Below are 44,245 nucleotides of genomic sequence, written 5' to 3' on the forward strand. Positions count from 1 at the left end.
GGACAACGGACGGCGGCGACGGAAGTCCCGCCATTCATAGCCTGAGGAAGCGTTGTGCGGGCTCGGCCCGCGCCGCCGCCGTCGCGCAAGCCATGCCGATGGCTCCGCTCGCCGATCAGTAGTGATCGTCGCCACTGGTTGAAGCGGAGTCTCATCAGGCATTTGGGGGACGGACGATGACCACCGAGACGTCCAGGCCGGATTATCGGAGATCGACCGAACCCAGGCTGCAGCACGAAGCTTTTCTCTATGCCGGGGAGCGGGAGTTTCACGCCGGCGCGCTGCCTTTCATCCGGGACGGTATCGAGGTGGGCGAGCCGGTGTTGGTGGTCCTGCCTGCTGACAAGGCGGAACGCTTGCGCGCGAGGCTGGATGGCGACGCCGACGAGGTCTACTGGGCCGAGCCACGCCGAGCCTCGGGCCACCGGCCGGAGCGGTTCATCCCCGGCTGGAACCGGTACCTGCACCGGAGGCCGGGGGGTCAGGTACGTGGTTTGGGTGAGCGGGGCCGCCTGCCGACCAACACGGCCGAGCTCATCGATGTGCAGCGGTACGAATCACTGCTGGACCTGGCATTCGCCGGGTCCCGGTCGTTCAGCCTGCTGTGCCCCTATGACACCGACGTGGTCGACCCGACGACGATCGACCGGGCCCGCGAATCGCACCAGGTGACGCTGCATCGCGGTACCCGAAGCCAGGTCCACGGCAACCCGCCGCCGGACGATTACGGCGCACACCCGTTGCCGGACTCCGCAGACGTACTCCAGCTGTTCATGTTCGACGCGGGCCAACTGTCGCAGGTCCGAAGCATCGTCGACGGTTACGCCGCCCGACTCGGGCTCGGAGGTAGTCGCACCTACGACTACGTTCTCGCCGTCGACGAAGTCGCCGCCAACAGCATCAGGCACGGCGGCGGAACCGGGATCCTGCGGGTATGGCGCAACGGCGGCTGCCTCACCAGCGAAATCCGTGATTGCGGCGTCATTGATTCCCACCCCACCGCGACTGATGAACGGCCACCCACCGACCAGAAGAGCGGACGGGGGCTGTGGCTGGTCCACCAACTCTGCGACCTGGTGCAGACCCGCTCCACTCCCTCCGAGGGCACCCTCACCCGCCTACATATTTCGCGCACCTGAACGGTGACCGGTAGAGGCGGGCGAAACGTGGAATCGAGGGCGGCGGAAGACGTCACCCGGAAGGTTCGGGCACTCATCGTCGCCGGAGAGGCGTACCGGCGCGCCTGGGGCGTCGCGGTGGGCCTGGGAGTGTCGGACGCCGCAGTCCTCGGTCACGTCTACTACAACCACGGTCTGACCCCCGGCGAGCTGGCCGCCAAACTGCAGATGAGTCCGGCAAGCGTGACCGCGATGGTCGACCGGATGGCTGTCACCGGTTACCTCACCCGTCGCCCGAATCCCGACGACCGGCGCAGCGTCCTGATCGACCTCACACCCGCTGGTACACAGGTCATGCAGGAGGCCTTCGACGCCTTCGCCGCCGACCTCGGGCAGGCCATTCACGGCACCTCGCTGTCCCACCTTGAGGAGCTGAGCTCGTTGCTCGACCAGCTCACCGCAGCCTTGTACGCCGGCGCGGACGAGGTAAGCCTGGACGGAGCCCACCCCCGCGGCAGCGAACGGCGCTAGGGCGAGACGCCTGTGGGGGCAGAAAGCGACCACCGATCTGTCGATCTCGTCACCGGCCGTTCGTGTAGAGGGTGACACGCAGGCCACTCTGCGGCGTCACAACCACCACGGAAGGACTCCCGATGACCCAGTACCTGCTCAGCGTCTACCAGCCCGACGGACCCGCCCCCGCCGCCGTCGACCTGGGGAAGATCGTTGCCGACCTCGACGTCCTCAACCGCGAGATGAAGGATGCCGGGGTATGGGTCTTCGCCGGTGGCCTGCACGCGGAGGGCACGGCCACCGTCGTACGGGCCGGCGACCACGACCTGCTCACGACCGACGGCCCCTACCTGGAAGGCAAGGAGCACATGGGCGGCTTCACGATCGTCCGGGCACCGGACCTCGACGAGGCGCTCGACTGGGCGGGCAAGCTGTCCCGCGCGACCACCCTTCCGGTCGAGGTCCGGCCGATGCATGACGATCCCCGCGCGGATGACTGATCAACCCGTCCCGCAATCCGCGGTCGAACGTGTCTTCCGCGAGGAGTATGGCCGCGCGGTCGCGGTCCTGGTCCGCGTCTTCGGCGACATCGACATCGCCGAGGAGGCGGTCCAGGATGCCTTCGCCACGGCGCTGCAGCGCTGGCCGTCGACCGGACCACCGCCGAGCCCGGCCGGTTGGATCATCACCACCGCCCGCAATCGGGGGATCGACCGCCTCCGCCGCGAGGCGACGAGAGACGACCGCCATGCCCAGGCCGCCCTGCTGCATGCCCGCGACGATCCACCCGGGGAGGTAGCCGTGCGCGACGACCGACTGCGCCTGATCTTCACCTGCGCCCACCCGTCGCTCGCCACCGCTGCGCAGGTCGCGCTGACGCTCCGGCTCCTGGGCGGCCTTACGACGGCGGAGATCGCGCACGCCTTCCTGGTGCCTGAGCCGACGATGGCCCAGCGCCTGGTCCGGGCCAAGGGCAAGATCCGCGATGCCGCCATCCCGTACCGGGTCCCCAGCGAGGCCGAGCTTCCCGAGCGCCTGCGGGCCGTACTGGCAATCGTCTACCTGATCTTCAACGAGGGCTACACGGCGAGCGCCGGCGACCGGCTCGTCCGCGAGGATCTGTGCGCCGAAGCCGTCCGCCTGGGCCGGTTGCTGGCGGAGCTCATGCCGGACGAGCCGGAAGTCATGGGGCTGCTCGCGCTGATGCTCCTCGTCGAGTCGCGACGGACCGCCCGTACGACGCCGGACGGCGATCTCGTGCGACTGGCCGACCAGGACCGTGGCCGCTGGGATCAGGCGCTCATCGCCGAGGGCCAGACGATCGTGCGGGAGTGCCTGCGGCGCAACCAGCCCGGTCCGTACCAGATCCAGGCGGCGATCAACGCCGTACACAGTGACGCGCCGACCGCGGCGGCGACCGACTGGTCGCAGGTGCGCCAGCTCTACGACCAGCTGCTCGCGCTCGCCCCGAGTCAGGTGGTCGCCCTCAACCGCGCGGTGGCGGTCGCCGAGACCGAGGGAGCGGCCGCCGCGCTCGACCTCGTCGACGAGCTCGATCTCGACGGTTACCACGTCTTCCACGCCGTCCGGGCCGACCTGCTCGGCCGGCTGGGGCGCGACGCGGAGGCCGCGACGGCGTATGAGGCAGCGATCGCACACACCGACAATGCCGCCGAGCGCGACTTCCTGCGACGCCGCCGGCGCGCGCTCTCCCGGCCCTGAAAATCGCCGGCTGTTGCTACCGTCCAGTCGTGCAGACGACCGTGATCGACCATCCGCTGGCCCGGGCCCGGCTCACCACCATGCGGGACGCGCGCACCGACCCGGCGACCTTCCGTGCCGCGCTGCGTGAGCTCACGCTGATGCTGGTCTACGAGGCGAGCCGCGACCTGCCGACCGACGAGCAACACATCCACACCCCGGTCGCCGCGACGACAGGCGTGAGCATCGCCGATCCGCCGCTGCTCGTCCCGGTGCTGCGGGCCGGGCTGGGTATGGCCGAGGCGGCCTTCGGCCTGCTGCCCGAGGCGCAGATGGGCTTCGTCGGACTGGCCCGCGACGAGGCGACCTTCCAGCCGCGGGCCTACATGGAGTCGCTGCCCGAGTCACTGGCCGGGCGGGCCGTCTTCGTGCTCGATCCGATGCTGGCGACCGGGGGATCGCTGGTGCATTGCTGCAGCCTGCTCGCGACCCGGGGTACGACGCAGATCACGGTGCTCTGCGCGCTCGCCGCACCGGAGGGTCTGCGTCACCTCGAGGCCAGTGCCCTGCCGGTGCGGGTCTTCACCGCCAGCATCGACGATCGTCTGAACGACTCGGCCTACATCGTCCCGGGGCTCGGTGACGCCGGCGATCGCCAGTTCGGCGCGGTCTGATCGCGCTCAGGCGTCCTCGGATACGACGACCACGCTCTTGACCGTCGTCGGGTCCTTTTCGCTGGCCGTGAGCGCCGCTTCCACCTCGTCCAGCCCGAACCGGCCGGTCACCAACGCGTCCATGTTGATCTGGCCGCTCGCCGCGAGGGCGATCGCGGCCGGGTAGGTGTTGGCGTAGCGGAACGTGCCGGTGATGGTGAGCTCGCGGCGCTGCAACAGATCCAGTCGCAGCGGGAGCTCGTCGGCGCCCATCCCGATCAGGACGGCGCGGCCGGCGGGCCGCAGCGTCGCGATGCCGCCGCGGACGGCGTCGGGGTGGCCGGAGCATTCGAGCAGGACGTCGGCCTCGATGCCGGCGTCGTCGAGGGTTCCTTCTCGGCTGTCGTGGGTCGACGTGGCGCCGAACTTCACTGCCTGGGTGAGCCGGTGCGGGTTGACGTCGGTGACGATGACATTGCTGGCGCCCGCGGCCCGGGCCGAGGCGGCGGCGAGCAGGCCGATCGCTCCCGCGCCGGTGACCAGCACGGTGTCACCCAGCCCGACCCCGCCCCGGCGCGATGCCCAGATTCCGACCGACAGCGGCTCGACCAGCGCCGCCGCGGCGTCGGAGAGTCCGTCCGGTACGGCGAAGGCGAAGTCCTCGTGGGTGGTCACGTAGGTCGCGAAGGCGCCGTCGATCGGGGGCGTCGCGAAGAAGCGCACGTCCCGGCAGAGGTTGTAGTGGCCGGTCCGGCATTCGCGGCAGTGCAGGCACGGGACGCCGGGCTCGAGCGCGACCCGCTGCCCGATCTCGTGGCGGGTGGCCCCGGCGCCCAGGCCCACCACGACGCCGGAGGCCTCGTGGCCGAGCACCATGGGTGCCCGCACGACCATGTCGCCGATCCGGCCCTGCTCGTAGTAGTGGATGTCCGAGCCGCACACTCCGACCGATCGCACCTCGACCAGCACCTCGCGCGGGCCCGGCTCCGGCACCGCCCGGTCTTCGAGCCGGACGTCACGGATCCCGTGCAGCACCGCTGCCCGGTTCTTCTGCGGGGTTCCGGTCATCGACATATCGGCATCGTACCGGCGGCTCCGCGGCGGCTTTCCGAGCGCACGTGCCCGGCGCATAATCGGCGGCCGTGGATGCTAGCGACCGAGGGGGCGCGTGGTGGGTGACGGCTTCGAGTGGCGGCCGCTGCTCGTCCTCGTCACCGGGGCGCCCGGATCGGGCAAGACGACCCTGGCCCGCCTGCTCGCCGCGGAGCTCCGGCTGCCGCACCTGAACCGGGACGAGGTGTTTGACGGCCTACGCCACTCGGTGGCGCGCGGAGCGCCCGCACCGGTGGCGCAACGCGGCGTACCGCTGTGGTTCAGCACCCTGGAACACCTGCTCGCGGGAGGAGTGAGCATGGTGGCCGACGGCACGATGTACCGCGGCGAGTTCGAGGGCGACGTACGCCGTCTGCACCATTTCGCAGAAGTCGTCAACGTGCATTGCCGCGCCGCCGACCCGACGAAGCGCTTCCGCGACCGGCAGTTGGCCCGCGGCGCGACCGCCGCCGAGCTCGACGCGCAGCTGGCGAGGGTCGGGAACAACCTCGCCCGCGCTGTGGACCCGCTGGATCCGAGCAACGAGGTCATCGAGGTGGCGACCGACGGGACCTACGAGCCGAGCCTCGAATCGCTGGTCACCCGGCTGACCGCGCCCGCTCGACGATCTCGTCGATGACCTCGACAGCGGTCAGTCCTCGGCGAGAAGCTCGGAGATCTCGGCGTGCAGCGCCGCGAGCAGCCGGCCCGCCGTCTCCCGCGCGGACACCAACCCATCCGCCGCCACCCCGACGACGACCTGCAGGTAGGCCTTCAGCTTGGGTTCGGTGCCACTCGGGCGCACCACGACCCGGCAGCCGTCGGCGTGGAGGGTCACCACATCCGCCTCGGGCAACCGGTCCTGCACGTCGGTCACCGGACGGTCGAGCAGTGTGGTCGGCGGCGCGGCGCGCAGCCGTCGCATCATCCGGGAGATCAGCGACAGATCCTCGACCCGGATCGACAACTGCCCGGTGGCGTGCACGCCGTGGCGGACCGCGAGCTCGTCCAGCCGGTCCTGCAGGGAGCGCCCTTCGGCCCGCAGCGACGCGGCGAGATCGGCGATGAGCAGCGCCGCGCTGATGCCGTCCTTGTCCCGGACGACGTCGGGCGCGACGGCGTAACCGAGCGCCTCTTCGTAGCCGTAGACGAGGTCCTCGCCGGTGCGCACGATCCACTTGAAGCCGGTCAGCGACTCGGCGTACGGCACGCCCCGGTCGGCACACATCGCGGCGAGCATCGACGACGACACGATCGTCGTCGCAAAGCGGCCGTGCTCTCCGGTGCGCATCAGGTGGTCGGCCAGCAGCACCCCCAACTCGTCGCCGGCGAGCACCCGTCCGCCGAGGGCCACCGCGCAGCGGTCGGCGTCCGGGTCGTTGGCGATCACCAGGTCGGCGCCGGAATCGGCGGCGAGGCGCAGCGCGCGGTCGAGAACGCCCGGCTCCTCGGGGTTCGGGAACGGCATCGACGGAAAGTCGGGGTCGGGCTGCGCCTCCTCGACGACGACCATCGGCGCGGGAAATCCGGTGCGGCGTAAGGCTTCCAGCGTCACGTCGCCACCGACGCCGTGCAGCGGGGTGAAGACGATCGACACATCCCGGGCGGCGGTGCGCGGTACCCGGGCGATCTCGGTCAGGTAGGCATCGACGACTTCGTCGCCGAGCGCGATCCAGTCCTCGGACAGCGGTACGCCGTCCAGTCCGTCGACGGCGAGGATCTCCGCCTCGATCTCGGCATCGGCCGGCGGCACGATCTGCGCTCCGTCGCCCGCCGGCCCGTCGGCCAGATCGCCACCGAGATAGACCTTGTAGCCGTTGTCCTGCGCCGGGTTGTGGCTCGCGGTCACCATCACGCCCGCCGATGCGGACAGCGCGCGTACCGCGAAGGCCAGCACCGGCGTCGGAAGCGCCCGGGGGAGCAGGCGCGCGTCCAGACCGGCGCCCGCGAGAACGGCCGCCGAGTCGCGGGCGAAGTCGGCGCTGCCGTGTCGCGCGTCGTAGCCGATCACCACCGGCCCGGTCGCCGAGCGGCGACGCAGGTAGGCCGCCAGTCCGGCGGCGGTACGCCGGACGACGGCCCGGTTCATGCCCGCCGGACCGGCCCGCATCGGCCCGCGCAGGCCCGCCGTACCGAAGTGGAGCCGGTCGGCGAAGCGGTCGCCCAGCGCGTCGAGATCGTCGGCGGCGAGTAGCTCCGCGAGCTCCGCGCGGGTCCGGGGATCGGGGTCGTCCGCGAGCCACCGCCGGGCGCGGGCCCGTAGTTCGGTCGCCGCGGGGTCGGTCACAGCCGGCTCACGACCGCCGCGAGGAGAGTGCCCATCGCGCTGGCCGCAGCCCGCCCGGCCTCGAGCACCTCGAGGTGGTTGAGTGGTTCGCCGGTGATGCCGGCGGCGAGATTGGTGACCAGGGAGATTCCCAGCACCTCGGCCCCGGCGGCACGGGCCGCGATCGCCTCCAGTGCCGTCGACATGCCGACGAGATCGGCACCCATCGTGCGCAGCATCCGGATCTCGGCCGGCGTCTCGAAGTGCGGTCCGGGCAATGCGGCGTAGATGCCGTCCGCGAGGTCGGGATCCACCTCGCGGGCGAGCGACCGCAGCCGGGCGGAGTAGAGGTCGGTCAGGTCGACGAACTGCGGGCCGACCAGAGGTGAGCGGCCGGTGAGGTTGAGGTGGTCGCTGACCAGCACCGGCTGGCCGACCCGCATCGTCTCGCGCAGGCCGCCGGCGGCGTTGGTCAAGACGATCACGCGGGCGCCGGCGGCCGCCGCCGTCCGTACGCCGTGCACGACCGAGGCGACCCCGTGGCCCTCGTAGAGGTGGGTCCGGCCGAGCAGCACCAGCACCCGGCGGCCACCGACCGGGACCGACCGGGCCAGCCCGACGTGCCCGGCGACGGTCGGCGGGACGAAACCGGTCAGGTCGCTCACCGGCACCTCGGCGTCCGCCGTACCCACGGCGTCGGCGGCCGGTGCCCAGCCGGACCCGAGGATGATCGCGGCGTCGTGGCGGGCGACGCCAGTTCGCGCGGCCAGATCGGCCGCGGCCTGCGCGGCGAGGTCCTCAGCTGCGATGGTCGGATCGCTGTGGGTCACGGCGCGTGAGCGTACGCCGCACCCGGGTCAGCCCGCCGCGAACGTGCCGAGCGCCTTGTTGAAGACCGGGAACGTCGCCGCGTAGCGCTGCTCCGGAGCCGAGACGTAGACGCCGTAGCTGCCGCTTCCGGTGTCGAAGGACCGATAGCGCACGTGCCGGATCACGCCGTTCTTGCTGTAGGTGAACTCCCAGTCCGCGGCCTGATAGCCGCGATAGGTGACCGGTTCGATCCGGACCCGGTGGTAGTCGCTGTGCGAGGCGGCGAAGTCCCGCTCGGCGGCGTAGAACCCGTTGACCGGTGCGCTCGCGGAGTGCGGACCGCTGATCAGCCGGAGGAACCGGTCGCCCGCCGGCGCGCGCAGGTCGACGACGCCAGGCCGCTTCGCGCTCGGCTGCCAGCCCTGCGGTACGGCGACGTGGAACCCCGCGTCGTCGTTGTAGGTGGTGTAACCGGCCGGGTTACCGGTCGAGTTGTGCGACTTGCCGCCGGAGGATTTGCTCTTCGTCGGGTTGGGTGGCGCCGTCGGCGTGGTGGAGCCGGCCTGCTGGTGCGCGGTCAGCCGCCCGCTGAGCCAGAAGCCGCCGTAGACCGTCGCCGCGCAGAGGACCAGCACGATCAGCAGCGCGGCGGCGGTGCGCTTGCCGCGCCGCCGGGGGGCTGCCTGCTCGGTGGGGGTGATCCCGCCGAGCGCCGGCCACGCGGCCGTGTCCTGCTCGTCGTCCGCCGTGTCGAGGAACCCGTCGGCGGGCGTCGCGCCGTCGTGGCCGGTGGCGCGGTCCGCGTCGACGTCGTCCGGTCGGTTTGCGGGATTTTCGTCGACGAACGGGGTCAACACAGTGGGGTCGGCGTCCGGTTCGGTCCCGCGCTCCTCGGCCCGCACGACGTCGAGCAGCATCCGGCGCGCGGGAATCGTTCCGAGCCGGGAGGCGGGGTCCTTCGCGAGCAGGCCGTCGATCACCGGTCCCAGTGGTCCGGCATTCTCGGTCATCGGCGTCGGGTCGGAGACCACCGAATGCAGGGTGGCCATCGCGTCGCCGGACTCGAACGGGGGACGGCCCTCGAGGGCGGTGAACAATGTCGCGCCCAGCGCCCACAGGTCGGCGGGCGGCCCGCTCTGGCCGCCCTGGACGACCTCGGGCGGGATGTAGGACGGCGAGCCGACGATCATGCCGGTGCCGGTGATCGTGCTGTCGTCGGTGCCCCGGGCGATCCCGAAGTCGGACAGCTTCACCCGGCCGTCGTCGGTCAGCAGGATGTTGCTCGGCTTGACGTCACGGTGGGTGATCCCGGCGTCGTGCGCCGCCTCGAGCGCGCCGAGCATCGCGAGGCCGATCGTCGCGACCCGGCGCGGTTGCAGCGGGCCATCCCGCCGGACGACCTCGGCGAGGCTGCGGGACGGGACGAGCTCCATGACCACCCAGGGCCTGGTGTCCTCGTCGATGACGTCGAACAGCGTGACGACGTTGGGGTGGTCGAGGCGGGCGATCGCCCGGGCCTCGCGCAGCGTGCGCTGGTAGGCCACCTCCCGCTCGTGCGCCGGCATACCGCGGGGGAGAACGACCTCCTTCACGGCCACCGGGCGGTCGAGGAGGTCGTCGTGCGCATCCCAGACGGTGCCCATCGCCCCGCGTCCGAGCGGTGGGCCGAGCCGGTAGCGGCCGGCGATGACCCGCGCGCCGGGGTCCGGGGAGGCCCCCTCCGACTGCAAGCGGTCGGGGGCGATATCCGGGCGCGCGGATCCTGCGCCGGGGTACGGAGTAGTCATCGGGCCCTTTCCTACCCCACTGTCCGGACCTCTATCGGTCCGGGACGCGGGAGTCGCCTACTCTTCGGTTATGGTGCGCGAGCCGCAGGCGCACGGGGACGCGCCCCGACACGCCGAGTCCGGATTCGACATCGCACCGGTCTACCGCCCGGACGATGTCGAGCCTGGGCTGCCTGAACGGCTGGGTGAACCGGGAGAATACCCGTTCACGCGCGGGGTGTATCCGTCGATGTACACCCACCGGCCGTGGACGATGCGTCAGTACGCCGGTTTCGGCACCGCGCGGGAGTCCAACCAGCGTTACCACCAGTTACTTCGGGCCGGCACGACCGGACTGTCGGTCGCGTTCGACCTACCTACCCAGATGGGCTTCGACTCCGACGACCCGATCGCTGCGGGTGAGGTCGGCAAGGTCGGCGTGGCGATCGACTCGATCGACGACATGCGCATGCTCTTCGACGGGATCCCGCTCGGCGACGTGTCGACGTCGATGACGATCAACGCGCCGGCGTCATTGTTGTTACTGCTCTACCAATTGGTCGCCGAGGAACAGGGTGTCCCCGCGGACGCGCTGCGGGGTACCGCACAAAACGACGTGCTCAAGGAGTACATCGCGCGGGGAACCTACATCTATCCGCCGGCGCATTCGTTGCGGCTGGTCACCGACACCTTCTCCTACTGCCGGGCCGAGGTTCCCCGCTGGAACACGATCTCGATCTCCGGCTACCACATGGCCGAGGCCGGAGCGACGCCCGCGCAGGAGATCGCCTTCACCCTCGCCAACGGCATCGAATACGTCCGGGCCGCGATCCGCGCCGGCATGGCGGTCGATGAATTCGCTGCCCGGCTGTCGTTTTTCTTCGTCGCCCGGACCAGCATTCTGGAGGAGGTGGCGAAGTTCCGCGCCGCCCGGCGCATTTGGGCGCAGGTCATGCGCGACGACTTCGGCGCCCAGGACCCCAAGTCCTTGATGCTGCGCTTCCACACTCAGACGGCCGGCGTACAGCTCACCGCGCAGCAGCCCGAGGTCAACATGGTGCGGGTCGCGGTGCAGGCGCTGGGCGCGGTCTTCGGTGGCACGCAGTCGCTGCACACCAACGCCTTCGACGAGGCGATCGCGCTGCCGACGGAGAAGGCCGCCCGGCTCGCGCTGCGTACCCAGCAGGTTCTGGCCTACGAGACCGATGCGACCGCCACCGTCGACCCGTTCGCCGGCTCCTATGCGGTGGAGGCGATGACCGACGAAGTCGAGGCGGCGACGCGGGCACTGATGGCACAGGTCGCGGAGATGGGCGGTGCGGTCGAGGCGATCGAGGCCGGGTTCCAGAAGTCGCAGATCGAGCAGTCCGCGTACACCGTCGCGCGCGGCATCGAGGACGGATCGCGCACCGTGGTCGGCGTCAACCGCTTCACCGTCGAGGGCGAGGAGCGCTACGAGCCGCTGCGTGTCGACCCGGCGATCGAACACGAGCAGCGGGAACGCCTGCAGACGCTGCGGGCGGCGCGGGACGAGGCCGCCGTACGCCGGGGGCTGGATGCCGTACGTGCGGCCGGGAAGGGCACCGACAACGTGCTCTATCCGATGAAGGAGGCGCTGGCCGCACGCGCGACGGTCGGCGAGGTCTGCAACGCCCTCCGCGACGTGTGGGGCACCTACGTGCCACCCGACAACTTCTGACGCCCGCCCGCATGCCCGCCGCCCAAAACGCACTCCTAGTGCGTTTTGGTCGCGGGGTCGGCGGCGGGGCGTTCCGGAGCGCTGCATCGAATAACCGGTTGAATCCGCGGCCACCAGGCTTCTAACGTCGGGCCCGCCGACCCCGTCGGATGGACCATCCCTGCTGCCTCACCGCGGCAGGCGCGATGTTCGGCGGGGCGGCGCCATCGTCGCGCCACGGAGGTCGTCGTGGAAGATCCAGGGCTTTTGCTCGAGCCGCATGCCGACAAGGCCACGCTCATCGACGCCGTCTCCGATCCCGACCCTGCGGTGCGGTTCCGTGCGTGCCGGCTGCTTGATCACCACGAGCTCGACCGGTCGGTCGCGACGCGGATGCTCGCCGCCCTGCAGGATCCGAACAAGAAGGTCCGGCACGCCGCTCTGCACACGCTCGGCTGTGAGCCCTGCAAGCCCGACGGTGGCGAGTGTTTCCCGGTCGACGTGGCCGGCGTGACCGTCGACGTACTGCGCAACGACCGCAGCCTTCGGGTCCGGCGCAGCCGCCGCGGCGATGATGTGGCAGCGGCCGATGGAGCCGCGGGTACGCCGCGCCTTCCGCCGGGTACTGCGCGACGAGACCGATCCCGAGCTCCGGTCGAAGGCGGAGCGGGCCCTTGCCTACGACCGACACTGCCGTGCCTCGGAGGGTGAGTAGCGTCGCAGTGTGTCCCCGTCCGAGCGCCCCGGGCAGCAGAGCGAAGTTCCCGGCCCGGTCACCGATGCCCGGCAGCGGGCTCTGATCGATCAGGCAGTGGTCGCCGTCAATGACGACGACCGGATTCTCGCGGCCTGGTTAGGCGGTAGCTACGCGTCCGGAGAGGCCGACGCCTACAGCGACGTCGACCTACATTGCCTGGTCGTCGATGACAGCGCGGGCTGGTTCACCGATCACTGGTCGGAGACCGCCGCCGCGATCGCCGGGCCACTGGTCCTCGCCAGCAATCTGCCCGGCGTGATCGGCGGCTATGCACTCACCTCCGACTGGGTACACCTTGACCTGATCATCCACCCGGCCTCGATGCTCGAGCGGACGGACGTGGAAGGAGTGAAGCCTCTCTACGACCCGACCAGGGTCGTCCCGGTGCAGGCCGAGCGGTCGGATGCCACCCGACAGGGTGACCCCTACTTCCCGGCTGCGGCGGTAGACCTGTTCTTCTACTTCCTTGGCAACCTGGTCGTGACTCTCGGTCGCGGTGAGCTCATCGTTGCGCACGGCGGGATCGTCGCGGTGCGTGCCGGGCTGATCGACCTCATGCTGGCCGAACGCGGGATTCGACGCACCGGAGGCGGCAAACGGCTCAACCCATACCTGGACGCCGATCAACGCGCATTCCTGGAATCCATTCCTGGCGCCGACGTCACCAGAGACCAGATCGCTCACGCGGTCCAGTTCATTGCGTGCGAGTTCATCCGGCGCGGCAGAGCCCTCGCCGCACGTACCGGGTCGATCTGGCCCATGGGTCTCGAGGACGCCACCATCACCCACCTGCAACGCCATCTGGGCATCGACTTTCGAGCAGGACCGGTAGCCGAATCGTAGAGCGATGGGTGGCCTCAGGACGGGGTCGACGTCGCGACGTACAGAAGCGAGTCGTGCCACTGCCCCCGGATCTGAATATGGTCGCGAAGAAGGACTTCCTTGACCATGCCGATCTTCTCCAGGACCCGCGCCGACGCGATGTTCTCCGGCCGGCACGTGGCCTGGACACGGTGTAGTCCGAGCGTCGAGAACGCGAAGTGCAGGATCGCTGCTGCCGCCTCCGATGCGTAGCCCTGACCCCAGTGGTCGGGCCGGACGACGTAGCCCATCGCGGCAGCGTCCGCTCGCCGCGCAAACAGGGCTACGGAGCCGAACGGGGCGCCGCCCGCTTCGGTCAACGCGAGCGTGTACGTCGTGCGCGGGCGAGTTTGCTGATCCCGCACGCAGGTGTCGAGGAATTCCCGGGTGTCCTCGGGCCGATTCGGACCCCACTCGACGAACTTCGCGACGCGAGGATCCGACGCGTAGGCGTGCACGGCAGCAAAGTCATCCAGGCCGTATTCGCGAAGAATCAAGCGTTCGGTGTGAAGCTTCACCGAGTCAACCTGCGGTGTTCACCACGCAGAAGAGCGTGCCGCCGGGGTCGGCCAGCACGACGAAGTCGGCATCGGGTGGATAGGACCACTCCGCCCGCCGTGCGCCGAGTGACAGCAGTCGTTCGACCTCCGCGTCCGACTCGGCCGGGCTGTCCACCCAGAGGTCCAGATGCGTCCGGTCATCCTCATCCAGCAGGATGATCGGCGCCTGACTGTTCGTGGGCGGCTTGAGGAGCTCTTCCCGGCCGGCGTTCGAGTAGTCGAGCGCGGCCCGCCAGAATTCGGCTGACCGGCTGACGTCGAAAACGTTCAGCACCACACCACCGAGACGCAACATCGCACGAGTATGCCAGCCAGTCGGCGCCGGCCTGACGCTACGGCCCGCGCGGAGATATATGTGGCGACCGGGCACCGGCCGGGCCTACTGTGCGCCGGTGACCGCAGAGCGGATCGATAGCCGGGCCTGCGGATCGGATGCCTTGGTCGCCGAGATCGTGGAGTGCTTCGCCCTCCCGCGACCGGCGGGGTGGCGCGATCTGGGTGGCAGCTGGACGACCAATCTGCTACTCGACTGCCCCGAAGGGCCGTTGGTCGCCCGGGTGTACCAGGGCGGTACGTTGCCGCCGCGGTTGTCCGCCGTACAGGCGGCCCGCCGGGCCGTGGCGGCGGCAGGAATTCCCACTCCCCAGCCCATTTCGGCGGTCGACGGCCGGAGCCTCGCGACCCTTCGCTGCGGTCGGTTGGTCGAGGTCGAGGCCTACGTGCGCTGGAACGAGCGGATGAACACCGTCCCGTTGCTGCAGCGTGGTTTCGCGGTGCTCGCGCAGGTGCACGACATCCTGCGCACCGCGCCGCTGCCGTCGGCGGCCCGCACGACCTGCAACGCCAACCATGTCTTCTCGGCGGAAGCGTCGGCCGCGAGCCGTCGGGGATCGGAGCGTATCCGCGGCTGGAGCGACCCGGCATTGTCGGAGTTCGCCGATCAGGTCGTCCGGCACGTCGATGTCGTCACCGCGGCCGAGGAACCGTTGCGGGACCAGCAGCTGTGCCAGGTAGTCCACGGAGATTTCTGGGACAACAACGTGCTCTTTGCCGACGGTCTGCTGGTCGCCGTACTCGACTTCGACTTCATGGCCGAGCGGCCGCGGGTCGACGATCTCGCCTTGGCGATGTGGTTCTTCCTGCTGGAACCGGCGAAAGGGCTGCCTGGGGAGGTCGAACGCGCGCAGTTGCGGGCATTCGTCGATGCGTACGACGACGCGGCCGCCGTGTCACTGTCGCCCGAGGAGCGCACCGCTCTACCGCTGGCCATCGCACGACAGCCGGCCTGGTCGGTCGGCCGGTGGGTCGTGGAACTGGACGAGGACGACGCCGTACGCCACGCGAGGGATGCCGCGGCCGAGCTACCGGTCGCCCAGGCGATCATCGAGGACCTGCCGCTGTGGCAGCGCGCACTCGGACCGCGCGACCAATAGGAAAGGAGCGGGCCATGGCCTTCGACGACCGGGTGAAGGGACTCCTCGACGGGCGCAGCTTCGCGGTGCTCGCGACCCTGAATCCGGACGGCACGCCCCAGACCTCGGTGATCTGGGTCGCCCGGGACGGCGACGCGCTGATCTTCACCACCCACGACCACCGGCAGAAGGCGCGCAACCTGCGTCGGGACCCGCGGGCCTCGGTGACCGTGTTTCCACCGGACGACCCGTACCGGACCGCCAATATCCGCGGCACGGTCGAACTGATCGACGATCCCGACCGCGCCCTGTCTGTCACGCTGACGAGACGCTATCTGGGCCAGGACCCGCCGGCCGACCCGCCGGGCTCGAACCGGCTCATCGGCCGGCTCACTCCGGAACACATCAGTGGGTTCTCGGCCTGACCCGAGTCCAGAGGGTCGCGCCGCGAGCGAGCCCCTGGACACAACCCACTACTAGTGGGTTGTGTACGGCGCCCGCGGCGTGTCGCGGCCCAAAACCTACTACTAGTGGGTTTTGTCCAGGGTGCCACCGGCGCGAGCGGTCACGCGGGGTGGCTGTTGATGTTGAGGACGCTGCCGTCGGGCGTACGGACGAAGAACCGGCGGAGCCCCCACGGCTCGTCGGTCAGCGGGTGGACGATCTCGTAGCCCCGCTCACGGGCGCCGGCGTACGCCGCGTCGACGTCATCGACGGCGATCGAGGCCACCGGGTTCTCCGGAGCGGTCGCGTCGCGGGTGACCACCTGCAGCTCGGCCCGTCCGTCGGGTGTTTGGAAACGGGCGACCCAGCCAAGGTTCATTTCCTCCGTGCTGAGGCCGAGAAAGTCGGAGTAGAACTCGCGCGCCGCGTCGATGTCGGCCACGGGAAGGTTGACCATCACCTTGGTCGCTCGCATGTCACGCTCCTCACGGATGGACCCGACGTACGCCGGTCAGGCTACGGCGCCGGGGCCATCGGGAGTGAAGTCACCTCATCCGCCCCATGGGTCGCAGTGGCCTCGTCGGACCGTCCGGCTGCGCAATCTCGAGCATTGACAAAAGAAACCGCGCAGAACACCATGCTCGAGTATGAGCATTCGCGCCAAGCTCCGCACCACACCCGGCTCGATGATCTGCGGCGGACGACGGCGTCGAGTGGTGTTCACGGTGCTGCTCGCGGCGGTGACGGCTGCAGGGTTCTGTGTCCCGGTCGCCGCCGCCGGCGCGGCGGACGCTCCCAGCCATACCGTCGTGGTGGCGCCGAACGGCGATGACGGCGCCGCCGGGACGGCGTCCCATCCGGTTGCCACCGTCGCGGAGGCCCTGCACCGGCTGCCCGCGGGCGGCACGGTCCTGCTCCGGGCGGGCCACTATGCCCAGCGGATCGCACTGGGTAGCGCGGCGCATGACCTGACGATCGGGGCCTTCGGCCACGAGCACGCGATTCTGGACGGCAGTGGGATGAAGCCCCCGGCCGGTCGTTCGGCCATGGTCATGATCGACGGCAGCAGCCGGATCACCGTGTCCGGCCTCGACATCACCGGATATGACACCGTCGGACTCCAAGCGGTGCCGATCGGGATCTACGTGCACGGCGGCGCATCACACATCACGCTGTCGGGCGATCACGTCCACTCGATGGGCAATTACAACGGCACGCTCGGCAGCTTCGATCTCAACGCACACGGCATAGCCGCCTACGGAGACTCGCCGACGCATCCGATCCACGACCTGACCATCACGCGGGACGAGGTCGACCATCTCGCACTCGGCGCGAGCGAGTCGGTGGTCGTCAACGGCAATGTCGACGGCTGGCGGATCACCCACAACTCGATCCATGACAACAACAACATCGGAATCGACGCCATCGGCTTCGAGCCCACACTGACCGGCAAGTACCGCTACACCCAGGCCAACCGCGCCCGCAACGGCATCATCGCGGACAACACCGTGCGCAACATCATCTCGCGCGGAAATCCCGCGTATTACGAGGACGGCTCGTGGTGCAACTGTGCCGATGGCCTCTACATCGACGGCGGCTCGCACATCCGCGTCGAGCGTAACGTCATGTCCGGTGACGACATCGGCATCGAGGTCGCCGCTGAAAACCCCAGGGGTACCGCCGACCACGTCGTGGTCGCTGACAACTTCGTGCGGACCAGCGCGTTCACCGGGATAACCACGGGCGGCTACTGCAACGGCGCCGACGACTGTGGCGGGGTGAAGACGGGGACCTCACACGACAACACATTCGTGAACAACACGCTTTATGCCAACAACACCCTCGATGACGGCTCGCCGCAGTTCCTGATCCAGTACTACGCGTACCGGAACACCGTCGAGAACAACATCGTCTACGCGACGAACACCGACCACGTCGCGCTGGGAACCGTTCCCGGAGCGCAGCACGACGGGCTGAGCACGCGCAACCACGTCGATCACAATCTCTACTACGCGACCGGCGGCGACCCGCGGCAGGCGTCGTTCGGTTCTCTCGGACAGACCTACACCGGGTTTGCGGCCTACCGGCGAGCGACGGGGCAGGACGCCCACAGCCGATTCGTCGCGCCGCGTCTGGTGGCACCAAAGAGCGGCGATCTGCACATAAGGGCCGACTCGCCGGCGATCGACTCCGGCGTCGCTCTGCCCGCCACCCTCGTCGGCCGCCTCGACATCGATCGACAGCCACGTGTCCAGGGCGGCCGCATCGACATCGGTGCGGACGAGCGTCGATGACCAGCGAGGGATGACGATGCCGACCACGATCAGCTTTCTCGGCGCCGGAAGCGTCGTCTTCACCCGCGAACTGCTGGCCGACATCATCGGTCTGGGCGACCTCGGCGAGCTGACAATCGCACTCCACGACATCAACGTCGACCGCCTCGAGACCGCCGAGGCGATTGCGCTCAGCACGATCGAGCAGCTCGGTGGCAACGCCCGGGTGACCGCGACGACGGACCGGCGGACGGCACTCACCGGCGCCCAGTTCGTCATCAACACGATCCAGGTCGGGATGTACGACGCCACCGTCCGGGACTTCGAGGTCCCGGCCCGCTACGGCCTGCGACAGACGATCGCCGACACCGTCGGCATCGGTGGGATCTTCCGGGGCCTCCGTACCTTCGATGCCCTCGACGGGATCGCTGCCGACATGACCGAGGTCTGTCCGGACGCGTGGCTGCTCAACTACACCAACCCGATGGCGATGAACGTCGCCTACCTGTCGGCGATCGCCCCACAGCTGAAGGTGATCGGGTTGTGTCACTCGGTCTACTGGACGGTCGTCGGGCTCTGCGAGATCGTCGGCGTCCCTTACGACGAGGTGACCTATCACAGCGCCGGGGTCAACCACCAGGCCTGGTTGCTGAAGTGGGAGCACGAGGGAAAGAGCCTCTATCCGCTCCTGGACGAGGCGATCGAGCGGGACCCGGAACTCCGTCGGCGCGTACGCGTGGACATGTACAAGCGGATCGGTTACTACCCGACCGAGACCTCGGAGCACTCGTCGGAATACGTGGCCTGGTACCTGCACAACGACGCCGAGATTGCCCGGCTTCGCATTCCGGTCAGTGACTACGTCCAGATCAGCCAACAGAACCTTGCCGACTACGCGGACACCCGCCGGTTGGTCCTGGCCGGCAAGCTCCGTCCGCCGGAGCGAGACGCGACCGAATACGCGCCCCTGGTGATCCATAGCCTGCAGACCGGCACGCCCCGGGTGATCTACGGCAATGTCCCCAATCACGGCCTGATCGACAACCTCCCGGCCGACTACACCGTCGAGGTGCCCACCGACATCGGGCCCGACGGGGTCCGGCCGCGGGCGGTCGGATCTCTTCCCGTCCAGTGCGCCGCACTCAACGCTCCCTACGTCGGTACGGGAAGCCTGACCGTCGCGGCCGCGCTGCGCGGGGATCCACGCCTGGTCCGCCAGGCCGCGATGGTCGACGCCAACACCGCCGCGACGCTGTCGGTCGACCAGATCTGGGCGCTGTGCAACGAGCTCACGGCGGCACACGGCGACCTCATCCGCGAGTCTCTCCGCGAACCCGTCGTACCGTGACAATGGTGTTCAGCCGGACGCGCCGCAGAATTGCGCAGCCTCGTCCATTGAATCGTGCACGAACCTGTTCTTACCTGCACTACGGTAAGGCGTCGGATTGGTCGATCGCGGCGGCGAGTGCCGCTTCGGGTAGGAGCTATAGCTCATGAAGAAACGTCTCGGTCTATGCCTACCCGCTATTGTCGCCGCAGCAGCGCTCGCCCTGGCCGCCTGCAGCAGCGGCAGTGACAGCAGCGCGAGCGGCGGAGTCACCAAGATCGTGGTGTGGCACGGCTACATCGATGTCGAAGGCAAGGCCTTCAACTCGATGGTGAAGCAGTTCGAAAAGAGCCACCCCAACATCCAGGTCTCCAGCCTCGAGTCGACCAACGACTATGCGCTGCAGAAGGTGCTGACCGCCGTCCGCGGCGGGACGCCGCCGGACATCGCCTACATGTACGGCTCTTGGTCGCCCAACATCGCCAAGATCCCCCAGCTGGTCGACCTCTCCAGCACCGTCAAGGGAGCGGGGTGGAACTGGAACGACTTCTACCCGGGAGAACGAGCGACAGCGACGGTCGGCAGCAAGATCGTGGGTGTTCCGGCGCTGGTGGACAACCTCGCCATCGTCTACAACAAGAAGCTCTTCGCCCAGGCAGGCGTTTCTCCGCCCACCCCCAGCTGGACCTGGACCGACTTCCGCAATGCCGCGGCCAAGCTGACCGACAAGTCGAAGGGCCAGTTCGGCTGGTACTTCCCGGCGGATGCGAGCGAGGACTCGGTGTGGCACTACGAGGCCATGCTCTGGGAGGCCGGGGGAAACATCCTCAACCCGGACAACACGAAGGCGGCGTTCGACTCGCCGGAGGGCATCAAGGCCCTCACCACGTTGCAACAGATGGCTCAGGACAAGTCCGTATACATCGACACGTCCAACACCAAGGGCTCGCAACTGATGAATGCCGGCAAGATCGGCATGATGGTGACCGGGCCGTGGGACCTCAGCTCGTTGCCCAACATCTCCTACGGCGTGCAGATCATGCCGACCTATCCGGGTTCTCCGGGCGGGCATCAGACGATCTCCGGACCGGACAACTGGGTCGTGTTCAACAACGGGTCGGCGCAGACGCAAGCCGCGGAGACCTTCCTGAAGTGGCTCACCGCCCCGGCTCAGATCAAGACGTTCTCCCGGGCCACCGGTGATCTGCCGACCCGCGCCTCGGTCGGAGACGAGCCGGGATTCGTCAAGGAGCTCAACGACAACCTGCCCGGAACCGCTGCCTTCGTGGCGAATCTGGCCAACGCGAAGAAGGCCCGGCCACAGGTAACCCAGTACCCCAAGATCTCTGAGGCCCTCGGCAACGAGATCGTCGCGGTCCTCCTCGGGAAGGCCACCCCCGCGGCCGCTCTCAAGGCAGCGGCGGCAGAGACGAACCAGGCACTCACGGGATGACGGCGACGGCCCGCGCCGGTCGGGTGACTCCGCTGCGTCGGCTGGCGCGCTCCGAGTCGACGACCGGCTGGGCCTTTGCCAGCCCGGCGGTGATCGTGATCGCCATCTTCGGGCTGCTTCCGGTGCTGTGGTCGCTGAAGCTCTCCTTTCAGCATTCGGACCTGCTCACCCCCGACACGCCATGGGTGGGGGCGAAGAACTACCGCCAACTGTTCCACGACCCGCTGTTCGCCGGCGCGGTCGAGCACACGATCATCTACACAGCGCTGTTCGTGCCAGGGACGATGATCGTCGGACTGTTGATCGCCGTCGCGATGAACCGGCCGTTGCGGTTCATCTCGGTCTACCGGACCGCGGCCTACGTCACGATGGCCGTCTCGTCGATCTCCGAAGGCATCATCTTTCTCTGGCTGACCGACCCGAGCTACGGCCTGGTCAACTCGGCGCTGAACGTCGTCGGTATCAGTTCCCAGCCGTTCCTCTCCAGTCCGTCGCAGGCGCTGTACGTGATCGTGGCCATGACGATCTGGGGCTGGACCGGATTCGGGGTCGTCGTCTACCTGGCCGCGCTCCAGGGCGTACCCGCGGAACTGCAGGAAGCGGCGGCGATCGACGGCGCGAAGCCCTTCGCCATCTTCCGGACCATCACCCTCCCGCTGCTCAGCCCGGCGAGCCTCTTTTTGCTCGTCTGGCTGACGATCAACGCCCTGCAGCTCTTCGACGAGGTCTACCTGACCACCCGCGGCGGGCCGCTGCACGCCACGAACGTGATCGTCTACTACCTGTGGGACCAGGCATTCCAGCAGTTCAACGCCGGGTTCGCCGCCGCGATGGCATACGTGCTCTTCCTCATCATCGTGATCATCACAGCCATTCAGTTCCGTATCGGCAAGCGTTACGTGCACTACAGCTCATGAGCACATACACCGAGGCGGTCAGCGGGGCACCGTCCGAAGCCGCCGGCACAGCCGGACCGACGCCGCGGCGTAGGTGGCCGTTGCCGTTCAGTCCGTGGCATCTGGTCCTGATCCCGACGTCGTTCATCTTGCTGATCCCACTTCTGTGGATGCTGATCACCTCGTTCGAGACCCCGTCAGAGGCTCAGCAGTTTCCGCCGGTCTTGATCCCGTCGAAGATCCGCCCACAGAACTACGTCGACGCGTGGAATACGGCGCCCTTCGGGCACTTCTTTCTCAACAGCATCGCGGTCGCCCTGGTGGTCGTGGTGAGCAATCTGATCCTGTGCAGCTTCGCCGGATACGCCTTCGCCCGGCTGAAGTTCCTGGGCCGCGGGATCCTGTTCATCGTCGTGATGGCCACACTGATGGTGCCGTTCCAGGTGACGATGATCCCGGAGTTCCTGATCGTGAAGTGGTTCGGGGACAACATCTGGGCACAGCTCGGCATCAACCACATCGGGGCGCTGATGCTCCCCAACCTGGCGACCGCATTCGGGATCTTCTTCCTCCGGCAGTTCTTCCAGACCGTGCCGGTGGAGTTGGAGGAGGCCGCGCGGATCGACGGAACCTCCCGGGTCGGTGTGGTCTTCAAGATTCTGCTGCCGTTGTCGCTGCCGGCGTTGTCGACGTTGGCGGCCCTGACGTTCCTGACCTCCTGGAACGACTTCCTGTGGCCTCTCATCGTGATCACCGCGCAGAACAACATGACGGTGCCACTCGGCCTCACCTACTTCCAGGGCACCCACGCGACCCAGTGGACGCTGCTGATGGCCGGCAACGTGATGAGTCTCGTGCCGATGGTGCTGGTGTTCTTCGCCGCACAGCGGTATTTCGTCAGGTCGGTCGCAGCGACCGGGCTCAAAGGCTGAGGCGCGGGACGAAGGGAAGCAACAGTGGCAGAGGTGCAGTTCCGCAAGGTCACCCGGCGCTTCGGGGCCGACGTCATGGCTCTGCGCGATTTGAGCATCGACGTGAACGATGGGGAATTCCTCATCCTCGTCGGTCCGTCGGGCTGCGGGAAGAGCACCGCGCTGCGCATTCTGGCCGGACTCGACAAGCCGACGAGTGGCGAGGTCTGGATCGGGGGCCGGCAGGTGACCTCGCTCGGGCCCGGCGAACGCGATATCGCGATGGTCTTCCAGAACTACGCGCTGTATCCGCACATGAGCGTCTACAAGAACCTCGCCTACGGACTCCGTCAGCGCAAGGTTCCCAAGGCCGACATCGAGCGCCAGGTGCGGGAAACCAGCGCGATGCTCGACATCGACAAACTGCTCGACCGTAAGCCCGCTCAGCTCTCGGGTGGTCAGCGGCAGCGGGTGGCCATGGGGCGGGCGCTGGTCCGTCGACCGGTCGCATTCCTGCTCGACGAGCCACTGTCCAACCTCGACGCCAAGCTACGCACCCAGGTGCGGGGCGATCTCAAGCGACTGCACGCCGAGCTTCCGATCACCTCCATCTACGTGACCCACGACCAGGTCGAGGCGATGACGCTCGGCGATCGGATCTGCGTCATGTCTGCCGGCGAGGTTCAGCAGATCGGTACCCCCACCGAGGTCTACGACCAGCCGGCGAACACCTTCGTCGCCAGTTTCATGGGCTCGCCGCCGATGAATCTCGTCCCGGGCACCGTCGAGGCGGGCAGCGTGATGGTCGGCGGTACGGAGGTGGCCCGAACCCCGACGCACAATGGCGCGGTGACGGTGGGCATCCGGCCCGAGAGCGTCGTCCTGCAGGCGTCGGGCGGCGTACCGGCTCGGGTGATCTTCGCCGAGCCGTTGGGTAGCCATGTGCTCGTCCATGTCGAGATCCCGCCGACCGTGGCCGGAGATGGGAGCGCGCCGGCAGAGTCGCCGCCGGTTGTCGTGCAGGCGCCGCCACACATCCGCCCGGTTCCGGGCGAAGAGGTGCACCTGCAGTTCGACCTGGCTCGTACCTACCTGTTCGACGGGGAAACCGGCGCGGCACTACACCCGGACCAGCAGCCGTCCGCAGAGGCTCTCAGGCGGTAATCACCTTGACCCCGGCGGATTCGAGGTCCGCGAGGGCGGTCTCGCCGATCTCGCCGTCGGTGACGAGGTCGCTGACGGCGTCGATGCCGCAGATCCGGGCGAAGGTGACCCGGCCGATCTTGCTGGAGTCGGCGATGACCACCGAACGCCGAGCCTGGCGGATGAAGGCCGCGTCGGTATGGGCCTCCATCTCGTCGTGGGTGGTGCATCCCTCCGCGACGGTGAGCCCATCGGCCCCGACGAACGCGAGATCCAGGTGGTACTGCGCGAGCATCGTCTCGGCGGCCGGGCCGACCAGCTCGTAGGACGCGTGCCGGGCATTGCCGCCGATGACGACAAGTCGGATGTTGGGTCGCAGCACCAATTCGGCGGCGATGTTCAAGGCGTTGGTCACGACCGTGATGCCGACCCGATCGGCAAGTGCCCGGGCGACCTCGGTGCCGGTGGTGCCCCCTGTCATGCCAACGACGGCGCCGTCCTCGACGAGCTTTGCGGCCATCATTCCGATCTGGCGCTTCTCGGGCTGACGCCGCGCTGCCTTGTACCGAATCGGCAGTTCGAGGCCGACGCTGTTGGCGATCGCCCCGCCGTGGGTGCGGACCAGGAGGCCCTGCTCGTGCAGGGCGTGCAGGTCGCGTCGGATCGTGGCCCCGGAGACGCCGAGCTCGTCCGCGAGCTGGGCGACGTCGACGCTGCCGTGCTCGGCGATGTAATCAAGAACTGCGCTCATTCGCTCTGCCCGCATGCAGAACATCCTAGCTGGGGATGCGCAGGTTTGTTCGATTCGCACACAGACCGAACATCCCGCGATCGGCCTCGGCGCGGCGCTCAGTCCGCCCGGAGACCGTCGGCTGCGGCGACTATCGCGTCGACCAGCTTCTCGTCGTCGACCAAAGCCGGCGCCACCTCGCCGAGTACGACGCGGGTCGCCTCCGGCAGCGGCCCGGCCACCCGGGGCACCAGATCGTCGGCCCGTGGATCGCGGACCTCGCCGGTCCGCAGGTGGATCAGCCAGCCGGCCAGCGCCTGCACCGCGGCGGCGGGCAGCCGGCCGGCTGCGCGTTCGCGCTCCAGCACCGGCACCACCCGGAACGGCAGTTTCTGCGAGCCGTCACCGGCGATCTGCCGGAGGTTGTGCTCGATCCGCGGATTCTCGAACCGGTCGACCAGCGCCGCCCGGTAGGCCGCCACCTCGTCCGCGGCCAAGGGAAGGAGCGCGCCCGCGGTGTCCCACCACTGCTCGATCCAGTCCCGGCAGACGGGGTCGGCCATCGCAACGGCGACGGTACGGTGACCCCGCGCGAGGCCGTCGTAGGCCAGCAGGGAGTGCGCGCCGTTGAGCAGCCAGAGTTTGCGGAGCTCGAACGGCGTGACGTCGTCGACGATCCGTGCGCCGACCGTCTCCCACGCCGGCCGCCGGTCGGGAAGGCCGCCGCTCTCGACCACCCATTCGGCGAACGGCTCGGTGACGACCGGCGTGTGGTCGTCCAGGCCGATCAGGCCGGACACCGTGTCCCGATCGGCGTCGGTGGTGGCCGGCGTGATCCGGTCCACCATGGTCGAGACGAAACCGACCTGCTCGTCGATCCAGTCCCGAAGGTCCGGGTCCACGGCGCCGGCGAGGTCGAGCACCACGCGGCGGGTCGCCGGGCCGTTGTCGGAAAGGTTGTCGCACGGCACGATCGCGACCGGGCCGGCGTCGGCGTCGCGACGACCGGCTAAGGCCGCGACGAGCCGCCCCGGCACGGTGACCGGGATGCCACCCGACGTACGCAGGGCCGCGATGTCCGCGGTCACCTCGGGATCGTCGCGATCGATTCCTCCGTCGGGGGAGCGGCGGTATCCGGCCTCGGTCACCGTGAGGGTGACGATCGTGACCGCCGGATCGCGCAGGTGGCGACACAACGCCTCGACATCCGCGCCGTCGTAGGCCGCCGAGATGCTCGTGATGATCTCGGCCTGATCGCCTTCGCGACCGCGCACCAGAAGCGTGTAAAGGCCGTCCTGATCGCCGAGCACCGTCGCGGCATCGGGTCGGCGGCCGGTGAACGCGGCGATCCCCACCGCCTGCCCGGACTCGCTGTTGGCGAGGTGGGTGTACCAGGCCTGGTGCGCCCGGTGGAACGCGCCGAGTCCTATGTGGACGACGCCGATCGGTGCGGCCGCGCCGACCTCGGCGCTCGAGCGGGTGAGGCGTGCGGTCACAGGCGGAAGACCTCCGTCGGGATCGGGCCGGTCAGATCACGCGCGACCTCCGCCGCCTCGTCCTCGGCGAGCCGATGCTCGACGACGAGGCGGGCGAGGTAGCCGGCGTCGACCCGCCGCGCGGTGTCGTGCCGCACCGGGATCGAGCAGAACGCCCGGGTGTCGTCGACGAAGCCCGAGGTGCGGTAGAAGCCGACCGTGTCGGTGACCGCCTCGCGGAATCGGCGCAGTGCGTCCGGGGTGTCGGTGAACCACCAGGGCGCACCGACGTAGACCGACGGGTAGAAGCCTGCCAGTGGGGCGATTTCGCGCGCCCAGACATCCTCATCGGTGGTGAACAGCACGATCCGGAACCGGGGGTGGTTGCCGTAGCGCTCGAGCAGTGGCCGCAGCGCCCGGGTGTATTCTGCCGCAGCGGGAATGTCGTGCCCGGTGTCGGGACCGAACCGCTCGTAGGTCGCAGTGTCGTAGTTGCGCAGCACCGACGGATGCAGCTGCATGACGAGCCCGTCGTCGCTGGACATCCGGGCCATCTCGCTGAGCATGTGCCGGCGGAAGGCGGTGCAGTCGGCCGGAGACGCCCCGCCGATGAGCGCGTCGGCGTATATGCGCCGGGCGTCGGCGACGTCGAGCGGCTCGCTGCCCGCGTCGGCCGGCCCCTGGTCGGTCGCTGTCGCACCGTGTTCGATGAAGTAGGCGCGGCGATGCTCGAGCGCCGTGATGTAGCCGTCGTACCCGTCGACGTCGACGTCGGCGGCCTGCCCCAACGCGGTGACCCGCGCGGGCCAGTCGCGGCGTCCCGGGTCGACGTAGGAGTCGGGCCTGAACGTCGGCACCACGCGACCGGTGCCCAGGTCGCCCTTCGCCAGCAGCCGATGGTCGTCCAGCGGGCTGCACGGATCATCGGTGGTAGCTAGGGCGGCGATCCGGAACCGGCGGAAGAGCGCACGCGGGCGGAACTCCGGCTGGGAGAGCTTGTCCTGCAGTTCGTCGTAGAGCTGGTCAGCGCTTTCCGGCGACGGCTGCGTGGTCAAGCCGAAGACGTCCGCGAGCTCACCCTCCAGCCAGTAGCGCGATGGGGTGGCCCGAAATGCCGGCCAGTGGCGGCAGAAGGCCCGCCAGACGTCGCGCGGAGCGGCGGTGGTCGTCCCGTCCCGTGTCGCTACGCCGAGGTCCTCGAGCGGGACGCCGAGGGAGTGCAGCAGCCGGGTGACGTAGTGGTCCGGCGTGACGAACAGGGTTGCCGGATCGGGGAACGGCTCGTCGTTGGCGAGGATCCCGGCGTCGACGTGCCCGTGTGGGGAGACGATCGGCAGCTCGGCGACCTGCTGGTAGAGGCGTCGGGCGACCTCGCGGATCGACGGCTCGGCGGGCAGGAGTCGGTCGGGATGCGGCTCGAGGCGGGTCATCGGTTTCCTCTCGCGGACGGGGTGGCCGGGTGCGTGGCCGCCGCGGACGGGGATCGGCGTTCGGTGGGACAGGTACCGGTGGAGGCTCGTACCCGTAACTGGGTCGGCAACACGACCGGCCGCGGTGCGGGATCATTCTCCCCCCGAGGGGTGAGCAGCAGATCGACGGCCGCCCGTCCCGCCGATTCGATGTCGGCGGCGAGGGTGGTGAGCGGTGGATGACAGAAGTCGGCGCCGAAGATGTCGTCGCAGCCCATCACGCTCATGTCGTCCGGTACGACGACCCCCCTGCCCAGGAGTCGGCGCATGGTGCCGATCGCCAGCAGGTCGTTGAAGGCGACGACGGCCGTCACCCCGGACACCAGCGCGGCATCTGCGGCGGCCGCCCCGGACTCGACCGTCGGCGCGAACGGTCCGAGCCGCACCACGTCGAGCCCGAGCGTGCGGGCGGCCGCGTGCAGCGCGCGCCAGCGGCTGCGGTCCGACCACGACGTCGGCGGCCCGGACAGATAGGCGACCCGGCGATGGCCGAGGGACGCCAGATGCTCGCCGGCCTGGCGCATGCCCTGCCGGTTGTCGACCACGACACACGGCGCCTCGGAAATCGTCCGGTTGATCACCACCAGCGAGCGGTCCGTGGCGAGGGCGCGGAGCCGGGCGTCGGGCAGCCGGGACGAGGCCAGGATGAAGCCGTCCACCCCCCGGGCCAGCCGCTCGAGGTGTTTCCACTCGACGTCCGGAGACTCGCGCGTGTCGGCGAGAACCAACGTGTAGCCGGCCGCATCGGCCTGTCGTCCGGCCCCGCGGATCAGGCCGAAGAAGAAGGGGTTGGTGATGTCCGGGACGAGCAGCGCCAGAGTCAGCGTCTTCCCCCGCGGCAGAGCGCGGGCGATCGGATTGGGCCGGTAATCGAGCTCGGCCGACACGGCGAGGACGTGGTCGAGGGTGTCGGCCCTGAGCCGGTCGGGCTGGGAGAAGGCCCGCGAGACGGTCGAGGCAGCCACACCCGCAGCCCGCGCGACGTCATGGATCGTCGCGCGCTTGCCGCGGGCGGGTGTGCGTGCGGCCCCGGACGGTGCCATGGCTCCCCTCTCGGCAGGCATCATCTCGTCGGACGAGGCCAGTCTGCCATCTCTGCAAATTTGTGCAACCGGTTGCCAGTCGCGAGATCGATGCCTATCGTCGTCACGATTCCGCGAGCCGACGCGGCTGGAACGGGTCGACCGAGACCGCAGGGAGGGACACATGGCTCGACGAACGCGAATGCTTGCGGCGGGCATGGGGCTCCTCCTCGGGGCCATTCTTCCGTCCGCCTGCTTCCGGTCGAACACGGACCCGCACTCGATCGACGTCCTGGTCGGCGAAAACCCGCAGTACGCCTCGGCACAGAAGGCCTGGTTCGCCCGGATCCAGCGGGAGTTCAAGGCGCAGACCGGCGCGAGCGTGCACTTCGAGACCTACACCGACCTCTCGGAGGAGCAGACGAAGCTCGAGACCTCGGCGGTGACCAGCACCGGTCCGGACGTCTACCTGCTCGGCACCACGTTCACCCCGGTGGCCTTCTCGACCAAGTCTTTCATGCAGCTGAGCGAGGCCGACTGGAAGAAAATCGGCGGTCGCCAGCGGTTCTTCCAGCCCCAACTGGCCATGTCGGGACCCGATCGGGCGCACCAGATCGGGGTACCGATGAGCATGCGGCCGTTCGGAATGGTCTACAACACGGAGCTCTTCAAGAAGGCCGGCATCGCCGGACCGCCGAAGACGTGGAACGAGTTCGTCGCCGACGCGAAGAAGCTCACCGATCCGTCGAAGAAGGTCTACGGCGCGGCGATCGACTACGCCGACGACGCCGATCCGTGGAAGTACATCTGGACCCAGGTGCGCCAGTCCGGTGGCGACCTGGTGAGTCGCGACCAGCGGAAGTCACTGCTCGCGAGTCCTCAGGTGAAGAAGGCGTTCTCGTTCTACTTCGGTCTGCTCACGAAGGACAAGGTGACCGATCCGAAGTCGATCGGATGGAAGGCCACCGACGCCTTGGCCGCCTTCGCGAGCGGCAAGGCCGCGATGCTGCCGATGGTGACGCCCTCGTCGGCCCCGACGCTGCTGAAGTCGCCGGTCAAGGGCAAGTACGCCCTCGCGACGATGCCCCTGGTCCCGTACGGCTATTCGTCCCGGCCGGCCGGGGGAGTGGGTGCGGGCTCGATCGTCTCGGGGGACAACATGGCGGTCGCGGACTACTCGGAGCACAAGGCGCTCGCCCTGAAATACATCGCGCTCGTGACGAGCAAGCGCGAACAGGCCCACTACTCGAAGGTGTTCGGTGACCTGCCGAGCAACCAGCAGGCCGCCGCGGAGGTCGCTGCCAAGAATTCCCAGACCCAGCAGTGGATCAAGGCAGAACGTGTGGCGCTGCCGACGGCGTACACCGGGGCCTGGAGCAACGTGCAGCTCGCGCTCGGGAACGTCGTCGCGCAGAGCCTCGACCCGCTCTCGCACGGCTCGTTCTCCGACTCCGACGTGACGAAGCTGCTGAACGCCGGTAACGCCACCGTGCAGAGCTCGCTGAACCGCGCCAACAGGGACCGGTGAGGAGCATGAGCGACGCAGCGACCAGGACCAGACCGACGACAGCCGGGCGGGTCGGCAGTGACGGACCCGGCGGCACGTCCCGGCGGGGTCGCCGCCGCATCCGGGAGCACCGCCCGCTGTGGCTGATGCTGCCGGCGGGGCTCCTCCTGCTGGTCATCATCATCGTGCCGTTCGCGATCGCGATCTGGATCAGCGGGCTCGATCTGGACGCATACTCCCTGCGGCATTGGGTGAGCGCGCCGTTCATCGGGTTGTCCAACTACTCCGAGGCACTCCGAGCCTCGGGCCTGCTGCACTCCCTGTGGCTCAGCGTCGCGTTCGCCGTGTTGACGACGGTGATCATCACACCCGTCGGCGTGATGGGCGCTCTGACGGTGCACCAGAAGTTCCGGGGCCGCTCGATCATCCGGTCGATCTACCTGCTGCCCTACGTCATCCCGTCCTTCGTGACGGCGCTGGTGTGGCGGCTCGTGCTCCGACCCGACGGCGCGCTCAACAGCGCCCTGAAGCACGTCGGGATCAACGGTGGCAACTGGCTGATCGGCGGTCGGAGCTTCTGGTCGCTGATCCTGGTCGACGTCTGGGCATCATGGGCGTTCGTCTACCTGATGTCGCTCGCCGGGCTGCAGACGATCGACCCGCAGCTCTACGAAGCTGCCGACCTCGACGGCACCGGCTGGTGGCAGAAGATCTGGCACGTCGTCCTCCCGCAGATGCGTGGCCCGCTCACGCTCGCGTTGCTGTTGTCGACGCTCAACCACTTCAACAACTTCACGCTGCCGTTCGTGCTATTCGGGATCCCCGCGCCGGACGCAGTCAACGTCCTGCCGATCAACATCTATACGACGTCGTTCCAGGTCTTCCGGTTCGGGTTGGGTGCGGCCATGTCGATCATGGCGCTCGTGATCCTGGTGATCCCGGCGGTGCTCTACCTGCGTGCCGTGCGGCTCGACCCGTCCCCGGAGGCATGATCATGGCGACCATCCGCAGAGACTCCGGACAGCTGCTGCCGCGCGGGCTGCGGGTGCCGATGACGGTCGTACTGTGCGTCTTCGCGCTGGCGCCGATCGCCTACATGGTGATCATGTCTCTCGCGCCGGACGTCGAGGTCGCCAGCGGCCGGCTCTTCCCGCAGCACTTCGCGTTCGGGAACTACGTGCACCTGTGGACGACCGTGCCGCTCGCGCGCGGACTGGTGAACAGCCTCGCGACCTCGCTCGGCGCGGCCGCGCTGTCCACCGTCGTCGCCGTCGGTGCCGCCTACTGCCTGACCCGCTTCACCTTCATCGGCCGGCGTACGTTCCTGCGCGGCATGCTCGGCCTGCAGACCATCCCGAGCGCACTCATCCTGCTCCCGCTGTTCGTCACCTTCGCCTCGGCCAAGGCATATCTGAACCTGACGATCGTGGGGACGCGCAGCGGGCTGTTGATCACATACCTGACGTTTGCGCTGCCCTTCGCGATCTGGCTGATGGTGACCTACCTGCGCAGCATCCCCGAGGTGCTCGAGGAGGCTGCTCTCGTGGACGGGCTGACCCGGGTCGGGGCGCTGTGGCGGGTGATCCTCCCGCTGTCGCTGCCCGGAATCGTCGTCAGTACGATCTTTTCGTTCCTGCTGGGCTGGAACGACGTGCTCTTCGCGAGCATCCTCACCCGGCCGGACACGCGCACCGCGGCAATCGATCTCCAGGTGTTCGCGCAGGCGCAGGAAGGTGGTCCGTTGCCGCTCTACGGCCAGCTGCTCGGCGCGTCGGTGATCTGCGCGGTACCCGTGGTCCTCCTGTACATGTTCTTCCAGCGGTATCTCGTCGGCGGGCTTGCATCCGGCGGTGTCAAGGGATAGGGCAAGGAACGACAGAAAAGCCAAAAGCTCTCACCATCGACCGAAGGAGTCACCAGTCCAATGTGGACACTCTCGGGATTTGCCGACGAGATCTCACCTGACCTCGAGGAGCAGTGCTCGGTACTCGACGAGCTGGGCATCCGGTTCATCGAATTCCGCAGCGCCTGGGGCACCAATGTGCTCGACCTGGACGACGGACAGCTCGAGCAGGTGCGCAAGACCCTCGACCAGCACGGCATCGCCACCTCGTCGGTGGGTTCGCCCATCGGCAAGGTGAAGGTCGACGACGACTTCGACGAGCATCTCCGCCGGTTCGACCGGTCGCTGGAGGTCGCGCAGCGGCTCGAGGCGCCCTACATCCGGCTGTTCTCCTTCTTCATCCCCAAGGGCGACGACCCGGCCGCGCACCGCGACGAGGTGCTCCGCCGGATGAGCGCGCTCGCGGCGAGGGCCGAGGGCCACGACGTGACCCTGCTGCACGAGAACGAGAAGGAGATCTACGGCGACCTGCCGGGCCGCTGCCTCGACATCGTCGAGTCGGTCGGTTCTCCGAAGCTGAAGCTGGCCTGGGATGCGGCCAACTTCGTGCAGTGCGGCGTACGGCCGTTCACCGAGGCCTACGCGTCGCTGCGGCCGCACCTGGATTACGTGCAGATCAAGGACGCCGTCCTCGCCGACTCCCACGTCGTTCCGGCCGGTGAGGGCGACGGCCAGCTGCCGGAGACGATCAGCGCGCTCAAGGCCGACGGCTTCGACGGATTCTTCTCGATGGAGCCGCACCTCGCCCACGCCGGCCGTAGCGGCGGATTCAGCGGTGCCGACCTGTTCAAGAAGGCGACCGACGCCTTCACCGGCCTGCTGCGCGCGCAGGGCATCGACTACCACTGACTTCATCGAGAGGAAGTTTCGCCATGCGATTCGCCGTCATTGGTTGTGGCGTGATCGGAAAGCATCACGCGCGCACCATTGCGGGACTGGCCGAGGCCGAACTGGCCGCGGTGGTCGACGTCATTCCGGAGCGGGCCGACGAGCTCGGTGCGAAGCACGGAGTGCCGGCCCTGTACAGCGTCGAGGAGGCGCTGCAACGCTCGGACATCGATGCGGTGGCCGTCTGCACCCCGAGTGGTAACCACGCCGGCCCGGCCGTCGACGCGCTCCGAGCGGGCAAGCACGTGGTGATCGAGAAGCCGCTCGACGTCACGCCGGATGCGGTGGCCGCGGTCGCCAAGGAGGCCGCGGTGGCCGGCCGCGTGGTGACGGTGATCAGCCAGCACCGGTTCGACGCCGCGGCCCAGATCGCCCACGCTGCGGTGCAGGACGGCAAGTTCGGAGTGCTGACGTCGGGCAGCGCCGACATCGCCTGGTGGCGGAGCCAGGGCTACTACGACTCCGGCGACTGGCGGGGCACCTGGGCGCTGGACGGCGGCGGCGTGCTGATGAACCAGGGCATCCACTCGATCGACATCCTCGTCTGGCTGCTCGGTCAGCCGACGGAGGTGTTCGCGTGGACCGGAACCCTTGCTCACGAGCGGATCGAGGTCGAGGACACCGCGGTCGCCACCATCCGGTTCAGCTCCGGGGCGCTGGGTGTCATCCGCGGGACGACAGCCGCCTACCCGGGACTGACCGCGCGCATCCAGGTGCACGGTGACCACGGGTCGGCGGTGATCGACGACGACCAGCTGGCCTACTTCCATGCCAGTGACGGTTCGACCGACGCTCCGGCCTACGGCGGCGGCGCGGGTGACAACCAGGCGGCGCAGGTGCTCCCGACCCAGGCCGGAGGCACCGCGGGCGGCGACCCGTCCGCGCTGTCGGACGCCCACACCACCCAGTACCGGGACTTCCTGTCCGCGATCGCGGACGGCCGTCAGCCGCTCGTGACGATCGAGGAGAACACCCGCACCCTCGAGGTCATCTGGGCGATCTACGAGTCGGCCAAGCTCGGCCGGCCGGTGGCCGTCGGAACCTGAGGCGCGACCCCCGCCGCGGCGACCTGAGCGTCGCCCGGCGGGGCGCCTGCTCCCCGGTTACGCTCGCGGCGTGCAGATCGACTTCAGCGCGTCGGAGCGGGCCAGCCTCGGGGTCGAGTGGGAGTTGGAGCTTGTCGACGTCGAGACCCGCCAGCTCCGCTCCGGGTCCAACGAGGTGCTGGCGGCCATCACACCGGACGGCCTCGACGAGCACCCGAAGGCCAAGCACGAACTCCTGCAGTCGTGCGTCGAGGTCATCACCGGGGTGTGCGGCACGGTCGCCGAGGCCTGCAAGGACCTGTCCGGCACCGTCGCCGAAGTGATCTCCGCGGCCGAGCCGCTCGGGCTGGGCGTCATGTGCTCGGGCACCCATCCGATGACCGACTGGTCGACCCAGCAGATCACCGAGACCCACCGCTACCAGCAGCTGATCGAGCGGAACCAGTGGCTCGCCCGCCAGCTGCAGATCTTCGGCGTCCACGTGCACGTCGGCATCCGCAGCCCGGCCAAGGCGATCCCGATCGTCAACGCGCTGGTGGCCTACATCCCGCATTTCCTCGCCCTGTCGGCGTCCAGCCCGTTCTGGGTCGGCGCCGACACCGGCCTCGCCTCCTACCGCAGCAAGATCTTCGAGGCGCTCCCGACCGCCGGGCTGCCCTACCAGCTCTCCGGGTGGGACCAGTTCGAGCGCTACATGGAGGTGCTGATCTCCAGCCACGCGATCGAGTCGGTCCGCGAGGTGTGGTGGGACATCCGCCCGCATCCGAGATTCGGCACCGTCGAGCTGCGGATCTGCGACGGCCTGCCGACGATCGACGAGATCGCGGCGGTCGCGGCCATGTCGCAGTGCCTGGTGGAACGGCTGGACTCCCAGATCGACCAGGGATACACGCTTCCCGAGCCGAGGGCGTGGGTGGTGAAGGAGAACAAGTGGCGCGCCGCGCGCTACGGGCTGGACGCCGAGATCGTCGCCGACGACCGCGGCACGGTCGTCCCGGTGCGCCAGGCACTCGCCGATCTGGTCGACGACCTGACCCCGATCGCCCGCCGGCTGGGCTGCGCGGACGAGCTGGCGATCGTGCCGCGGATCATCGAGCGGGGGGCGAGCTATCAGCGTCAGCGGGCGGTCGCGGCGGCGGCGGGCGGAGACCTGACCCGGGTGGTCGATAGTCTGCTCGGTGAGATGAGACATGGACTACCGCGATGAGACACACCCGGATCGGGCCGGGCCGGCCCGCCGCATGAGCCCACAGCCGATCACCGAGGCGCCTGCCTGGCTGGGCTCGTGGGTGGCCGATCACGAGGCCGACCTGATCGCCGTACGCCGGGATCTGCACTCCCACCCCGAGCTCGGCTGGCAGGAGCACCGCACCACCGCCCTGCTGTCCGAGCACCTGCGCCGGGCCGGGCTTCGGCCGAGCCTGCTGCCGAGCGGCACCGGCCTGGTCTGCGACATCGGATCCGGTTCACCGACCGTCGCGCTGCGCGCCGACATCGACGCGCTCCCGTTGCCGGACGTGAAAAACGTCCCCTACCGGTCGACGGTCGACGGCGTCTGCCACGCCTGCGGGCACGACGTGCACACCACGGTGGCGCTCGGTGCCGCCCTGGCGCTGCACGCCGCGCCGGAGCTTCCCGGCCGGGTCCGGATGATCTTCCAGCCGGCGGAGGAGCAGACGCCGGGCGGCGCGCTCGGCGTCATGGACGCGGGCGCCCTCGACGGTGTCGACCGGATCTTCGCTCTGCACTGCGATCCCGCGACGGATGTGGGTCGCATCGGCGTGCGTACCGGGGCGATCACCGCCGCCTCCGACTCGGTCGAGGTGACCTTGTCCGGCCCGGGCGGGCACACCGCGCGACCGCATCTGACCGTCGACCTGGTCTACGCGATGGGCCGGCTCATCACCGATCTGCCCGGCCTGCTCACCCGGGTCGTCGATCCGCGGGCCAGCCTGTCGCTGGTATGGGGCGCCGTACAGGCCGGGGTCGCCCCCAACGCGATCCCGCAGTCCGGCCAGGTGCGGGGAACCGTCCGGATGCTCGACCGCGACGTCTGGGCCGACGCCGAGAAGCTCGTCCGGCGGCTGGTCGAGGAGATCGTCGCTCCGACCGGCGCCGTGGCCGAGGTGAACTACCAACGCGGGGTACCGCCGGTGATCAACGAGTCACGGTCCACTGCACTGATCCGGGACGCGGTGCGGGCCTCGCTCGGCCCGCAGGGACTGGTGGGCACCCCGCAGAGCCTCGGCGGCGAGGACTTCGGGTGGTACCTCGACACCGTGCCCGGCGCGCTGGCCCGGCTCGGCGTGCGCGGCGGTCGCGAACCGGGCGACCAGCACGATCTGCACCAGGGCGACTTCGACGTCGACGAGCGCGCGATCGCCATCGGGGTCCGGCTGATGTCGACCCTCGCCCTGATCTCCCTCTCCGGCTGACGGGCGGTCAGTTGCCGATCGACCGGCAGGGGCGGGACTGCAGCGCGGCGACATAGTCATCCGGTGCACCGGCCCGCTCGGCGGCCTCGGCCATCATGCCGAGATAGCGCGCCGAGGGCAGGCCGCCTTCGTATCCGTCCAGGACGTAGACCCAGGCGAGGACGTCGGCGTCGAGCGCGTGCACCCGCAGCGAGATCTTGCGGTAGATCCCGTTGTCCGCGCTCTCCCAGTGGTCGAGGGAGGCCTCGTCCTTGGCGGTGACGTCGTAGATCGCCACGAAGACGCTCTCGAGTGGATCCTCCACGACGGTGGCCAGGGCGCCCTCCCAGCCGAATTCCTCGCCGCCGAAGGTCAACCGCCAGCCGACGATCCACCCGGTGCCCGCGACCGGCGAATGGGGACACCGGGACAGCATCTGCGCCGGGTCCATGTTGGACCCGTATGCGGCGTAGAGCGTCATGGGGGAGAGCCTAGTGGCCGTGCGCACCCCGGTCGTGGGTGACAATGGGGTCAGGCGAACGATCGGAAGGACACCGTGCCACGCATCGTGATCGTCGGCGGGGGCCCGGCCGGCTACGAGGCGGCCCTGGTCGCCGCGCAGCTCGACGCCGAGGTCACGATCGTCGAGCAGAACGGCCTGGGCGGGGCCTGCGTCCTCTACGACTGCGTTCCGTCGAAGACCTTCATCGCCACCAGCGAGACGATGAATTCCTTCCGCGACGCCGCCGCGCTCGGAGTGCGTGCGGTCGATCCGGAGGCCCTCAGCGTCGACGCTCCCGTCGTCCACGGTCGGGTGAAGCGGCTCGCCCAGGCCCAGTCCCACGACGTGCACGATCGGTTGATCCGCGAGGGCGTGCGGGTGCTCATCGGTACGGCGCGGTTCGTCGACATCGACGACGGGCGCACCCATGTCCTCCACGCGCTGACCGAGGACGGTCCGCAGCGGCTGGAGGCCGACATCGTCCTGGTCGCGACCGGAGCCACCCCGCGCATCGTTCCGGGCGCCGTGCCCGACGGGGAGCGGATCCTGACGTGGCGGCAGATCTATGACCTGCCCCAGCTTCCCGAGCGGCTCGTCGTCGTGGGCTCCGGGGTCACCGGCGCCGAGTTCGCCAGTGCCTACACGGAGATGGGCGTCGACGTCACCCTGGTCTCCAGCCGCGACCGCGTTCTGCCCGGTGAGGACTCCGAGGCGGCGGCTCTGCTCGAGGAGGTCTTCACCAAGCGCGGCATGCAGATCGTCAAGGGCGCCCGGGCGTCCGGGGTCCGCCGTACGCCCGGTGGAGTCGTCGTCGAACTCGACGACGGCCGCAGTGTCGACGGCAGCCACGCGTTGATGACCGTGGGCTCGGTGCCCAACACCGGAGATCTCGGGCTGGAGCAGGCCGGCGTCGAGGTGAGCTCACGCGGGTTCGTGCCGGTCGACCGGGTGTCCCGCACCAACATCCCGGGCGTCTACGCCGCCGGCGACTGCACCGGGCTGCTGATGCTCGCCTCGGTGGCCGCGATGCAGGGGCGGATCGCGATGTGGCACGCGCTCGGTGAGGCCGTCACACCCCTGAAGCTCAAGACCGTGTCGGCCAACGTGTTCACCCACCCGGAGATCGCGACCGTCGGCATCCGGCAGCGGGCGATCGAAACGGGTGAGGTTGCCGCGCGCGCGGTCACCTTCCCGCTGGCCACCAACGCCCGGGCGAAGATGCAGGGGCTCACCGAGGGCTTCGTGAAGCTCTTCTGCCGACCGGCCACCGGCGTCATCGTCGGCGGCGTCGTGGTGGCGCCGGCCGCATCGGAACTGATCCTGCCGATCACGGTCGCCGTACAGAACAACCTGTCCGTGTATCAGCTCGCGCAGACCTTCGCCGTCTACCCGTCGCTGACCGGGTCGATCACCGAGGCGGCACGGCAGCTGATGGAGCACGACGACCTCGACTGAGCCGCTCTCAGTCGTCGCGGCGCGGCGGCTTGGGCAGGCCGTGCTGACGCAGCCGACGGTCCCGCAGTTCGTCGCCGTACGCCGCGGCCACGAACAGCGCGCCACAGACGACCAGCGCGGCGGTCAGGGCGCGGATCTCGAGTGGGCCGGGGAGACACATGATGGCGACAACCGGCGCGGTGATCTGCACGCACACCCGCAGGAGTTCACGTAACCGCCAGTCGGCGTCGGTGAGGTCGTGCCGCACCCACCCATGCAGGCGCGGGGGGAGTCGGCCGCCGAACGTGTACCGCAACCACTGCAGCGGGTTGGGTCGCTGCGTCAAGTCAGTCGGCGATCTCGCAGATCACCGTGCCGCTGGAGACGACGTCACCGACCGCCGCCTCGAGCTTCTTCACGGTGCCGGCCTTGTGTGCGGACAGGGGCTGCTCCATCTTCATCGCTTCGAGGACCACGACAAGCTCGCCCTCGGCCACCGTGTCGCCTTCGGTCACCGCGACCTTGACGATGGTGCCCTGCATCGGACTGGTCAGCGCGTCGCCGCCGGCCGCTGACGAGCCGTGGCTCGACCGGCGCCGCTTCGCCTTCGGGCCGCTCCGATCGGAGGGCGCCGCGAGGTCGGCCGGGACGCTCACCTCCAGCCGCTTGCCGTTGACCTCCACGACGACGGTGTCCCGGGCGGCGGGTTCGTCGGCCTCGGCGACGGGACCGGCGAAAGGCGGGATCTGCTGGTCGAACTCGGTCTCGATCCACCGGGTGTGCACCCGGAACGGCTCGTCGGTGAACGCCGGGTCGCGCACCACCGCCCGGTGGAAGGGCAGCGCGGTGGCCATGCCCTCGACCGCCATTTCGTCCAGCGCCCGGCGGGCGCGGGCGAGCGCCTCGGCGCGGGACTCGCCGACCACGATGAGCTTCGCCAGCAACGAGTCGAACGCGCCGCCGATCACCGATCCGGTTTCGACGCCGGAGTCGACCCGTACGCCGGGCCCGCCGGGCTCGACGTAACGGCTGATGGCGCCCGGCGCCGGGAGAAACCCGCGGCCCGGGTCCTCGCCGTTGATGCGGAACTCGATCGCGTGGCCGCGGGCGGGCGGATCCTCGGTGATCCGCAGCCGCTCACCGGCCGCGATCCGCAGCTGTTCGCGGACCAGGTCGAGCCCGGATGTCTCCTCGGTCACGGGGTGCTCGACCTGCAGCCGGGTGTTGACCTCGAGGAAGCTGATCACGCCGTCGCGGCCGACGAGGAACTCCACCGTGCCCGCGCCGACGTAGCCGGCCTCTCGGCAGATCGCGCGCGCCGCCTCGTGGATCTGGCTGTGTTGATCGTCGGTGAGGAACGGCGCCGGCGCCTCTTCGACCAGCTTCTGGTGGCGCCGCTGCAGTGAGCAGTCGCGGGTGCCGACCACCACGACCGTGCCGTGGGTGTCGGCGAGCACCTGCGCCTCGACGTGCCGGGGGGCGTCGAGATAGCGCTCGACGAAGCACTCGGGCCGGCCGAACGCTGCCTGTGCCTCGCGGACCGCTGAGTCGAACAGCTCCGGTATCTCCTCGATGGTCCGGGCGACCTTCAGCCCGCGCCCGCCACCGCCGAACGCCGCCTTGATGGCGACCGGAAGGCCGTGTTCGCGGGCGAAGGTGACCACCTCGTCCGCGCCGTCGACCGGGTCGGGGGTGCCGGGCACGAGCGGCGCACCCGCCGCCATCGCGATGTGTCGGGCCTGCACCTTGTCGCCCAGCGCGAGGATCGCCGCGGGCCCCGGACCGACCCAGGTCAGTCCGGCATCGAGGACCGCCTGGGCGAAGTCGGCGTTCTCCGACAGGAACCCGTAGCCGGGGTGCACCGTATCGGCCCCGGAGGCACTGCAGGCACCGAGGATCTTTTCGATGTTCAGGTAGGAGTCGGCGGGGGTGGTGCCGCCGAGGGCGAACGCCTCGTCGGCCATCCGCACGTGCAGGGCGTCGCGGTCCGGTTCGGCGTAGACGGCGACGCTGTCGAGGCCGGCGTCGCGGCACGCGCGGGCGACTCGGACGGCGATCTCGCCGCGGTTGGCGATCAGCACCTTGCGCATGCGGTTCTCCTCGTTCGACTGCGGGTGCAGTCTAGGCCCGCCCGCCGGCGCCGCCGTCCGCGAGCCGAGCACCACGTCCGGAATGCGGCTCGTGGCGGGAGATGTCGGTGCCGCCGCCACAGCGAATCGCCCAGTCCCGGATGGATCCCGAGGGCTGGGCGTCCGCTAGCCGGGGTTACCCCGCTCCGACGGGGGACGGAGGAGTCGGGGCCTTCGGGAGCCGAAGACGATACTTCAGCTGAAGATCACGCTACGCCACTACGACCCGGTTCCGGTGCGCTATTCGGGCGACCGGCACCCGCTGCCACCACGGGATCGCACCGCGGTCTAACTCTGTGTAAGGAATCGGGGTGGAGTCGCCACTCAGACGACATCGCCGGCGATGCTGATCCGGTCCCGTCCGCCGGTCTTGGCGCGGTACAGCGCCGCGTCGGCCGCGGCCAACAGCTCGGTGAGCTGGCTGCACGCGTCGCCGAGCAGCGCCGCCCCGATCGAGACCGTCACGTGGACCTGCTCCCGGCCCACGAGGGTCAGCGCCAGTGCTCCGAGGCGCTGCCGCAGCCGCTCGGCCACGATCCTGGCGCGCTCGTGCCCGGTGCCGGGGAGCGCCAACACGAACTCCTCGCCACCGAACCGGCCGACGATGTCGTAGGTCCGGACCTCGTCTTGGATGGCGGCCGCGATCGCCGTCAGTACCTGGTCACCTATCAGGTGCCCGTAACTGTCGTTGATGCCCTTGAAGTGGTCGATGTCGAGGAGCAGTACGGCGAGCGGCAGACCGGTGCGCACCGCTTGGGCGATCTCCCGTTCGGCCTCCCTGTTCCACGAGGTCGCATTGAGCAGACCCGTCTTCGGATCGGTGCGGGCAGCGGTGCGTAGCTCGTCGTGCAACAGACACCGCTGCAGGAAGATCACCGACGGCAGGGCGATCAGGACGAGGACCGCATTGACCGAGCAGAGGATCAGGACCACGGTCGCGGTCGTGATCCCCAGGCCGTCGAGCAGCCGCATCCGTCCGTCGCGGAAAACGCTCCACCACGAGCTCTCGGGCGAGCTCATCGCGGCGGCGACGGAGATGAGTGTGGTGTTCATCAACGTAAGCACGACACCACACGCCAATGCCACGAGCGCGACGACCGGAATGGGCAGGGACCAGTGCCGGAACTCCGTGCTGCTGCCGGTGACGGACCGGAACAGCAGTCCGGCGACCGCGTCGGCGAGGCCGACCGACGCGATCGTGAACATCCGCCGATGGAGCATCGTGCGGCGGACCCGGACCTGCGTCAGCGTGTAGAGAGCGGCCGGCGCGAGCACGCCGTAGAGCGGAGAGAGCAGGAGAGCGACCGGCAGCGTCCAAGCCACCAGCAGGTCCTTCGACACACCGGTGGGCTCGCCGAGCCGTCGTACCGCCTCGACCGACAGCGCCCCGCATCCGGTCAGAATCGCGAACACGACGAGGTCGTGCACCCGCAGCGGAGTCGCCCACGCCGCGACCACCGCGACCCCGGCGGCGACGGCCTGGACGGCGATCACCAAGCAGCGTTGCCCGCGGGGGAGGCGCCACAGATCCCAGCGCCGAACCGGGTCGAGAAGCGCCGGCAGATCCTCGACCAGCGGCGCTCTCAACACGGTCGATCCCCTCGGGGGTTTGACCGCTGCGCTACACGCTGCGTTCGGTATGTCACACTAAGTCGAAGATGGCCGGGTGGCCCGCCCGGGACTCTATGGGGAGGGGGCAGTGGTGATGCGTAACACCAAGTGGACCCGCTGAATCGTCCGACACGTCGGCCTGGGCCGTCGACTCGACGATGATGCGACGGCCCAGGACCCCAAAGCACCGGCGGCGCCGCCGTGCCCCACATCGGCGACCTGACTCGACGCCGCTTCACGATCAGCGTCGCCGGGCAATGAATGCTTCGTCGCGGTATTGGTCAGGATCTCCGCGACGGTATGGACAAATACTATTCATCGAACTGTCCGATACGTGACGGACCTGTCGGGCCCGATAACGTATCCGACGGCGTAAATGTCGTGACAAAATTCTCCACTCGCGCCCCCCGACGACCTTTATTGACACAACCATTAGCCAAAACCAACTACCTGAGACGCACGTCGACCGTCCGCCCGGTACTGCCGCGCGAGACTGGGATCCTTCCTTGCTACGGGTGGCGGGTGCTCTGCCGGCGAAATCCGCACACTGATGCGAGTGCGCTTTTTCCCTGTGGCTGCGGTATTCCGATACGGCTGGCGTAACCATAGGGCGCCGATAGGCTCAGCTGTCAAGCATCCGTTCATCGCCATAGTGGCCGGTACGGAAAGTGTGACAATCGGATTCTGTTTGATTACGGATAGTCGCGCAAACGCGTCGGCAGTCCTTTCGGAACAGCCGCGGCAGAGGGAGCAGCAATGTCAACGACGTCAGAGCCCCCGCACCTGTCCAACCATCACCGCAACACGCTGCGCCAGCTGTTCCAGCATCCGGTCAGCCACAACATCGAGTGGCACGCCGTGCTGTCGTTGCTGCAGGCCGTCGGGTCGACCGTTGATCAACACGGCGGCAAGGTAGCCGTGACCATCGGGTCGGAGACCGAGTTCTTCGACCCTCCGCGCAACAAGGACATCGACACCCAGACGGTGGTCGACCTGCGTCGGATCCTGAGCGCTGCGGGCTACGGCGACGAGGCCGGCGCCGACCCGGCCACCTGATCCTCTTTCCCAGTTTCATGATCGTGATCGGATCCGTACGGCGTTTCGCGGCTTTATCCGATCACGATCATGGGAGTTGGCGGCTTGGGATCGGCGGCGGCGGTTGGCGGGCTACTTGCCGTTCCAGCATCCCAGGATGTCGGTGGCGACGGTGTAGGCGAGGTTCGTCCGCGATTCGCCGTTGGCCGCATTGCGTGGCAGGCCGGTGCCGTCGACGTGCAGGGTCTTGTCGTCCTTGACGAAGACGACTGTTCCGTCGGTGGTTTCGTAGGCGGGCAGGCCGAGCGCGGACAGGCCGCGCAGGGTGTGGCCGGCACCGAGGTTCCCCCGCAACGTGGTGAAGTAGGCATGCGCTGACGGGACGTCGCCTGATTCCTTGACCGAGATCACCAGCCGGCCGGCGGGCAGCCGGTAGGTGCAGGTATAGAGGCGATGTGCCCAGGTCGCGGTCACCGGCGGCTTGGCGGAGAGCGCGAGGACCTTGGCGACATCGGTCCGGATCTCCGGTCCACAGATCATCTTGGCGGTTGCCGATGGTCCCGCCTCCTTCGCCGCCGCCGGCCGGTCGGCATGCTTCGTCGGCAGTCCCGGCATCGACATGCCCGGTGACATCGACTTGGTAGCCGAGGACTGGTCGGTGGCAGCCGCGGACGCGCAGCCGGCCAGCAGGATCGGCAGGGCCGCGAGCAGGCCGAGCTGCTTGGTGCGACGGTTCATGTCATCCTCCGGTGCGCAGGTGGGTCTCCCCTTCGTTCGTGGGCGCCGCTGTTGCGGTTCGGAACAGATACCTGCGGACGGATGAACCGGATGCGCCCGATTGCCCGAACGTCTCCTGGATCAGCTCACCAGTGCGGGGATCGTTTCCCGCCAACAGCAAGGGAGACCGTATGCACAGGGCACTCAAGGTCGTCGCGCCGCTCGCCATTGCGGCGTTGCCGTTGCTTGCGCCGGCTGCTGCGTCGGCAGACAGCGGCTGGTCGTTCCAGGCGTCGCTCAAGCCGCTCAACCATTCGACCGCGACGGGGACCGTCATGATCCACGGGTCGGGTAATCAGGCGACCATCACCGAGCACGTGTCGGGTCTGGCCGCGACCTTCGGCAAGTCCCCGTACCCACACGTGCAACACATCCACATCAACGCTCAAGGGGTCTGCCCGTCGATGGCGGCGGACAAGAACGGCGACGGAGTCGTGTCCACCACCGAGGGGGCGCCGTTCTATGGTCCGATCGGTACGACGCTGTCCGTCAGCGGCGGCACGACACCGGCCGACGGCACGAACATCAAGATCGCGCCGAGCGGTGGTAGCTACACCTACTCCCGCACCATCACCCTGGATTCGGCCACCATGTCGTCGTTGAAGGCCGGCAAGGCTGTCGTGGTGGTGCACGGGCTCGACCCGGCGACGCTGAGCAAGCAGGCGCAGG

Annotated in this window: 43 protein-coding genes; 27 read left to right on the forward strand and 16 right to left on the reverse strand. The window is 69.0% G+C overall.

The window, feature by feature from the left end:
• The first annotated feature begins 176 nt into the window (after positions 1 to 176).
• The 5 genes from VGH85_10545 to upp all read left to right on the forward strand — a co-directional run bounded on the left by VGH85_10545 (position 177) and on the right by upp (position 4,006).
• Positions 177 to 1,139 (forward strand): sensor histidine kinase, encoded by a 963-nt coding sequence (locus VGH85_10545; protein HEY2174236.1) that lies wholly within the window; start codon positions 177 to 179, stop codon positions 1,137 to 1,139.
• Between the two features lie 27 nt (positions 1,140 to 1,166).
• On the forward strand, positions 1,167 to 1,649 hold the full coding sequence (locus VGH85_10550; protein HEY2174237.1) for a MarR family transcriptional regulator: 483 nt from the start codon (positions 1,167 to 1,169) through the stop codon (positions 1,647 to 1,649).
• Positions 1,650 to 1,771: 122 nt separating this feature from the next.
• Positions 1,772 to 2,131 carry a YciI family protein gene (locus VGH85_10555; GenBank protein ID HEY2174238.1) on the forward strand — a complete coding sequence of 120 codons (360 nt, stop codon included), beginning with the start codon at positions 1,772 to 1,774 and terminating at the stop codon, positions 2,129 to 2,131.
• The gene (locus VGH85_10560; GenBank protein HEY2174239.1) at positions 2,124 to 3,353 is read left to right on the forward strand and encodes a sigma-70 family RNA polymerase sigma factor; all 1,230 of its coding nucleotides are present in this window, start codon (positions 2,124 to 2,126) and stop codon (positions 3,351 to 3,353) included. The genes VGH85_10555 and VGH85_10560 overlap by 8 nt, the downstream gene beginning before the upstream one ends.
• Positions 3,354 to 3,382: 29 nt before the next feature.
• Positions 3,383 to 4,006, forward strand: coding sequence for a uracil phosphoribosyltransferase (gene upp / locus VGH85_10565; GenBank protein ID HEY2174240.1), 624 nt, complete (start codon positions 3,383 to 3,385; stop codon positions 4,004 to 4,006).
• 6 nt (positions 4,007 to 4,012) lie between these two features.
• On the opposite strand, the gene VGH85_10570 is transcribed toward upp, so the two are convergent.
• Positions 4,013 to 5,059: an NAD(P)-dependent alcohol dehydrogenase gene (locus VGH85_10570; protein ID HEY2174241.1), complete on the reverse strand. Its 1,047-nt coding sequence runs from the start codon at positions 5,057 to 5,059 to the stop codon at positions 4,013 to 4,015.
• Positions 5,060 to 5,156: 97 nt separating this feature from the next.
• On the opposite strand from VGH85_10570, the gene VGH85_10575 reads away from it, so the two are divergent.
• The gene (locus tag VGH85_10575) at positions 5,157 to 5,717 is read left to right on the forward strand and encodes an AAA family ATPase (GenBank protein HEY2174242.1); all 561 of its coding nucleotides are present in this window, start codon (positions 5,157 to 5,159) and stop codon (positions 5,715 to 5,717) included.
• A gap of 12 nt (positions 5,718 to 5,729) precedes the next feature.
• Here VGH85_10575 and VGH85_10580 read toward each other — a convergent pair whose 3' ends face one another.
• Genes VGH85_10580 through VGH85_10590 form a run of 3 tightly spaced genes read right to left on the reverse strand, consistent with a single transcriptional unit; the run spans position 5,730 to position 9,940 of the window.
• Positions 5,730 to 7,364: a phospho-sugar mutase gene (locus VGH85_10580; protein ID HEY2174243.1), complete on the reverse strand. Its 1,635-nt coding sequence runs from the start codon at positions 7,362 to 7,364 to the stop codon at positions 5,730 to 5,732.
• Positions 7,361 to 8,173 (reverse strand): purine-nucleoside phosphorylase, encoded by an 813-nt coding sequence (locus VGH85_10585; protein HEY2174244.1) that lies wholly within the window; start codon positions 8,171 to 8,173, stop codon positions 7,361 to 7,363. Before VGH85_10585 ends, VGH85_10580 begins: the two co-directional genes overlap by 4 nt.
• A 27-nt stretch (positions 8,174 to 8,200) precedes the next feature.
• A complete protein-coding gene (locus VGH85_10590; protein ID HEY2174245.1) occupies positions 8,201 to 9,940 on the reverse strand; it encodes a serine/threonine-protein kinase in 1,740 nt (579 codons plus the stop codon).
• A gap of 70 nt (positions 9,941 to 10,010) precedes the next feature.
• On the opposite strand from VGH85_10590, the gene VGH85_10595 reads away from it, so the two are divergent.
• From VGH85_10595 to VGH85_10605, 3 genes are all read left to right on the forward strand, one after another.
• Positions 10,011 to 11,618 carry a methylmalonyl-CoA mutase family protein gene (locus VGH85_10595; protein HEY2174246.1) on the forward strand — a complete coding sequence of 536 codons (1,608 nt, stop codon included), beginning with the start codon at positions 10,011 to 10,013 and terminating at the stop codon, positions 11,616 to 11,618.
• Between the two features lie 228 nt (positions 11,619 to 11,846).
• Positions 11,847 to 12,308 carry a HEAT repeat domain-containing protein gene (locus VGH85_10600; protein ID HEY2174247.1) on the forward strand — a complete coding sequence of 154 codons (462 nt, stop codon included), beginning with the start codon at positions 11,847 to 11,849 and terminating at the stop codon, positions 12,306 to 12,308.
• A 13-nt stretch (positions 12,309 to 12,321) separates the two neighbouring features.
• Positions 12,322 to 13,197: a nucleotidyltransferase domain-containing protein gene (locus VGH85_10605; protein ID HEY2174248.1), complete on the forward strand. Its 876-nt coding sequence runs from the start codon at positions 12,322 to 12,324 to the stop codon at positions 13,195 to 13,197.
• Positions 13,198 to 13,211: 14 nt separating this feature from the next.
• On the opposite strand, the gene VGH85_10610 is transcribed toward VGH85_10605, so the two are convergent.
• Positions 13,212 to 13,733, reverse strand: coding sequence for a GNAT family N-acetyltransferase (locus tag VGH85_10610; protein ID HEY2174249.1), 522 nt, complete (start codon positions 13,731 to 13,733; stop codon positions 13,212 to 13,214).
• 4 nt (positions 13,734 to 13,737) lie between these two features.
• Entirely contained in the window at positions 13,738 to 14,070 is a 333-nt protein-coding gene (locus VGH85_10615) for a VOC family protein (GenBank protein ID HEY2174250.1), read from the reverse strand.
• 97 nt (positions 14,071 to 14,167) lie between these two features.
• On the opposite strand from VGH85_10615, the gene VGH85_10620 reads away from it, so the two are divergent.
• Positions 14,168 to 15,208 (forward strand): phosphotransferase, encoded by a 1,041-nt coding sequence (locus VGH85_10620; GenBank protein HEY2174251.1) that lies wholly within the window; start codon positions 14,168 to 14,170, stop codon positions 15,206 to 15,208.
• 14 nt (positions 15,209 to 15,222) lie between these two features.
• Positions 15,223 to 15,612 (forward strand): PPOX class F420-dependent oxidoreductase, encoded by a 390-nt coding sequence (locus VGH85_10625; GenBank protein ID HEY2174252.1) that lies wholly within the window; start codon positions 15,223 to 15,225, stop codon positions 15,610 to 15,612.
• Positions 15,613 to 15,752: 140 nt separating this feature from the next.
• On the opposite strand, the gene VGH85_10630 is transcribed toward VGH85_10625, so the two are convergent.
• Entirely contained in the window at positions 15,753 to 16,106 is a 354-nt protein-coding gene (locus VGH85_10630) for a VOC family protein (protein HEY2174253.1), read from the reverse strand.
• A 172-nt stretch (positions 16,107 to 16,278) separates the two neighbouring features.
• Between VGH85_10630 and VGH85_10635 the strand changes: the two genes are divergently transcribed.
• The 6 genes from VGH85_10635 (at position 16,279) to VGH85_10660 (ending at position 23,655) form a co-directional block, all read left to right on the forward strand.
• Positions 16,279 to 17,925 carry a right-handed parallel beta-helix repeat-containing protein gene (locus tag VGH85_10635; GenBank protein ID HEY2174254.1) on the forward strand — a complete coding sequence of 549 codons (1,647 nt, stop codon included), beginning with the start codon at positions 16,279 to 16,281 and terminating at the stop codon, positions 17,923 to 17,925.
• Positions 17,926 to 17,941: 16 nt separating this feature from the next.
• Positions 17,942 to 19,252: an alpha-galactosidase gene (gene melA / locus VGH85_10640; protein HEY2174255.1), complete on the forward strand. Its 1,311-nt coding sequence runs from the start codon at positions 17,942 to 17,944 to the stop codon at positions 19,250 to 19,252.
• Between the two features lie 145 nt (positions 19,253 to 19,397).
• Positions 19,398 to 20,684, forward strand: a complete 1,287-nt coding sequence (locus tag VGH85_10645; GenBank protein ID HEY2174256.1) for an ABC transporter substrate-binding protein — start codon at positions 19,398 to 19,400, stop codon at positions 20,682 to 20,684.
• Positions 20,681 to 21,601 (forward strand): sugar ABC transporter permease, encoded by a 921-nt coding sequence (locus VGH85_10650; protein ID HEY2174257.1) that lies wholly within the window; start codon positions 20,681 to 20,683, stop codon positions 21,599 to 21,601. Before VGH85_10645 ends, VGH85_10650 begins: the two co-directional genes overlap by 4 nt.
• On the forward strand, positions 21,598 to 22,512 hold the full coding sequence (locus VGH85_10655) for a carbohydrate ABC transporter permease (GenBank protein ID HEY2174258.1): 915 nt from the start codon (positions 21,598 to 21,600) through the stop codon (positions 22,510 to 22,512). Before VGH85_10650 ends, VGH85_10655 begins: the two co-directional genes overlap by 4 nt.
• A gap of 24 nt (positions 22,513 to 22,536) precedes the next feature.
• Positions 22,537 to 23,655 carry an ABC transporter ATP-binding protein gene (locus tag VGH85_10660; protein ID HEY2174259.1) on the forward strand — a complete coding sequence of 373 codons (1,119 nt, stop codon included), beginning with the start codon at positions 22,537 to 22,539 and terminating at the stop codon, positions 23,653 to 23,655.
• On the opposite strand, the gene VGH85_10665 is transcribed toward VGH85_10660, so the two are convergent.
• The 4 genes from VGH85_10665 to VGH85_10680 all read right to left on the reverse strand — a co-directional run bounded on the left by VGH85_10665 (position 23,645) and on the right by VGH85_10680 (position 28,351).
• Positions 23,645 to 24,385 carry a DeoR/GlpR family DNA-binding transcription regulator gene (locus VGH85_10665; GenBank protein HEY2174260.1) on the reverse strand — a complete coding sequence of 247 codons (741 nt, stop codon included), beginning with the start codon at positions 24,383 to 24,385 and terminating at the stop codon, positions 23,645 to 23,647. The two genes, VGH85_10660 and VGH85_10665, sit on opposite strands and share 11 nt — an antisense overlap.
• A 98-nt stretch (positions 24,386 to 24,483) precedes the next feature.
• Positions 24,484 to 25,860, reverse strand: coding sequence for a mannitol dehydrogenase family protein (locus VGH85_10670; GenBank protein ID HEY2174261.1), 1,377 nt, complete (start codon positions 25,858 to 25,860; stop codon positions 24,484 to 24,486).
• A complete protein-coding gene (gene uxaC, locus VGH85_10675; protein ID HEY2174262.1) occupies positions 25,857 to 27,269 on the reverse strand; it encodes a glucuronate isomerase in 1,413 nt (470 codons plus the stop codon). Before uxaC ends, VGH85_10670 begins: the two co-directional genes overlap by 4 nt.
• Positions 27,266 to 28,351 (reverse strand): LacI family DNA-binding transcriptional regulator, encoded by a 1,086-nt coding sequence (locus tag VGH85_10680; GenBank protein HEY2174263.1) that lies wholly within the window; start codon positions 28,349 to 28,351, stop codon positions 27,266 to 27,268. Before VGH85_10680 ends, uxaC begins: the two co-directional genes overlap by 4 nt.
• A 163-nt stretch (positions 28,352 to 28,514) precedes the next feature.
• Between VGH85_10680 and VGH85_10685 the strand changes: the two genes are divergently transcribed.
• The 7 genes from VGH85_10685 to VGH85_10715 all read left to right on the forward strand — a co-directional run bounded on the left by VGH85_10685 (position 28,515) and on the right by VGH85_10715 (position 36,109).
• Entirely contained in the window at positions 28,515 to 29,858 is a 1,344-nt protein-coding gene (locus VGH85_10685) for an extracellular solute-binding protein (protein HEY2174264.1), read from the forward strand.
• 5 nt (positions 29,859 to 29,863) lie between these two features.
• On the forward strand, positions 29,864 to 30,829 hold the full coding sequence (locus VGH85_10690; protein ID HEY2174265.1) for a sugar ABC transporter permease: 966 nt from the start codon (positions 29,864 to 29,866) through the stop codon (positions 30,827 to 30,829).
• Positions 30,830 to 30,831: 2 nt separating this feature from the next.
• Positions 30,832 to 31,701, forward strand: coding sequence for a carbohydrate ABC transporter permease (locus VGH85_10695; GenBank protein ID HEY2174266.1), 870 nt, complete (start codon positions 30,832 to 30,834; stop codon positions 31,699 to 31,701).
• A gap of 60 nt (positions 31,702 to 31,761) precedes the next feature.
• Positions 31,762 to 32,589, forward strand: coding sequence for a sugar phosphate isomerase/epimerase family protein (locus tag VGH85_10700; protein ID HEY2174267.1), 828 nt, complete (start codon positions 31,762 to 31,764; stop codon positions 32,587 to 32,589).
• A gap of 23 nt (positions 32,590 to 32,612) precedes the next feature.
• The gene (locus tag VGH85_10705; protein ID HEY2174268.1) at positions 32,613 to 33,674 is read left to right on the forward strand and encodes a Gfo/Idh/MocA family oxidoreductase; all 1,062 of its coding nucleotides are present in this window, start codon (positions 32,613 to 32,615) and stop codon (positions 33,672 to 33,674) included.
• Between the two features lie 70 nt (positions 33,675 to 33,744).
• The gene (locus VGH85_10710; protein ID HEY2174269.1) at positions 33,745 to 34,881 is read left to right on the forward strand and encodes a glutamate--cysteine ligase; all 1,137 of its coding nucleotides are present in this window, start codon (positions 33,745 to 33,747) and stop codon (positions 34,879 to 34,881) included.
• A gap of 34 nt (positions 34,882 to 34,915) precedes the next feature.
• Positions 34,916 to 36,109 carry an amidohydrolase gene (locus VGH85_10715; GenBank protein ID HEY2174270.1) on the forward strand — a complete coding sequence of 398 codons (1,194 nt, stop codon included), beginning with the start codon at positions 34,916 to 34,918 and terminating at the stop codon, positions 36,107 to 36,109.
• A gap of 7 nt (positions 36,110 to 36,116) precedes the next feature.
• Here VGH85_10715 and VGH85_10720 read toward each other — a convergent pair whose 3' ends face one another.
• Positions 36,117 to 36,569, reverse strand: coding sequence for a gamma-glutamylcyclotransferase (locus VGH85_10720; GenBank protein ID HEY2174271.1), 453 nt, complete (start codon positions 36,567 to 36,569; stop codon positions 36,117 to 36,119).
• A 75-nt stretch (positions 36,570 to 36,644) separates the two neighbouring features.
• On the opposite strand from VGH85_10720, the gene VGH85_10725 reads away from it, so the two are divergent.
• Positions 36,645 to 38,045: an NAD(P)H-quinone dehydrogenase gene (locus VGH85_10725; protein HEY2174272.1), complete on the forward strand. Its 1,401-nt coding sequence runs from the start codon at positions 36,645 to 36,647 to the stop codon at positions 38,043 to 38,045.
• A gap of 7 nt (positions 38,046 to 38,052) precedes the next feature.
• On the opposite strand, the gene VGH85_10730 is transcribed toward VGH85_10725, so the two are convergent.
• From VGH85_10730 to VGH85_10740, 3 genes are all read right to left on the reverse strand, one after another.
• Positions 38,053 to 38,370: a DUF5313 family protein gene (locus VGH85_10730; protein ID HEY2174273.1), complete on the reverse strand. Its 318-nt coding sequence runs from the start codon at positions 38,368 to 38,370 to the stop codon at positions 38,053 to 38,055.
• Between the two features lies 1 nt (position 38,371).
• Positions 38,372 to 40,114 (reverse strand): biotin carboxylase N-terminal domain-containing protein, encoded by a 1,743-nt coding sequence (locus tag VGH85_10735; protein ID HEY2174274.1) that lies wholly within the window; start codon positions 40,112 to 40,114, stop codon positions 38,372 to 38,374.
• A 363-nt stretch (positions 40,115 to 40,477) separates the two neighbouring features.
• Positions 40,478 to 41,743, reverse strand: coding sequence for a GGDEF domain-containing protein (locus VGH85_10740; GenBank protein HEY2174275.1), 1,266 nt, complete (start codon positions 41,741 to 41,743; stop codon positions 40,478 to 40,480).
• Positions 41,744 to 42,520: 777 nt separating this feature from the next.
• Between VGH85_10740 and VGH85_10745 the strand changes: the two genes are divergently transcribed.
• Positions 42,521 to 42,820 carry a hypothetical protein gene (locus VGH85_10745; GenBank protein HEY2174276.1) on the forward strand — a complete coding sequence of 100 codons (300 nt, stop codon included), beginning with the start codon at positions 42,521 to 42,523 and terminating at the stop codon, positions 42,818 to 42,820.
• Positions 42,821 to 42,931: 111 nt separating this feature from the next.
• On the opposite strand, the gene VGH85_10750 is transcribed toward VGH85_10745, so the two are convergent.
• Entirely contained in the window at positions 42,932 to 43,537 is a 606-nt protein-coding gene (locus tag VGH85_10750; protein ID HEY2174277.1) for a hypothetical protein, read from the reverse strand.
• Positions 43,538 to 43,575: 38 nt separating this feature from the next.
• Here VGH85_10750 and VGH85_10755 point away from each other — a divergent pair.
• The coding region (locus VGH85_10755) for a hypothetical protein (protein HEY2174278.1) at positions 43,576 to 44,245 on the forward strand (670 nt) is incomplete at its 3' end.

This window comes from Mycobacteriales bacterium (assembly GCA_036497565.1).
GTDB lineage: Bacteria > Actinomycetota > Actinomycetes > Mycobacteriales > QHCD01 > DASXJE01.

Bases quoted from the DNA above. Each gene is read 5' to 3' on its own strand.
- VGH85_10700 (HEY2174267.1), top strand. From the start codon at position 31,762: ATGTGGACACTCTCGGGATTTGCCGACGAGATCTCACCTGACCTCGAG.
- VGH85_10555 (HEY2174238.1), top strand. From the start codon at position 1,772: ATGACCCAGTACCTGCTCAGCGTCTACCAGCCCGACGGACCCGCCCCC.
- VGH85_10750 (HEY2174277.1), bottom strand. From the start codon at position 43,537: ATGAACCGTCGCACCAAGCAGCTCGGCCTGCTCGCGGCCCTGCCGATC.
- VGH85_10680 (HEY2174263.1), bottom strand. From the start codon at position 28,351: ATGGCACCGTCCGGGGCCGCACGCACACCCGCCCGCGGCAAGCGCGCG.
- VGH85_10690 (HEY2174265.1), top strand. From the start codon at position 29,864: ATGAGCGACGCAGCGACCAGGACCAGACCGACGACAGCCGGGCGGGTC.
- melA (HEY2174255.1), top strand. From the start codon at position 17,942: ATGCCGACCACGATCAGCTTTCTCGGCGCCGGAAGCGTCGTCTTCACC.
- VGH85_10630 (HEY2174253.1), bottom strand. From the start codon at position 16,106: ATGCGAGCGACCAAGGTGATGGTCAACCTTCCCGTGGCCGACATCGAC.
- VGH85_10715 (HEY2174270.1), top strand. From the start codon at position 34,916: ATGAGCCCACAGCCGATCACCGAGGCGCCTGCCTGGCTGGGCTCGTGG.
- VGH85_10645 (HEY2174256.1), top strand. From the start codon at position 19,398: ATGAAGAAACGTCTCGGTCTATGCCTACCCGCTATTGTCGCCGCAGCA.
- VGH85_10615 (HEY2174250.1), bottom strand. From the start codon at position 14,070: ATGTTGCGTCTCGGTGGTGTGGTGCTGAACGTTTTCGACGTCAGCCGG.
- VGH85_10745 (HEY2174276.1), top strand. From the start codon at position 42,521: ATGTCAACGACGTCAGAGCCCCCGCACCTGTCCAACCATCACCGCAAC.
- VGH85_10590 (HEY2174245.1), bottom strand. From the start codon at position 9,940: ATGACTACTCCGTACCCCGGCGCAGGATCCGCGCGCCCGGATATCGCC.
- VGH85_10735 (HEY2174274.1), bottom strand. From the start codon at position 40,114: ATGCGCAAGGTGCTGATCGCCAACCGCGGCGAGATCGCCGTCCGAGTC.
- VGH85_10655 (HEY2174258.1), top strand. From the start codon at position 21,598: ATGAGCACATACACCGAGGCGGTCAGCGGGGCACCGTCCGAAGCCGCC.
- VGH85_10545 (HEY2174236.1), top strand. From the start codon at position 177: ATGACCACCGAGACGTCCAGGCCGGATTATCGGAGATCGACCGAACCC.
- VGH85_10625 (HEY2174252.1), top strand. From the start codon at position 15,223: ATGGCCTTCGACGACCGGGTGAAGGGACTCCTCGACGGGCGCAGCTTC.
- VGH85_10720 (HEY2174271.1), bottom strand. From the start codon at position 36,569: ATGACGCTCTACGCCGCATACGGGTCCAACATGGACCCGGCGCAGATG.
- VGH85_10665 (HEY2174260.1), bottom strand. From the start codon at position 24,385: ATGAGCGCAGTTCTTGATTACATCGCCGAGCACGGCAGCGTCGACGTC.
- VGH85_10560 (HEY2174239.1), top strand. From the start codon at position 2,124: ATGACTGATCAACCCGTCCCGCAATCCGCGGTCGAACGTGTCTTCCGC.
- VGH85_10635 (HEY2174254.1), top strand. From the start codon at position 16,279: ATGAGCATTCGCGCCAAGCTCCGCACCACACCCGGCTCGATGATCTGC.
- VGH85_10705 (HEY2174268.1), top strand. From the start codon at position 32,613: ATGCGATTCGCCGTCATTGGTTGTGGCGTGATCGGAAAGCATCACGCG.
- VGH85_10685 (HEY2174264.1), top strand. From the start codon at position 28,515: ATGGCTCGACGAACGCGAATGCTTGCGGCGGGCATGGGGCTCCTCCTC.
- uxaC (HEY2174262.1), bottom strand. From the start codon at position 27,269: ATGACCCGCCTCGAGCCGCATCCCGACCGACTCCTGCCCGCCGAGCCG.
- VGH85_10595 (HEY2174246.1), top strand. From the start codon at position 10,011: ATGGTGCGCGAGCCGCAGGCGCACGGGGACGCGCCCCGACACGCCGAG.
- VGH85_10650 (HEY2174257.1), top strand. From the start codon at position 20,681: ATGACGGCGACGGCCCGCGCCGGTCGGGTGACTCCGCTGCGTCGGCTG.
- VGH85_10695 (HEY2174266.1), top strand. From the start codon at position 30,832: ATGGCGACCATCCGCAGAGACTCCGGACAGCTGCTGCCGCGCGGGCTG.
- VGH85_10570 (HEY2174241.1), bottom strand. From the start codon at position 5,059: ATGTCGATGACCGGAACCCCGCAGAAGAACCGGGCAGCGGTGCTGCAC.